50 protein-coding genes and 1 pseudogene (1 of these 51 running past the window's edge) are annotated in these 57,671 nt (G+C 38.9%); 35 read left to right on the forward strand and 16 right to left on the reverse strand.

Going from position 1 to position 57,671, the window contains the following annotated elements; translation table 11 throughout:
* The first annotated feature begins 261 nt into the window (after window positions 1–261).
* The 13 genes from MM239_RS04935 (at window position 262) to MM239_RS04995 (ending at window position 16,879) form a co-directional block, all read left to right on the forward strand.
* A complete protein-coding gene (locus MM239_RS04935) occupies window positions 262–720 on the forward strand; it encodes an alpha/beta hydrolase family protein (RefSeq protein WP_241347094.1) in 459 nt (152 codons plus the stop codon).
* Window positions 708–1,100, forward strand: coding sequence for an alpha/beta hydrolase (locus tag MM239_RS04940; protein WP_241347095.1), 393 nt, complete (start codon window positions 708–710; stop codon window positions 1,098–1,100). Before MM239_RS04935 ends, MM239_RS04940 begins: the two co-directional genes overlap by 13 nt.
* A 234-nt stretch (window positions 1,101–1,334) precedes the next feature.
* A complete protein-coding gene (locus MM239_RS04945; protein ID WP_317235616.1) occupies window positions 1,335–2,342 on the forward strand; it encodes an ADP-ribosylglycohydrolase family protein in 1,008 nt (335 codons plus the stop codon).
* A 283-nt stretch (window positions 2,343–2,625) separates the two neighbouring features.
* The gene (locus tag MM239_RS04950; RefSeq protein WP_241347097.1) at window positions 2,626–3,261 is read left to right on the forward strand and encodes an RNA polymerase sigma factor; all 636 of its coding nucleotides are present in this window, start codon (window positions 2,626–2,628) and stop codon (window positions 3,259–3,261) included.
* Between the two features lie 202 nt (window positions 3,262–3,463).
* Window positions 3,464–4,564, forward strand: coding sequence for a FecR family protein (locus MM239_RS04955; RefSeq protein WP_241347098.1), 1,101 nt, complete (start codon window positions 3,464–3,466; stop codon window positions 4,562–4,564).
* Between the two features lie 170 nt (window positions 4,565–4,734).
* A complete protein-coding gene (locus MM239_RS04960; protein ID WP_241347099.1) occupies window positions 4,735–8,067 on the forward strand; it encodes a TonB-dependent receptor in 3,333 nt (1,110 codons plus the stop codon).
* A gap of 12 nt (window positions 8,068–8,079) precedes the next feature.
* The gene (locus MM239_RS04965) at window positions 8,080–9,486 is read left to right on the forward strand and encodes a RagB/SusD family nutrient uptake outer membrane protein (protein ID WP_241347100.1); all 1,407 of its coding nucleotides are present in this window, start codon (window positions 8,080–8,082) and stop codon (window positions 9,484–9,486) included.
* A 19-nt stretch (window positions 9,487–9,505) separates the two neighbouring features.
* Window positions 9,506–9,973 (forward strand): DUF4843 domain-containing protein, encoded by a 468-nt coding sequence (locus MM239_RS04970; protein WP_241347101.1) that lies wholly within the window; start codon window positions 9,506–9,508, stop codon window positions 9,971–9,973.
* 193 nt (window positions 9,974–10,166) lie between these two features.
* Window positions 10,167–11,231: a serine hydrolase domain-containing protein gene (locus tag MM239_RS04975; protein WP_241347102.1), complete on the forward strand. Its 1,065-nt coding sequence runs from the start codon at window positions 10,167–10,169 to the stop codon at window positions 11,229–11,231.
* Between the two features lie 7 nt (window positions 11,232–11,238).
* Window positions 11,239–12,783, forward strand: a complete 1,545-nt coding sequence (locus MM239_RS04980) for a glutamate racemase (protein WP_241347103.1) — start codon at window positions 11,239–11,241, stop codon at window positions 12,781–12,783.
* A 53-nt stretch (window positions 12,784–12,836) separates the two neighbouring features.
* On the forward strand, window positions 12,837–14,342 hold the full coding sequence (locus MM239_RS04985) for an N-acyl-D-amino-acid deacylase family protein (protein WP_241347104.1): 1,506 nt from the start codon (window positions 12,837–12,839) through the stop codon (window positions 14,340–14,342).
* Window positions 14,343–14,441: 99 nt separating this feature from the next.
* A complete protein-coding gene (ggt, locus tag MM239_RS04990; RefSeq protein WP_241347105.1) occupies window positions 14,442–16,163 on the forward strand; it encodes a gamma-glutamyltransferase in 1,722 nt (573 codons plus the stop codon).
* 245 nt (window positions 16,164–16,408) lie between these two features.
* Window positions 16,409–16,879 carry a hypothetical protein gene (locus tag MM239_RS04995; RefSeq protein ID WP_241347106.1) on the forward strand — a complete coding sequence of 157 codons (471 nt, stop codon included), beginning with the start codon at window positions 16,409–16,411 and terminating at the stop codon, window positions 16,877–16,879.
* A gap of 133 nt (window positions 16,880–17,012) precedes the next feature.
* Here MM239_RS04995 and MM239_RS05000 read toward each other — a convergent pair whose 3' ends face one another.
* From MM239_RS05000 to MM239_RS05015, 4 genes are read right to left on the reverse strand one after another with little or no spacing between them, the layout of a single operon-like run.
* On the reverse strand, window positions 17,013–17,951 hold the full coding sequence (locus tag MM239_RS05000; RefSeq protein ID WP_241347107.1) for a rhomboid family protein: 939 nt from the start codon (window positions 17,949–17,951) through the stop codon (window positions 17,013–17,015).
* A gap of 12 nt (window positions 17,952–17,963) precedes the next feature.
* Entirely contained in the window at window positions 17,964–18,755 is a 792-nt protein-coding gene (locus MM239_RS05005; RefSeq protein WP_241347108.1) for a rhomboid family intramembrane serine protease, read from the reverse strand.
* A 1-nt stretch (window position 18,756) separates the two neighbouring features.
* A complete protein-coding gene (gene mutL, locus MM239_RS05010) occupies window positions 18,757–20,649 on the reverse strand; it encodes a DNA mismatch repair endonuclease MutL (protein ID WP_241347109.1) in 1,893 nt (630 codons plus the stop codon).
* Window positions 20,646–21,056, reverse strand: a complete 411-nt coding sequence (locus tag MM239_RS05015; RefSeq protein WP_241347110.1) for a hypothetical protein — start codon at window positions 21,054–21,056, stop codon at window positions 20,646–20,648. The genes mutL and MM239_RS05015 overlap by 4 nt, the downstream gene beginning before the upstream one ends.
* 154 nt (window positions 21,057–21,210) lie before the next feature.
* On the opposite strand from MM239_RS05015, the gene MM239_RS05020 reads away from it, so the two are divergent.
* The 4 genes from MM239_RS05020 (at window position 21,211) to MM239_RS05035 (ending at window position 27,125) form a co-directional block, all read left to right on the forward strand.
* Window positions 21,211–24,273 (forward strand): glycoside hydrolase family 3 N-terminal domain-containing protein, encoded by a 3,063-nt coding sequence (locus MM239_RS05020; protein ID WP_241347111.1) that lies wholly within the window; start codon window positions 21,211–21,213, stop codon window positions 24,271–24,273.
* A gap of 72 nt (window positions 24,274–24,345) precedes the next feature.
* A complete protein-coding gene (gene bshA / locus MM239_RS05025; RefSeq protein WP_241347112.1) occupies window positions 24,346–25,491 on the forward strand; it encodes an N-acetyl-alpha-D-glucosaminyl L-malate synthase BshA in 1,146 nt (381 codons plus the stop codon).
* Window positions 25,492–25,623: 132 nt separating this feature from the next.
* Entirely contained in the window at window positions 25,624–26,265 is a 642-nt protein-coding gene (locus MM239_RS05030) for a sterol desaturase family protein (RefSeq protein ID WP_241347113.1), read from the forward strand.
* A gap of 44 nt (window positions 26,266–26,309) precedes the next feature.
* On the forward strand, window positions 26,310–27,125 hold the full coding sequence (locus tag MM239_RS05035; protein WP_241347114.1) for an NAD(P)-binding domain-containing protein: 816 nt from the start codon (window positions 26,310–26,312) through the stop codon (window positions 27,123–27,125).
* A gap of 94 nt (window positions 27,126–27,219) precedes the next feature.
* On the opposite strand, the gene MM239_RS05040 is transcribed toward MM239_RS05035, so the two are convergent.
* A complete protein-coding gene (locus tag MM239_RS05040; RefSeq protein WP_241347183.1) occupies window positions 27,220–28,377 on the reverse strand; it encodes a PQQ-dependent sugar dehydrogenase in 1,158 nt (385 codons plus the stop codon).
* A 344-nt stretch (window positions 28,378–28,721) separates the two neighbouring features.
* Between MM239_RS05040 and MM239_RS05045 the strand changes: the two genes are divergently transcribed.
* Complete coding sequence (locus MM239_RS05045) at window positions 28,722–29,846, forward strand: sugar phosphate isomerase/epimerase family protein (RefSeq protein ID WP_241347115.1); 1,125 nt, start codon at window positions 28,722–28,724, stop codon at window positions 29,844–29,846.
* A 283-nt stretch (window positions 29,847–30,129) separates the two neighbouring features.
* Here MM239_RS05045 and MM239_RS05050 read toward each other — a convergent pair whose 3' ends face one another.
* Together MM239_RS05050 and MM239_RS05055 are read right to left on the reverse strand one after the other, a co-directional pair.
* Window positions 30,130–32,526: a M56 family metallopeptidase gene (locus tag MM239_RS05050; RefSeq protein WP_241347116.1), complete on the reverse strand. Its 2,397-nt coding sequence runs from the start codon at window positions 32,524–32,526 to the stop codon at window positions 30,130–30,132.
* Window positions 32,526–32,900, reverse strand: coding sequence for a BlaI/MecI/CopY family transcriptional regulator (locus MM239_RS05055; RefSeq protein ID WP_241347117.1), 375 nt, complete (start codon window positions 32,898–32,900; stop codon window positions 32,526–32,528). The genes MM239_RS05050 and MM239_RS05055 overlap by 1 nt, the downstream gene beginning before the upstream one ends.
* Before the next feature lie 311 nt (window positions 32,901–33,211).
* On the opposite strand from MM239_RS05055, the gene MM239_RS05060 reads away from it, so the two are divergent.
* The 3 genes from MM239_RS05060 to MM239_RS05070 all read left to right on the forward strand — a co-directional run bounded on the left by MM239_RS05060 (window position 33,212) and on the right by MM239_RS05070 (window position 36,156).
* A complete protein-coding gene (locus MM239_RS05060; RefSeq protein ID WP_241347118.1) occupies window positions 33,212–34,315 on the forward strand; it encodes an alkene reductase in 1,104 nt (367 codons plus the stop codon).
* A gap of 34 nt (window positions 34,316–34,349) precedes the next feature.
* On the forward strand, window positions 34,350–35,114 hold the full coding sequence (locus MM239_RS05065) for an NRDE family protein (RefSeq protein ID WP_241347119.1): 765 nt from the start codon (window positions 34,350–34,352) through the stop codon (window positions 35,112–35,114).
* A gap of 61 nt (window positions 35,115–35,175) precedes the next feature.
* The gene (locus MM239_RS05070) at window positions 35,176–36,156 is read left to right on the forward strand and encodes a YpdA family putative bacillithiol disulfide reductase (RefSeq protein ID WP_241347120.1); all 981 of its coding nucleotides are present in this window, start codon (window positions 35,176–35,178) and stop codon (window positions 36,154–36,156) included.
* Here the strand turns inward: MM239_RS05070 and MM239_RS05075 are convergent.
* The 3 genes from MM239_RS05075 to MM239_RS05085 form a co-directional block, all read right to left on the reverse strand.
* Entirely contained in the window at window positions 36,153–37,439 is a 1,287-nt protein-coding gene (locus MM239_RS05075; protein ID WP_241347121.1) for an APC family permease, read from the reverse strand. The two genes, MM239_RS05070 and MM239_RS05075, sit on opposite strands and share 4 nt — an antisense overlap.
* A gap of 102 nt (window positions 37,440–37,541) precedes the next feature.
* A complete protein-coding gene (locus MM239_RS05080; protein WP_241347122.1) occupies window positions 37,542–38,600 on the reverse strand; it encodes an NAD(P)H-dependent glycerol-3-phosphate dehydrogenase in 1,059 nt (352 codons plus the stop codon).
* Window positions 38,578–40,275: a 1-acyl-sn-glycerol-3-phosphate acyltransferase gene (locus MM239_RS05085; protein ID WP_241347123.1), complete on the reverse strand. Its 1,698-nt coding sequence runs from the start codon at window positions 40,273–40,275 to the stop codon at window positions 38,578–38,580. Before MM239_RS05085 ends, MM239_RS05080 begins: the two co-directional genes overlap by 23 nt.
* Before the next feature lie 392 nt (window positions 40,276–40,667).
* Between MM239_RS05085 and MM239_RS05090 the strand changes: the two genes are divergently transcribed.
* From MM239_RS05090 to MM239_RS05110, 5 genes are all read left to right on the forward strand, one after another.
* Entirely contained in the window at window positions 40,668–41,642 is a 975-nt protein-coding gene (locus tag MM239_RS05090; protein ID WP_241347124.1) for a polyprenyl synthetase family protein, read from the forward strand.
* Between the two features lie 112 nt (window positions 41,643–41,754).
* Window positions 41,755–42,354, forward strand: a complete 600-nt coding sequence (locus MM239_RS05095) for a hypothetical protein (RefSeq protein WP_241347125.1) — start codon at window positions 41,755–41,757, stop codon at window positions 42,352–42,354.
* 1 nt (window position 42,355) lies between these two features.
* On the forward strand, window positions 42,356–42,649 hold the full coding sequence (locus MM239_RS05100) for a winged helix-turn-helix domain-containing protein (RefSeq protein WP_241347126.1): 294 nt from the start codon (window positions 42,356–42,358) through the stop codon (window positions 42,647–42,649).
* Between the two features lie 45 nt (window positions 42,650–42,694).
* A complete protein-coding gene (locus tag MM239_RS05105) occupies window positions 42,695–43,018 on the forward strand; it encodes a hypothetical protein (protein ID WP_241347127.1) in 324 nt (107 codons plus the stop codon).
* A gap of 20 nt (window positions 43,019–43,038) precedes the next feature.
* Window positions 43,039–43,743 carry a DoxX family protein gene (locus MM239_RS05110; RefSeq protein ID WP_241347128.1) on the forward strand — a complete coding sequence of 235 codons (705 nt, stop codon included), beginning with the start codon at window positions 43,039–43,041 and terminating at the stop codon, window positions 43,741–43,743.
* Between the two features lie 127 nt (window positions 43,744–43,870).
* Here MM239_RS05110 and MM239_RS05115 read toward each other — a convergent pair whose 3' ends face one another.
* The 5 genes from MM239_RS05115 to MM239_RS05135 form a co-directional block, all read right to left on the reverse strand.
* Window positions 43,871–44,458 (reverse strand): MarC family protein, encoded by a 588-nt coding sequence (locus MM239_RS05115; RefSeq protein ID WP_241347129.1) that lies wholly within the window; start codon window positions 44,456–44,458, stop codon window positions 43,871–43,873.
* Entirely contained in the window at window positions 44,459–45,514 is a 1,056-nt protein-coding gene (locus MM239_RS05120) for an aminotransferase class V-fold PLP-dependent enzyme (protein WP_241347184.1), read from the reverse strand.
* 11 nt (window positions 45,515–45,525) lie between these two features.
* Window positions 45,526–45,945, reverse strand: coding sequence for a type II 3-dehydroquinate dehydratase (gene aroQ, locus MM239_RS05125; protein WP_241347130.1), 420 nt, complete (start codon window positions 45,943–45,945; stop codon window positions 45,526–45,528).
* A 316-nt stretch (window positions 45,946–46,261) separates the two neighbouring features.
* Window positions 46,262–47,356, reverse strand: coding sequence for a Fic family protein (locus tag MM239_RS05130; protein ID WP_241347131.1), 1,095 nt, complete (start codon window positions 47,354–47,356; stop codon window positions 46,262–46,264).
* Window positions 47,353–47,679, reverse strand: coding sequence for a helix-turn-helix domain-containing protein (locus tag MM239_RS05135; protein ID WP_241347132.1), 327 nt, complete (start codon window positions 47,677–47,679; stop codon window positions 47,353–47,355). The genes MM239_RS05130 and MM239_RS05135 overlap by 4 nt, the downstream gene beginning before the upstream one ends.
* A 489-nt stretch (window positions 47,680–48,168) precedes the next feature.
* Between MM239_RS05135 and xerD the strand changes: the two genes are divergently transcribed.
* A complete protein-coding gene (xerD, locus tag MM239_RS05140; RefSeq protein WP_241347133.1) occupies window positions 48,169–49,071 on the forward strand; it encodes a site-specific tyrosine recombinase XerD in 903 nt (300 codons plus the stop codon).
* 9 nt (window positions 49,072–49,080) lie between these two features.
* On the opposite strand, the gene MM239_RS05145 is transcribed toward xerD, so the two are convergent.
* Window positions 49,081–49,761 (reverse strand): hypothetical protein, encoded by a 681-nt coding sequence (locus MM239_RS05145; protein WP_241347134.1) that lies wholly within the window; start codon window positions 49,759–49,761, stop codon window positions 49,081–49,083.
* A gap of 213 nt (window positions 49,762–49,974) precedes the next feature.
* Between MM239_RS05145 and MM239_RS05150 the strand changes: the two genes are divergently transcribed.
* The 8 genes and pseudogenes from MM239_RS05150 to trhO form a co-directional block, all read left to right on the forward strand.
* Window positions 49,975–51,018: a quinone-dependent dihydroorotate dehydrogenase gene (locus MM239_RS05150; protein WP_241347135.1), complete on the forward strand. Its 1,044-nt coding sequence runs from the start codon at window positions 49,975–49,977 to the stop codon at window positions 51,016–51,018.
* A gap of 61 nt (window positions 51,019–51,079) precedes the next feature.
* Window positions 51,080–53,596: an FtsK/SpoIIIE family DNA translocase gene (locus MM239_RS05155; RefSeq protein WP_241347136.1), complete on the forward strand. Its 2,517-nt coding sequence runs from the start codon at window positions 51,080–51,082 to the stop codon at window positions 53,594–53,596.
* Between the two features lie 36 nt (window positions 53,597–53,632).
* The gene (locus tag MM239_RS05160) at window positions 53,633–54,289 is read left to right on the forward strand and encodes a LolA family protein (RefSeq protein ID WP_241347137.1); all 657 of its coding nucleotides are present in this window, start codon (window positions 53,633–53,635) and stop codon (window positions 54,287–54,289) included.
* A 155-nt stretch (window positions 54,290–54,444) separates the two neighbouring features.
* Window positions 54,445–55,263 (forward strand): orotidine-5'-phosphate decarboxylase, encoded by an 819-nt coding sequence (gene pyrF / locus MM239_RS05165; protein WP_241347138.1) that lies wholly within the window; start codon window positions 54,445–54,447, stop codon window positions 55,261–55,263.
* A gap of 183 nt (window positions 55,264–55,446) precedes the next feature.
* On the forward strand, window positions 55,447–55,608 hold the full coding sequence (locus tag MM239_RS05170; RefSeq protein ID WP_241347185.1) for a DUF2851 family protein: 162 nt from the start codon (window positions 55,447–55,449) through the stop codon (window positions 55,606–55,608).
* 129 nt (window positions 55,609–55,737) lie between these two features.
* Window positions 55,738–55,917, forward strand: a pseudogene (locus MM239_RS05175) (DUF2851 family protein); the annotation flags it as partial.
* A 256-nt stretch (window positions 55,918–56,173) separates the two neighbouring features.
* The gene (locus tag MM239_RS05180) at window positions 56,174–56,812 is read left to right on the forward strand and encodes an acetyltransferase (protein ID WP_241347139.1); all 639 of its coding nucleotides are present in this window, start codon (window positions 56,174–56,176) and stop codon (window positions 56,810–56,812) included.
* Window positions 56,813–56,874: 62 nt separating this feature from the next.
* Window positions 56,875–57,671, forward strand: partial view of an oxygen-dependent tRNA uridine(34) hydroxylase TrhO gene (trhO, locus tag MM239_RS05185; RefSeq protein WP_241347140.1) — the 5' portion only. Its footprint extends 172 nt past the window's final position; the window shows 797 of its 969 coding nt (coding positions 1–797); its start codon is at window positions 56,875–56,877; its stop codon lies off the right edge, out of view.

Raw genomic sequence — 57,671 nt, forward strand, 5'->3', positions numbered from 1 at the left:
TTCAAATCCAACAATGGAGCTGAAAACTTCTGTGTTATAAGATCCGTCGTGGATACCCTGATCAAACGTTCGGGAAATATCTTAGAAAATCTAAATCATATAGCTAATTTACAACCTGAGTAGTTACCATCAATTTAATACCTCATTAATGCCCTTTAAAAATTATAACCAATAGATTTAATGTAAATAATAGGAACCCAAAGAGTCAATTGGTAGAAACATTCTGATAAATTTAATTTACGAAGGTAAACTGTTAACATTATGAAAAGGCCAATCTGTATCATACTCTTCACATTCGTCTTTTTTTGTATTGATTCAACTTACGCAATCAATCCAGAAAGGGAATATATACGAACACCAGCTACAGAGAATTGGAATTACCAACAACTTGATATTCAAACATCAGATGGCTTTTGTCTAAACTCATGGATTTATGAGGCAAATCCAGAAACTGACAAGAATACTGTGTTGATTTTGGCTTATCCAGATGCTGGAAATATGTCTTACTTTGTTTATCATTCTATAATTCTGGCACATGCTGGCTATACAGTAGTCACGTTTGATTACAGAGGATTTGGGGAAAGTCAAGATTTCGAAATCCGTAAGGAGTTGCTTTATTATAACGAGTTTGCTTTAGACCTAGAAGCTGTTATAGCACTGTTTCAAAGAGATTTGCAAATAATAAACTTGGAGTTTGGGGAATGTCGATGGGTACGATAGTATCAGTAATGGCCTTTCCCCATATAAAAAATCAAGTCGATTTTATTATTGGAGATAGTTTCGTTACCGATCCAGCGGAGATTGTGGACTATTACAAAGTTCAAGGTAAAGAAATTCTGCTTCCTAGAGGTAACCAGACTTTTCGATCAGCCTTAGAATCTATTGATTGTCCCATTTTGATTTTGGCAGCAAAGGACGATGCAATTACTACCTATTCGTCAGCTATGGAGATGAAGGAGAAGCTTGGTGAAAACTGTCAAGTCGTTTTATATGAAGGAGGTCACCTGACTGGGTTTCAGGTAAATTATGAAAGCAAGGGTTTTGGTGGGTGGTTTTTGATTCAGGTAGAGGGGTTTTTGGTAACTTTTGAAAATGGCTGAAAGGAGAACCATCTCTTTATAAAGTCAATATTTTTGCTTATAATACAGTGTAGCAAAAGGAGGGAAGCTTGTGGCTTACAGGTTAAATGAAGACCATCTCCTAAAGGGGGAAAATCTTCTTTATGTTTAATATTTTCAACCTTAAAATTTGAATTAGCCAATACCTAACTCATTCTAAACCATGACCAACCTCAATAAAAAAGACAAATACCTCGGCTGCATATTAGGAGGGCTATTGGTGATGCTTTGGGTGCGCCAATCGAGTTTTTGAATTATGAATCTATCATCAGCAAGTATGGGGCTTCAGGAGTTCAGGATTATGTGGAGCATCCTGATGGAAAAGGAGAGTTTACCGATGATACTCAGATGTTGCTATTTACAGCGGAGGGATTGTTGAGAGCGCGGCATAGGGCTGAATTAAAAGGTATAGGTGGTGCACAAACTCAGATTACCCACCAATCTTATCTTAGGTGGCTGCATACTCAAGGTGTGGACGTGACTGAGTCTACCAAAGCATATGGATTCATGGAAGGTTGGCTAGTTCAGAGAAAGGAACTCTACAAAAGAAGAGACCCTGGAGCTACTTGCATTCATGCTTTGAAATCAAATAAGATGGGCTCTCTAGAAGTTTCAAACAATGATAGCAAAGGATGTGGGACAGTAATGAGAGTTGCTCCCGTGGGCTTGATTTTTAACCACAACAGGAAAATAGCTTTTGAAGAAGGAGTGAAAATTTCAGCCATTACGCATGGACATCCTTCTGGTTATTTGAGTGGAGGGCTATTGGCTTCTATCATCGCTGACCTATCACAAGGGTTGGATTTGAAAGCATCAATTTCAAATGGCCTTCGGATCCTCAAAAAGTGGAATGGACACGAGGAAGTTTATGATAAAGTTAGCAAAGCTAGATCTCTTCATAAGCAATACAAAAATAAAAATATCGATCAAGTAGCTATAAGTACAATTGGTGAAGGTTGGGTAGCAGAGGAGGCGCTTGCGATTGCTTTACTTTGTGCCTTACACTATCCAAACAACTTCAAAAGTGCCGTACTTACATCAATCAATCATGGAGGAGATTCGGATAGTACTGGTGCTATCACGGGTAATATCGTGGGGCTTATGGTTGGTCAGGAGCAAATACCACATGACTGGCAAGATAAGTTGATGCACAAAGATATTGTGGAAGAAATTGGGATTGACCTTAACGTAGGTTGTAAAAGTAACTATAGCTATGATGATTAGGAGTGGCATGGGAAGTATCCAGGATATTGAAAAATCCATATTTCATTTTTTAGGCGTGGTATTTTGAGTTTAGTGCTATTTTTTAATGTGTGAACTTGAGAATTTGGATAGTTTATCACATTTTCTAATCAAATTAAACCCATATTCACAAGTTTGGCTACTCAAAACGAACCAATATCTACATTATCAGCACTTTTCGAGCGTATTAATTTGAAGTGAAAATTGTTACTCATATATTTAAAGATAATTTAACATGGATTTACATCAAGCTTAGCGTTTTAATTTGGAAAAGGATTACTATATAGAGTCAAATGTTTGGAATAGATTTTTGAAAGGAGATCAAGATGCATTCAAAAAAATATACCTTGACCATGTTGATAGCTTGGTAATGTATGGCTTGCTTTTTTGCAAAGACAAGTTCAAAGTAGAAGATGCTATTCATGATGTGTTTGTCGAGTTGCATGCCAGAAGAGCTAACTTATCTGAAAATATCAATATCAAATTTTATCTTTTCGCTTGTCTCAGAAGACAGTTGAAATCAATCCTTAATAGTAATGCAATCTTAGATTTCAAGGATACAAATTGCAAGAGCTTTGAAATCGAGGATCTTCAATTTGACCCGCTGATCCACAATGAGGAGCAAAAGATCATGGTTTTCAAGCTTGCAGAAGCTATTAACCAATTGAGTAGAAAGAAAAAGGAAATTATCTACCTTCATTATATTCAAGACCTGTCCTATGCTGACATCAGTATTTTGCTAGGAATTTCTCTTACTTCATGTCGTACCCTAATGTACAGAGCTATCAAAGATATCCGGTCCAACTTTGAATCTGATACGGTTGTTTCAGAGAATATTGATTTCAGGTTATTGAAAAGTGGAATACAACTGAGCCTTTTCATAGCTGCTCTTTTGAATTAAGCTTATTTCACATTTGAGATAAACCGCCAACTGTGCTTTCATGATTATTCAAAGGCGCTTTTTAATTGATTTTAACTTGCAGGTTTCCAGGTTTTTATAACATATTTTTGAATTTCATAAGATTTTTTGTCTATGCAAGGGTATAAATTCCCTCTATATAAGTGAAGCCTTACTATATCGCTTCCAGGGATATCTCAGCAAAATGACAGAAAATAAGGATCAGGAAAACAGCAAAAATTTCAAAGACCAATTTGGTAAATTTTTGACTAAGGCTTTTAGGATTTCTACTGGAGGGACAATTTCTTCAGAGAAGAAAGAGCTCCTTTTTGAAAGAATCATTGACTCTACAAATCAACGAAAAGATGATGCCAGAAAACTTTCAGCCATTTGGCTAAAGTATGCGGCGGTATTTATAGGCCTTTTATTGGTCGCAGGAAGCACTTATTTTAGTTTGTATCCACCGTCAGATGGGTTGAATTTTTCTAGGATGCTAGGAGAGTTGAACCTAGAGGATTTTGACCAAGCCCAGCTTATTATCAATGATGAAGAGTCCATTTTGCTCGAAGGAGAGGCATCTGTGATTGATTATCAAAATGCAGCTGTGGTAGTCAATGAAAAGGAAGCGACGTCTTCCAAACTGGGAGAGTACAACACCTTGATTATTCCTTATGGGAAAAGATCGCAAGTTTCACTTCCTGATGGTAGCAAGGTTTACCTGAATTCAGGTTCAAAGATGGTTTATCCGACAGCTTTTGCTAGCAATCGACATATCTACTTGGAAGGGGAGGCATACTTTGAGGTGTTCAAGGATGAGGCCAATCCATTTACTGTGAAGACTAAGGATCTCAACTACCGAGTTCTTGGGACATCCTTCAATGTGAATGCTTATGACAACAATGACTTTTCCATGGCGGTATTGGTCACCGGTAGTATAGAGGTGAAGCCCGAAAGGGCATCATTTTTCAAATCGGATAAAAAAATACTTAAACCCAATCAGCAACTGAATTGGAGCAAGGATGAAAAGACTTTTGAGGTCAATGAAGTAAATGTAGAACCATATGTGAGTTGGAAAGATGGCTATTTGATTTTTGAAGAGCAATCCATAAAAGAAATCAGCAAGAGACTTGAGAAACTTTATAATGTAGAGATTTTGATCAAGAGTAAATTACTAGAAAAAGAAACCTTCACTGGAAGGTTGGATTTGAAAACAGACATTGAGCAAGTTCTTGGGACTATCGCTTCTACGTCTGGCGTATCTATATCTAAAAAAGGAAGGAGGTATGAGTTCACCAAGGGAATTTAAGATTTAAAAAAAAATCGGAAAGTGCTGCAACACCTTCCGACCAATGCACTACCCCTGCAAGGGTAGCTTTAATTAATGTAACACATCAATATTACAAAGTTATGAAAAAAAAGTTTTCAACAGGTATTCCCATACCCTCTGGGAAATACTATCTCAAATTGATTTTGTGTATGAAACTGATTACTGGATTATTGCTCTTTGGAATGATGAATGTATCCGCCCACACATTCTCACAAAGCAAGCTGGTAAGTATGGAGCTCAACCAAGCTAGTCTCAAAGAGTTTTTTGACAACGTACAGAATCAAACAGAGTACCTATTCTTCTATCAGGATAAGTTGATCAAGTCAAATCAAGGCAGTAGCATTACAATGCATGTCAAGGATAAGCCTCTAGATCAGGTGCTTACTGAGGTATTGGGGGCTCGAAATTTGGCCTATCAAATATCGGGAAGGCAAATAGCTGTAGTCTCCTCAAAGAAACCGACTTCAAGCACTTTTTCTCCAATCAATAAAATCGAAATCGATGATAGGAGAATAAGTGGTACTGTCACTGATGAAAGTGGTGAGCCACTTCCTGGCGTTTCTATTTTGATAAGAGGTACATCCAAAGGGACTACTACAGACCTAGATGGGAAGTTTAGCATAGAAGTCTCTGATAATGCCACATTGATATTTCAATTTCTGGGCTTTAGAAGAGAGGAAGTTGTTGTAGGAAACAGGTCAGAGCTATCCATTTCCCTCAAGTCAGAGGTATCAAATCTGAATGAGTTTGTGGTCACTGGATACGTAGTGCAAGAAAAGCGAGCAGTTACAGGTTCCATGTCTTCTGTAAGTGGTTCTGATATAGAAAATTTACCTGTTGGATCATTTGACAAAGCGCTTCAAGGTAGAGCAGCTGGTGTTTTGGTTCAATCATCTTCTGGTGTCCCTGGAGGTCAAGTGAATATTAACATCAGGGGACAAGGGTCTATTACGGCTGGAAATCAACCATTGTACATCGTAGATGGAGTACAGCTCAACAGTGAAAGTGTAAGTACCAACAGAACAGAGAACAACCCCTTGGCTTTTCTTAATCCAAACGATATTGAGTCCATGGAGATTTTGAAAGATGCAGCAGCAGCATCAATCTATGGTGCTCAAGCAGCAAATGGTGTAGTCCTTATCACCACTAAAAAAGGTAAGTCTGGTAAAACAAGGTTCAATTTAAACTACTACAAAGGGATTACTGAACCAATGCCTAAAATGCAGATGATGAATTCCCAGCAATTCATAGATGCAAGGATGGAGGCTATGTCAAACAGATTCCCAACAAGGACTCCAGAGACAATCAGAACGGGTGTACTGAATGATCTCAGGCTACCAACTGATCTCACAGACGCTCAAATTGCAGCATTGCCGACTTATGATTGGCAAGATATAGGATTCAGAACGGGTGTAGTGGATAACCTTGACTTGACAGCCTCTGGGGGAAATGATAAAACTACCTTTATCATGTCCGGATCATACAATAATCATATCGGAAATGTGGTGGCAATAGATTTTCAAAGAGCCACAGCAAGACTGGGTGTGACCCACAAAGCCAATGAGAGGTTGACATTTGAAATGAATACTAACTTGAGCTCTATCGTACAAAATGGTAATGATGGGGTAGGTACCACAGGGCTTTTTGCAGCACCACAGTTTGCTTCACCGATGATAGTGCCTACAGAGCCATTTAGACTAGAGGATGGTTCATGGAATGCGCCATTGGGAGGATTACCTGGTACCATGAGGTACAATCCTGTCCAAACTGCCGAATACAATACTGCTAGATCAAGACAAAGATCAGTGATAGGGAATTTTACAGCTAGATATAAGATTACTGATGACTTAGAGTTCAAATCCTTTTATGGATTGGATTACAGAATCATTTCGTCAGAGTTTTACATTGACCCAAGGACAGAGGGTGGTTTTGGACGACAAGGTTTTCTTCAAATCGAGACCATGCAAAACACAAACTTTATCACAAACCAAACATTGAACTATAATAAAAAGCTGAATGATAAAAGTAGACTAACAGCCCTAGTTGGTGCAGAATATAGAAGTGATCAAAGAGAAAGAGAAGGAAGTACCGCAGAGGGATTTCCAACGCATCAGTTTAGAAGAATGTCTTCTGCCTCTACACCACTTACTGTATTCGGTACATGGACAGGTTTCAAAAGATTTGGAGTATTTGGTCAGACCAATTTTGAATATGATAGAAAATTCTTTGCTAGCGCCATTCTAAGATATGATGGATCTAGTAGGTTTGGTGCGGACAATCAGTTCGGCCTCTTCCCAGCACTTTCTGTGGGTTGGGATTTCTCTCAGGAGAGTTTCCTTGTAAATTCCCGAAACGTTGATCAGCTGAAGCTTAGATTCGGGTATGGCCAGACAGGAAATGACCAAATTGGTAATTTTGCCGCTAGAGGATTGTATGGAGGTGCTGGTAACTATGCAGGCAATCCAGGTATACAGCCTGGGGGAATTGCCAATGTTGACCTCGGATGGGAAAGAAACATTACATACAATCTTGGTATTGACTACTCTTTCTTCGAGAGCAGACTCTATGGTGCTGTTGAAGTTTTTCATAGAACGAGCAAAGACTTGCTGCTTGGTCAGCCATTACCATGGATTTCTGGATATGGAAATATCACAAGCAATATCGGTGAAGTCGTCAACAAGGGTATCGAAATAGAAATAGCTGCTGATGTGATCAGAAACAAAGATTTTTTATGGAGAAGTAGCTTTAATATCACCTTCTTGGATAATGAAGTAACGAGGTTGTTTGATGACTTGGACGTGCTTCCTGGTAATCAGTCCGTGCGAGTTGGTTATCCTTTGCGAACCAATTTTGAAGCTGCTTATGCTGGTGTCAATTCCGCTACTGGTAGACCGATGTGGTATGATGCCAATGGAGATATTACTTACAATCCATTAAATCCGGGAGATTATCAGATTTTCGGTAGTGAGTTGTCCAATTATTTCGGAGGATGGTCCAATTCATTCACATACAAAAACCTATCGCTTGATGTATTCTTCACTTACGATATGGGAAGAGAGTATTACAACAATGCAAATGTGGGGTGGTACAGAAATGGATTTGGTATTAGGAATGCCTTGGAAAGTGTATACTTAGAAAGGTGGACAGAGCCAGGTCAAATCACACCACACCCTAGACCATTTGAAGGAGGTGCCGAAACCAATGGAGCATCTTACATCAGAACATCAAGTAGATTTTTGGAAGATGCTTCATTTATCAGGTTGAAGCAAGTTACACTTGGATATGATTTCAGTCCGCGTCTTGTAAACAAGCTTAAGTTAACCAATGCAAGAATTTATGCCCAGGCAGTGAATCTATTGACTTGGACTGCATGGACTGGCTATGATCCAGAGTTTTACTTAGATGGAAGTGATTTTACTAGCAATCAGGGTGTTGTCCCTCAGACTAGAAATTACACGATAGGGATACAGATTGGATTTTAAAAAATGGACATCATGAAAAAATTAAATACATACCTGGTTTTGTTTCTATTGATCACTTTTGCTGCATGTGAAAGTTTTGTAGAAACAAACCCTCAACAAAGTATAGATGCAGATGAAGCCTTGACTAGCCCAGAGGCAGTAAGGGCTGCGACAAATTCCGTCTTTTCAAGACTGCGAGCTATCAGCCAATACGGAAGGGATATGATCGCCATACCTGAAGTGTTGACAGACAATTCAATTCAGGCTGGAACAGGAATCAGACTTACAGGTGAAGCCAATAACCAACCAGGAGCTCATATCAACAATTGGCAAAATTCTTACTATGCTATTAACGAGGCCAATTTAGTACTAAGAGCACTGGAAGAAAATGAATTTTCAGTAGATTTCAGAAATGAAATTGAAGGTCAAATCCGATTTTTGCTAGGATTGTATTATCACAACTTAGCGCGTGTTTATGCCTACGATCCTACGGCTATCATTCCTGAAAATGACCGTGGTGGAGTCCCCTTATTGATGACTGGGATAAGAAATGTGAACGAAATAGTCCTAGCTGGAAGAGCTCCTATCAGCGAAGTATATGAGTATATCTATGAGAATCTCGAAATGGCTTATGCTTTACTTGAGGGAGCGAATACCCAGACACCTCATTATGCCTCACATGGAGCTGCTGCCGCACTTCTTTCAAGAGTAGCATTGTATAATGGTGACTATCAAAAAGTAATCACAGAAGCTGATAAGGCACTTGCTTCTGGTGTAGGGACATTTGTTACAGGAGACAATTACTTCTCATCATGGAGACAAGAGGTTCACCCTGAATCAGTCTTTGAAGTGGTATTCATGACCAATGAAAATCTTGGACAAAATGAATCACTTAGGGCCACATTTACCACGAGATTCAATGATCAGACCACAACGGCTACCTCTCAAGGTCTTGCTGTATTCAGTCCAGAATTGCTAGATCTCTATGCTGAAGAGGATGTAAGAAGATCGATTATTTATAGAGGACTAGGAATGAACAGCGGCGTCTTTGAGACTACCAAGTTCTTTAGCCGAGGTGGTATCAACAACTTAGACAATGTACCGGTAATTCGTGTTTCTGAACTTTATTTGAACAAAGCCGAAGCACATGCGAGGTTAGGGCAAACAGAAGAAGCAAATGAAAACTTGAATATCATCAGGCAAAGAGCCGGATTACAAGAGGTAGCGCTTGAAGGTGATGATTTGATTGAAGAAATCTTGACTCAAAGAAGGCTTGAGTTTTCATTTGAAGGCCATAGATCTTTTGATTTGAAAAGACTTGGACTTGATATCGTCAAGGAGTTTGGAACCATACCTTTCGAAGATTTTAGAACACTGGCTAGAATTCCTATCAGAGAAGTTGATATCAATCCGAACCTAGAACAAAATCCTGGCTATTAACCCTAAAACAGATACAAAAATGAAAAATTTCAAATATATCATTTTCCTGATCTTATGTAGCCTTACAACTACAGCTTGCTTCGAAGTTTACGAAGAGAGGTATTCCTTTACAGATAAATTGGTTGAGTTTCAAAATGCTGTAGTCACGAATAATGCTACAGGAAGAAACTATCCCTTGATTAATCAGCGAACAGTGGGCACAGTAAGCTATCAAGTTAACTTGATCGGTGGCCATATGGCTCAAGATCAAGAGATCAGTTACCGTATTTTGGAAGAAGAAAGTAATGCCGAGAGTGGTGTCCACTACAGCATTGCCAATGCGGGAACATTTACCATTCCAGCCAACTCAAGTTTTGGATACATCGAAGTTGAGCGGTTGGCTTTTGAAAGACCTGGCTCTACCAATTTTATCCTAGTGCTAGAATTAGAAGGGAATGAAAATGTGGCACCAAGCAATAACCACATGAGAATCGGAATATCTCTATAATCTCAATTCAAGGCTGTCCCATACATGTATAATCACATGTTCAACATTTAGACGTACTGCAGGTCTTGTTTTCTATAGTTTTGACCGTTTGTAAGCTATTGAAAGTAAAAACACCTGTATTTGAACTGTGCTGAATGATTTGGAAATCAACTCAAAATATGGAGGCAGCCTTGATTTTAACCTTACTTAATTTATGAAACCTGTATCTTACTTTATCCTATTAGCCTTAACAGTTTCTGCCCATTTTCAGATATATGCCCAAGAAAAAGAAATGTCCAAAAGCTTAGAAAGCTTTACTCAAATGGGTTGGTCTGAGCATGATAAGCACTTGATCGATAGCATGGCCAATACCATGGATAGAATCAATAGCTTAATTATAGTCAAGAATGATACCATGGTTTATGAGAGTTACTTCAATGGCTTTGATCCAAATACAGACTACAGCAATATCAAATCAGGATCAAAAAGTATCCTAAATATCCTTGTCGGTATCGCAGTACAAGAAGGATATATCAAGTCTATCGACCAGACAGTATATGATTTTCTTCCAGAATACTTCAAAGAAGAAATGGATCCTCGAAAAAAGCAAATTTCGATTCGCCATTTGATGACCATGCAATCAGGTCTTGAACCCACTAGCTTGGACAAGTATTCCGCATGGGTTTCAAGTGAAGATTGGGTAGCCTATGCGCTTGAGTTACCACTAGAGGAAGACCCAGGGACTTTGTATGGTTACAGTACTGGAGACACTCATCTTTTAGGAGTGGTTTTGGCAAAAGCCGTGGGGACTTCAGCTTTGGAGTTTGCTCAAAAGCACCTTTTTTCTCCTATGGATATCCATGTGGATCAATGGACTGCAGATCCGATGGGGTATCATGAAGGCGGAAATAATATCTTCATCAAACCTGCTGACTATGCTAAAATTGGTGTAATGATCAAGCATGGAGGAAAATACCTTGACAAGCAAATTATCAACAAAGAATGGCTTGATGATAGTGTTAACTTTAAAGTGACTCCGCAAGGGATTTCTAGGCCATTTCCTATTGATGGCTATGGTTATTTGTGGTGGTTGATAGAGGCTTCTGGATACAAGACTTACTGTGGGATTGGCTTTGGTGGTCAATATATGATGACAATTCCAGAGCTTGACATGATCATTGTCTTAACTTCCAAATACAGGGGAAGTGCACCTTCACAGCATTTTACAGATATCGCTACTTTGATCAATGAATTCATTTTAGCACCATACACGAAATAGAAGTGAGATGAAAAAAAATATATCCCATTTAAAATACACTATTCCATTTGTAATTTCCCTTTCTTTCGGGTGTGGTGAAATTCAAAAGAGCCATAATCAAGAGCTTGAGGAGGTTTCGGCTATTGAGCATGCCATTCTTTCTGATAGAGAGAGTTTTTATTATATCGACACAGAGGCATATCAGATTGATGCAGACCTTCCGATAGGTTTTTTTGATTCAGGTACTGGAGGCCTTACCATTCTAAACTCAGTGATGGAATCTGACAAGTTTCACAATCAATCACATGAGCTGGATGCAGACGGAATTCTAGATTTTGAAAGTGAAAAATTCATTTACCTCGCAGATCAAGCAAATATGCCATATGGTAATTATTATGCTGCAAACAATTCCGAATTGTTGCTCGAGCACATTATCAAAGATGCTCAATTTCTTTTGGCCAAGAAATTCTACGTAGAGCAAAAAGCTGACGAGGTCAAGCAATCCAAAGAGCCTATCAAAGCCATGGTGATCGCTTGCAACACAGCCACTGCCTATGGAAAGGAATCTTTGGTAGATTTCATGCAAAAGGCCAATATACCGCTTAAAGTGATCGGTGTAATAGATGCAGGAGCAAAAGGCGCTTTGGAGAAATTTGAAGAAAATGAAGATGGGTCTATTGCGGTTTTTGCTACCGTGGGAACTATCGCGTCTAAAGGCTATGAAAACACGATCATGAAATACAAAGAAGAGATGGGCGTTCAGGGAGATATCCAAGTTTTCAATCAAGGTGGGCATGGTCTTGCAGAAGCTGTAGATCAAGAAGCTGACTACATTTCTTCAACATCTCAAAATCCCCGTGGCAATTACAGAGGACCAAGCCTTGAGCACCCTGATTTCCCTATACATAAAACACTTCTTGATGTGTACAATTTCGATTTTGATCATGGGAAAATGCTTTGTGACAATTCGAACATTGATGATTGCGATATCATGCAAATCAATAGTACAGAGAATTATGTGAGATATCATCTAGTCAGTATGATGGAGAAGATAAAGTCAAGTCAAAACCCACAGCCGCTGAAAGTGATTTTACTTGGTTGTACACACTACCCATATCTACAAAGTGAGATGAGGAAAGTTATAGCTGAACTTTATGATTTCAAAGATGCAGATGGGTACAGGTACAGAGACTTGATGGACGAAGATATCCAGATGGTGGATCCAGCAGACAATGTAGCCATAGAGCTTTATCAATTTTTAGCAGATAATGACCTGCTGAGCAAAAAGGGTGATTTTTCAAAAAGTGAATTTTACATCAGTGTTCCCAATTTGGACAACCCAAATGTAAAAGTTGAAAATAGCTTGAACTTTACATATGAATACAAGTATGGCAGAATCGCTGAGGAGATTCAGGAGTATGTTAAGGTGGTTCCATTTTCCAAGGAAAATATTGCAGAAGATACATACCAGAGACTTGAACAATCTGTGCCTACAGTATTTCAGGCAATTAGAAGTTTTCATCAAAAGAATGAGAAGTTAGTAGACCTATCACCAGCCAGCATGTTGCCATGAAAATTATCTTTAAATCAACTCTGCTTATAATATTGGTTTGTTGCTTAAGCCAAGTGGCTACATGTCAGCAGACCACCTATTACATCCATGGAGCGGAAGTATATGATGGAAAGCAAACATCATCTCGCAAATTAAATGTTCTTGTTTCAGGTGATCGTATCCTCAAGCTTGATACCTCACAGATTTCTCTAGAAGGGTATCATGATCTGGTAAAAATCAATGCAAAAGGCTTGGTCTTAGCTCCAGGCTTCATTGACCCCCATACACATTTGGAATCTGATCTCTCCCATGCTGAAAGGAAAAGTAACCTCTCAGCACTTTATCAAGGAGTGACTACAGTAATCGCTGGAAATGATGGTGGAAGTCCGTTTCCCATAGAGAGGAGTTTTCGTCAATGGTCCGAAAACGGTATAGGTACAAATGTAGCATTATTTGTCGGGCATGGAACTGTACGTAGGCTGGTATTGGGAGCAAAAGATGTACAGCCTACAGATGATGAATTGCAACGCATGAAGGACATGGTCTCTCAGGCGATGGAAGAAGGTGCTATTGGTTTGAGTACTGGACTTTTCTATGCACCAGGGAGTTATGCCGAGACAGATGAGGTCGTAGCACTTGCAACAGTAGCAGCCTCTTTTGGAGGAGTTTATGACACCCATATCAGGGATGAGAGTTCTTATTCTATAGGATTGATCGAATCCATAAAAGAAACCTTAGAAATTGGCAGAAGAACTGGTATTCCCCTTCATTTTTCTCATATCAAAGCCTTAGGTGCTGATGTGTGGGGACTGAGTGATGAAGTGATTCAAATGATAGAAAATGCAAAGGCTGACGGACTTGAAATTACAGCCAATCAATACCCTTATATAGCATCACGAACAAGCATGATAGCAGCATTGATACCAAGATGGGCAGAGGATGGTGGGTATGACGCATTAGTAGATAGGCTTAAGGATGAGGAGCTACATCAACGGATACTGGTGGAAGTGAAAGAAAATATCCGAAGACGTGGTGGCGCTTCATCTCTCATTGTGAGTGCAGAAGATTTGACGGATTACCATGATCTATCACTAGAGGCACTCAGCGAGAAGCTCAGTCTTCCAGCAGAGGGGATTGTAGTGAAAATTTTGAAAGAAGCTGGAGGTGTTCGGGTCGTTTCATTCAATATGAAAGAGGAAGATTTGATACATTTTATGAAGCAAGACTGGGTTTTCACAGGTTCAGATGGTGTCGTAGGGCATCCCAGGAAATTCGGTTCATACGCAAGGAAGATCCAAAAGTATGTATTTGAAGATCAAGTATTATCATTAGGAGAAATGATAAAGAAAAGTTCTTTTGATATTGCATATCATCTTGGAATACCTGAAAGAGGAGAGATCAAAGAAGGTTATTATGCTGACTTAATCCTTTTTGATCCTATTAAAGTCAAAGAAAATGCGACTTTCCAGAATCCAACAGCTTTCAGCGAAGGGATGACGTTCGTTTTTGTAAATGGACAAGTTGCGATAGAAAATGGAGCATATACTGGAGCGCTTGCGGGTACACCTATTAGGAAATAGTATGTTAAATACCTGCTTATTGGTTGTTTTATCTAAATTATAGGGGATACATGGACCTCATTTTAACAAATTATAGGACACAATTTTAATTGAAATTTTATGCAAAAATCTAAAAAAACCTACTTCATGTTTTTGTGGTCGTTTTTACTTTTATTGACACTTTCATGTGACAACGAGGAGAAAATCAGCCTAATCGAAGGCAAAACAGCAATTGCTGAAAAGGCAATGGTTGTAACAGCTCACCCAGAAGCATCCAAAGTGGGCGCGAAGGTTTTGGCTGATGGCGGCAATGCCATAGATGCTATGGTTGCGACTCATTTTGCATTGGCTGTAGTATATCCTTCAGCTGGAAATATTGGTGGAGGTGGTTTTATGGTCTATAGGGATAAGGATGGGAACGTCAGTACCTTAGATTTCAGAGAAAAAGCATCTTTCGCTGCTTCAGAGACTATGTATCAAGATGATCAGGGGAATGTAGATGTCAACGCAAGTCTATATGGGGTGACTTCAGCCGGAGTGCCAGGCTCAGTTGCAGGGATGTTTGAAGCCCATAAGAAATTTGGGACCATAGACATGTCACTTCTCATACAACCAGCCATAGACCTGGCCAAAGATGGCTTTAAAATCACCGCTCAGCAGGCAAGAAACTACAATAGCCTAAGAAAGGAGTTTGTGGAGAATAACAGATTTCCAGAAAAGGTAGCTTTGATCAAAGAAGGGGAATGGAAGGAAGGAGATCTCTTGGTTCAAGCTGAGCTTGCAAAGACCTTATCAAGGATACAAAATGATGGCGTTAAAGGATTTTATGAAGGAGTCACCGCTGACTTGATCGTTGAAGAGATGGATGCTGGGGCTGGGATCATGACGCATGAAGATCTCAAAAGTTATAAGGCTCAATGGAGAGAGCCAATTGTTGGGGAATACAAGGGGTACAAAGTTATTGGAATGGGACCTCCAAGCAGTGGAGGTGTAGCACTGATGCAGTTGCTAGGTATAGCTTCCCATTTTGATCTCAAGAACTCTGGACATCAAACGGCAGAGACGATACACTTGATGACTGAAATGGAAAGAAGGGTATATGCGGATAGGGCAGCACATTTGGGAGACCCTGATTTTTGGGATGTTCCAGTAGCGGAACTTTTGAATGGTTCATATTTATCTGCAAGGGCAGATCAAATTGATCCTTCTATTGCGAGCAAAAGTGAAGAGGTGAAAGCTCTTGAAATCAATGTTGTAGAAAGTGAGGAGACAACACATTATAGCATAATTGACCAGTTCGGAAATGCTGTATCACTCACCACAACAATCAATTCTGCTTATGGATCGAAGACCTTTGTAAGCGGAGCTGGTTTTCTTTTGAATAATGAAATGGATGATTTCAGTGTGAAACCAGGCCATCCAAATAAATACGGGCTTCTTGGTGGAGCCGCCAATGCAATAGCACCAAATAAGAGAATGCTTAGTGCCATGACACCTACAATCATAGAAAAGGACGGCATGCTAAAGATGGTTGTCGGAACCCCAGGTGGTTCAACAATCATCACAAGTGTGTTTCAAGTAATTCTAAATGTGCTTGAGCATGATATGTCCATGACTGATGCTGTAGCAAAAAGGAGATTTCATCATCAGTGGTATCCTGAGGATATTCAGCTTGAGAAAGATGCTATCACTGAAGACGTCAGGAATCAATTGGCTAAAATGGGGCATAGGTTTATTGACAGGGGGAACATTGGTAGAGTAGATGCCATCTTGATTCAAAAGGATGGGAAGCTGGAAGGTGCTGGAGATCCTCGTGGAGATGATTATGCTGTAGGCTATTAATGTAGATTGATATATACTTATAGTATTTATCATAAAAAAAGTACTCTTTAACCCTCAAGGCTATTTAAGTCTTGAGGGTTTTACTTTTTTATGGAGATTTTTTTGCACTATCTGGTTTAGCTTTACGCCTATTTTCAAGCATACAATTCCGCCTTTATCTTATAGAATTGAGAATATAATGTTACTTTTGGTCAATAAGATTTAGATGATTTCGATCAAAAGTTTAACTCCAAAAGAAAATTGTAATGAAAAAGGGATTATTTATCATTGTGTTTTTCATGATGTTCGGAAATTTGTTTGCACAGGAGCAAGGAGAAGTAAGGTTGATGGCAGGAGGGGATTACAGGCTGACAATCAAAGAGGTAGGGACCTTTGTCGGAGGAGAGTATTTTTTTGCAGACAAATTTTCCGTAGCGCCTACATTTACAGTATGGTTTCCTGAAGTAGGCAATTCTCTAAATCTCAACATGGACTTGAAATATTACCTCACAGAAGGAGTCTCTCAAGTCTATCTTTTGGCAGGTTATAGCAATTATTGGATCAATCTTCAACCAGGTAATCCAGGAGTAAATCAACAAAGATCTGGAGCTAACTTTGGAGCAGGTGCATTTATCAAGGCAACGGAGCAGTTTGGATTTATTACTGAGTTTAAAATGCAAAGTCAGAACTCACGGTGGCCAGTCCTCAGAGTGGGAGCTGTATACAGACTGCCCTAAAATCTTGTATAATAGGATATAAATCGGATCAAACTTAATCAATCTCTTGATGGAGTTTTGATCCTATAAAGGGAAAATCGTGAGGCTGTTTTGATAAAAGGATGCTGAAATCAGATTAAAGTATAATTTCACCTTACTTTTTACTGAATTCAAAAAGTTTTCTTTTTTCTTCTTTGCTCAAAGCCTCATAGCCTCTTTCTGCGATTTTGTCAAGGATATCATCTATTTCTTCCTGTGTGGCATCTGTGGTTGATGAATATGAAGAGGTAGCGCTACTTTTAGAACTTGTGGAGTAGTTACTGTTTTGAGTTTCTTTGGTGTACTTCTTTTTATAAGTCACTTTGATTTTTCTTTTTGGAGAAAGTAGCGATTCAAAAAACTGCCCAATCGCTTGTATTGGTTTTCCCCAATCGTTTCCTTTTCTTAGTTGATACACATACCAAAATCCCATAGCTGCACCACCAAGGTGGGCCAATTCTCCACCTGCATTGTTTCCCGCTGAGTTGGCAAATGCTATGAACACATAGAAGATAGCAATATATTTGATTTTTACAGGGCCAAGTAGTAACAAATGAAATGTAGTGTTAGGTGATAATGTAGCTGCTGCTACCACAATGGCATACACCCCAGCACTAGCTCCAAGCATCTTTGCTGCAGGCAAAACTTCTGCAAACATTGGAGATACATTATACATCAAGACATAGAGTAGTGCACCAGATATACCGCCCAAAATATAGATATTTGCCAGTTTTCTGCTTCCTAAATATTCCATCAATAACAATCCAAACCAATACAGAAAAAGCATATTGAAGAGAATATGAAAGATGCCTTCATGCAAGAACATGTAGGTCAAAATAGTCCATGGCTGCTGTATAAACTGCCCAAGGTCGGCAGGCATCATCAGGTAGGAGAGCAGTGTCCTGTAAACATTCTCTGCGCCTGAAAAGCTAAGAACAATCCTAAAGACCAAAACAGCAAAAAATACAAGCAAGTTGATAGCAATCAGCTTGTATAGGCTATTGTTATTATAGCGAAATGCATTTTTTAAATTGTCCCAAAATCCTCCGTACATACCTAGGCTCTTTTAATAAAAGTTCTTCCGATTTCTTTTCCAATAATATACTAAAATACCACCAACAATCAATCCGCTCAAATGTGCAAAATGGGCTACATTGTCTGAAGGATTGTTGTTAAATATATTATAAACTGTATATAGTCCATAGAAAAGGACTAAGTATTTCGCCTTCACTGGCATTGGGGGGAATAGCAAGAGCAGTTCGGTGTTGGGGAAAAACATTGCAAATGCAATCAAAATCCCAAACAAGGCTCCTGAAGCTCCCACCATTGGAATATTGATTTGAATATCCCTGATTCCATTATAGTTTTCTTTTGCCCTTTGAATGAGACTTTTGCTCTCTGGGTTTTTGCTATATTCATCAATGAAATCATACACACCAGATTTGAAAAGGTGTCTATTGTCTTTGACGAAGTCGTTGAAAGTGTCAGGGCTAGGATTAGCATAGAAGGCCTCGATTTCTTGGTCAAGCTGATGAATCTTGTAAGCATTATAGCCAGAGTATAATAGTCCACTTCCTACACCACATACCATCCAGAGTATAAGTAGCTTCTTTGGCCCCAAAAACTGCTCAAGCAGTGGCCCGAATATAAACAGACCAAACATGTTGCTAAAGAGATGCCAAAAGTTGGCATGCATAAACATGTAAGTGACAAACTGAGTAGGTAGAAATGATGCACTTTCTACATAGTATAGCGCAAAAATTTTCTCCAAACCAGGCATGAAATAACTGGCAATGACAAATACGCCAATGTTTATCAGCAAAAGGTTTTTGACTACTGGTGTAAGATTTCTGAACATTTTATCTTGCGAAAAAAGCGTGTATTTTATTTAAATCAAGTTTTACGAAGGTTTTGTTCCCCGAAAGCCCATAATTTGGATTTTGGCATGCAAATAATTGACCCACCAAAGTCTCCATTTCTGAAGGATCTAGCTTAGAGCCTTTTTTCAAGGATGATTTTTTAGCCAATGACCTGGCCAGGTTCTCTCGCTTGTCTAAGGATAGTTCTGATTTGAAATGCTTAAACTGCTCAAGCAATCCCTCAAACAAGGCCTTTTCATTTTGAGCTTGTACATTTGCTGGTACTCCTTGGATGAGAATGGTTTCTTTTCCGAATACTTCTATTACGAATCCCAGACTGAGGAGTTCTTCTTTGATGTCCATGACTAGCACAAAATCAGCGGGACTTAATTGTATATGTTGTGGAAACAGACATTGCTGAGAGGCTCCCGCTGAATTGTTCAGCTGCTTGATGTAGCGCTCATATAGAATTCTTTCGTGTGTCGCTTGTTGATCTAAGATCAAAACCCCAGATGACATTTGAGCAACTATGTAACTTTGTTCTACTTGAAATGTTGCTCCGGTGTTTTCTTGTTGCTCATGAAATACATTTGCTCCAGCTGATTGATCATTTGCTTTTGAGGAGAAAGTCAAGATATCAGTATCTTCCTCTTTCTTATTATCATTTCTATACTGATCTACAGATGACCCTGAAGGTTTTTCGTGTCCTTCAAAAAGTCTTTCCCACCCTGAAGTGGATTGCTTTTTGAAAGTAGAACTTTGAAATGACTTATAGGCATTTTCTTTGGAAAGATCATCTGGCTTGTAGCTGTTTTCTCGATCAACATCATCTTTGCGAGTTTGATCATTTTTCCAATTCTCATTGAAATTGACATCCATGCTGAAGTCTATGGTAGGGACCACCAGATGTGCACCCAAGGCTTGCTTTACTGCAGCCCTGATGACAGCATAGACAGTCCTTTCATCGTCGAATTTGATCTCGGTTTTTGTAGGATGTACATTGATGTCAATGTGAGTGGGGTCGATTTCTAAGAATAACACATAAAAAGGGTGCATGTCAGAAGGCATAAGCCCCTCATATGCATTCGCAACAGCATGATGCAAATAATTGCTTCTTATGTATCTATTGTTTACGAAAAAATATTGCTCACCCCTGGTTTTTCTAGCGGTATCTGGCTTACCGATGTAGCCTTGGATATTGAGATGTGGGGTGTTCTCTTGGCAGCTTACTAGATTGCTTTGATAGCTTTTGCCAAATACCCCAACGATTCTTTGACTTAGTTTGCCAGAAGTCAAACTGAAAAGCTCCATATCATTTTGATAAAATGAAAAAGCTATCCCTGGATAGGCAAGTGCTACCCTTTGGAATTCTTCCACCAAATGCTTCATTTCTACTGCATTGGATTTTAGGAAATTCCTTCGTGCTGGGACATTGAAAAACAAGTTCTTCACTGCAATTGAAGTACCTTCTGGGCAGGAGGTAGGTTCTTGTTTTTTGAACTCTGAGCCTTCTATTTGGATGAGGGTACCGAGCTCTTCACCTTGTTGTCTGGTTTTCATTTCAACCTGAGCCACAGCAGCGATGGAAGCCATGGCTTCTCCTCGGAAGCCGAAGGTTCTGATAGAAAACAAGTCCTCAGAAGTCCTGATTTTTGAAGTTGCATGACGTTCGAAACACATCCGCGCATCAGTCAATGACATGCCCTTTCCATTGTCAATGACTTGCATGAGTGCTTTCCCTGCGTCTTTGACGATTACTTGGATTTGAGTAGCCCCTGCATCTACAGCGTTTTCTAGCATTTCCTTCAGGGCTGAGGCAGGTCTTTGAACTACTTCTCCAGCGGCGATTTGATTGGCTATAGCGTCAGGTAGAAGCTGTATGATATCATTCATCTCCTGCTTCGCCCTTTCAATTTTAAGAATAAAGCCAACAAAACACCACCGCCTGCGACATAAAGAATCCCATATAGGACCAATGCGCCATAGTAGATATAGCCTATCATACTACCGATGAGTAAAATCAAGATAATCATTCGGAGCATTCCAGCTGAGGTCAGTACCGAGGAAGTTCGTCCTTTGATCGCTCCGCCTTGAGCAAAAGCTCCTCGGATAGATGATCCATAGTTTTGTCTGAAAGAATCAGTGACTTCTTCTTCAGATTGTATTTTGCCTTCGGCTTGTAGCTCCCTTTTGATGCGTTCAGTTCTTTGCTCTATTTCTTCTCGAATAGGGTCGTAATACCTTGGCTTGATGTCAAAGCTCATAGGTTTTGCTGTCTTAAAGATCGAAGGGAATTTCATACGCTGTTTGTAATCTTTTCGTTAATTTACGTTGGAAACTTAGGTTGAAAGCTTTTCTGATAAAAGAATTCTTCCAAAGTTTGCAATTGAGTTATACCTCGTATATTCTTACAAAGTTATTTTAAATATTAAGCAATAAAAATTAAACACTGGCATGCGGGTAAAAGTTTGGAGCGTATTTTTGGGATTATTGTTAATCTTCACTACTGACAGTGCGGTCAGCTGGGATTTGTCTGTACAAGATAGTCCAGAGTTAGAAATGAAGGCTATAGAAGAAGTATCTGAGCAGCCAAAAGCCGAGAAAAAAAGGTTAAAAAAAGACCCTTTGATCGCTAAAGATGCCAGAAAGCAAAGAATTTGGGTAGATTCTGTTTTCAATTCCATGAGCTTTGAGCAGCGGCTTGGGCAGCTGTTCATGGTGGCAGCTTATTCCAACAAAGGAGAACAACACAAACAAGAAATCTCCAAACTGATCAACGAGCAACAACTTGGAGGCGTGATTTTTTTCCAAGGAGGACCTGTAAGGCAAGCTCACCTCACCAATTATTACCAGCAAATTTCTAAAGTGCCCTTGTTTGTCGCCATGGATGCAGAGTGGGGGGTGAGCATGAGGCTAGACTCTGTTATCAATTTCCCTAAAGCCATGACCCTAGGAGCACTACCAGACGAGCAGCTTGTATATGATATGGGCCGAGAAATTGCCCAACAATTCAAAGAGCTTGGTATGCATATCAATTTTGCACCTGTGGTAGATGTTAATTCAAATCCAAACAATCCTGTTATTGGCTATAGGGCGTTTGGAGAAGAAAAAAAGCTGGTGACAGCTAAATCTAAAGCATACATGAAAGGGCTTCAAGATCATGGTGTGTTAGCCAATGCCAAGCATTTTCCTGGACATGGAGATACTGAGTCTGATTCGCATTATACCTTACCTGTGATCAAGCACACCACCAAAAGAATTGAGGAGATTGATCTATTTCCCTATCGTGAACTGATAGATGATGATCTCATGTCAGTGATGGTGGCTCACCTTCACGTACCGAGCTTAGATGCTGAAAAAAACAAAGCCACCACATTGTCAAAGTATGTAGTGACTGATTTGCTTCAAGACCAGATGAATTTCAGTGGATTGATCTTTACAGATGCTTTGAATATGAACGGAGTGTCTAAGTTTTATAAACCAGGTGAAGTTGATCTTTTGGCCTTGTTGGCAGGAAATGACATCCTACTTTATTCTCAAGATGTACCCAAAGCGAAGCAAATGATCATGCAGGCTGTGGCTGATGGTAAAATCACGCAAGAGGAGATCGATCAGCGTGTGATGAAGGTACTGAAAGCCAAGTATTGGGCAGGACTGAATGAGATCAAACCCATAGAGACGAGAGGTCTCGTGGAAAGACTGAATACAAAGACATCCTCTCAATTGGTTGAGAGACTTTATGCTGATGCTATCAGTGTGGTGTCAAATAAAAACGATTTCTTGCCTCTGCGACACTTAAATATGCTCAGTATCGCTTCCTTGACTATTGGCGATAAAGGTGCTACTTTCAAAAAAAGGCTTGACAAATACGGTAAAGTGGCACATTTTGAAATGGATAAAGGTGCCAATGCTAGTCAGCAATCACAACTAAGCGAAAAGCTTAAAGATTACAATACAGTTGTGGTCGGCTTCATGGGTATTACCAATAGTCCTTCAAGAAATTTTGGAATTGTTCAGTCTGATATTGATTTTATCAAATCACTGAGTAAAGAAAAATCAGTGATTGTGGTACTTTTTGGGAATGCTTATGCAGCAAAATTCCTGCAAGGACTGCCTCATAATGTATTGGTATTTGAAAACAACGATTTCACGCAAGGCCTAGCGGCTGAAGTGATCTTTGGAGGAAGGGATGCAAAAGGAATATTGCCTGTGACTGTAGCCGAAAGTATAGCCATGGGCAGTGGTGGACTATTGCCAGGACTAGGAAGATTTTCTTATACCTATCCGGAAAGTCAAGGACTTGACAGCGAGACTTTGTCTGAAATAGATAAAGTGATGGAAGCTGGTATCAGGAAGAAGGCTATGCCTGGTGGAGTGGTGTTGGTAGCAAAAAATGGTGAAGTGGTATTCGAAAAGGCCTATGGCTATCTCGACCACCAAAAGAGTCAACCTACATCTACTTCGACGGTCTATGATCTAGCATCAATTACCAAAGTCTTGGCGACTACACAGGCGGTAATGTTCTTGGCAGATAGAAATATCATAGATATGGATGAGTCCTTAGCGCATTATCTACCTGAGCTAAAGACAACAAACAAAGGGGATTTAAAGCTCAAAGATATCATGGCTCACGAGGCTGGCTTACCAGCATTTATTCCCTACTATGCCAAAACAGTCGAGGCAGGAAGTTGGAAGAGTTCTTTTTACAACCAATTGCCTTCAGAGACTTTTTCTATACCAATCGCAGAGGCTATGTATGCCTCACCAAGCTTGAGAGATAGTATTTGGAATTGGACGATCAAATCTGAGTTGAGAAAACCAACACCAAATTCTCGCAGGTATAGCTATGTGTATTCTGACCTTACGATGTATTTGATGCAGGCAGTTGTAGAACGAGTTGTCAATCAGCCTTTGGATCAATTTGTCGAGCAAATATTTTATGAACCACTTGGTTTGCATACTTTGACTTTCAACCCAGCAAGGAAAATGCCTATTGAATTCATTGCGCCTACCGAAGATGATATCACTTTTCGAAAGCGTCTGATTAGAGGGTATGTGCATGATCCTGGGGCAGCAATGTATGGAGGAGTTGCTGGGCATGCAGGGCTTTTTGGTACTGCAAATGATATCGCCGTGATGATGCAGCTGATGTTGAATGGAGGTAGGTATGGAGATGCCATTTTGCTTGATGAGAAGACGATCAAGGAGTTTACCAAAAGACAATCTACCCAAAGTCGAAGAGGATGGGGATGGGACAAACCTGAGCCTGAGAAAGGTAAAGGAGGAAGTGCTGGTGTATTGGCTCCAAAAAGTACCTTCGGTCACACAGGTTTTACAGGTACTTGCGTATGGGCTGATCCTGAAAATGACCTCATATATGTATTCCTGTCCAACAGGGTGAATCCTGATGCTGGAAATAATATTTTACTTAAAGAAGGTATAAGGACTGAAATTCATGATATTATCTATAAGTCTATGGATAGGCGTCTGACCTCGGTTTTACATAAATCAGAATAATTATCTATAAAATGAACAAATAGCATATGTGACGATGTTACAATGCTATCGATTTCAGTTTGAACCAAAGATATGAAAATAGGTATAGTCTGTTACCCAACATTTGGAGGGAGCGGTGTAGTAGCCACAGAGCTTGGGAAAGCATTAGCAAAGGAAGGGCATCAAGTCCATTTCATTACTTACAGGCAACCTACTCGCTTGGATTTTTTTAGTGCAAACCTGTTTTACCATGAAGTGGATATCAAGAGCTATCCATTGTTTGAACACGCACCCTATGAACTCGCTCTTGCTAGCAAGATGGTGAATGTGGTAAAGTATGAACAGCTTGACTTACTCCATGTACACTACGCCATTCCTCATGCCTCAGCGGCATATATGGCTAAGCAAATACTCAAAACCCAACAAATTCATATTCCTGTAGTTACTACTTTGCATGGTACCGACATTACTTTAGTGGGAAAGGACCCTAGCTATGAACCTGTGGTTACCTTTAGTATCAATCAGTCAGATGGTGTGACTGCAGTTTCGGAGGATTTGAGGAAAGCAACTTTTGAACATTTTGATATAAAGAGGGAAATTAAAGTTATTCCAAACTTTATTGATTTGGAAAGGTTTAAAAAGCAGAAGAAAGAGCATTTCAAATTGGCGATTTGTCCCAATGGCGAGAAGCTTATTGTACATACCTCAAATTTCCGAAAGGTAAAACGAGTTGAGGATGTGATTAGGGTATTTGACGCAATAAGAAAACAAATCCCTGCAAAGTTACTTTTGGTAGGGGATGGTCCAGAGAGAGACAAGATGGAAAGACTTTGTAGAGAGCTGGGTACTTGTGATCATATCAGGTTTTTGGGCAAGCTGGAGGCAGTGGAAGAAGTACTTTCCGTAGCAGATCTGTTTATGATGCCTTCAGAAAAAGAAAGTTTCGGCCTGGCTGCTCTTGAAGCAATGGCTTGTGAGGTTCCTATCCTAACTTCAGATGCAGGTGGGATTCCTGAACTAAACATAGACGGTGAGACTGGCTATGTATGTAAAGTAGGGGATGTTGCAGACATGACGATAAAAGCGCTAGAGATCTTGAAAGATGAAAATTTGGCTGGTTTCAAAGATAGGGCATTGAGAAGAGCCAAGGAGTTTGATGTAGAGAATATCCTACCGATGTACGTGGAATTTTATCAAGAAACTATCGAGGAAGCTAAAATTTCATTGAGTAATATTTGATCAGTAATTTCTCAACTATTTGAAGATTTGCTCGTAATATTAACCATTCAGGTTACTTTTGCACCGAATTTGTAAATAAAATATACACCTACAGTTCTGTACCTTGAAATATAAGAACAAAACAAAAAAGAGATGAGCGCCACATTGAAAAAAATCGGAAGATTGGATAGGCCTGATAATAATGGGACTGCCACGATGTTTAAGAATCCTATTTTGGAAAAAATATCAAGGACTCACATCAGTATTCCAATCATGATGTTTCTAGTGATCAGTATAGTTTCGTTTTACTATGCTGTGACAGCTACCAGTATCAGCCTAGCGGTAGGTATTCCAATAATGTTGATCGGTTTATTAGCATTCACACTTGTGGAGTATTTAATGCACAAGTACTTTTTTCACATGGAGCCTGATACACCTGCCAAAGACAAGCTTCAATACACTGTCCATGGGGTGCATCATGACTATCCAAAGGACAAGGACAGACTTGCGATGCCTCCTTTTGTGAGTGCATTTTATGCACTTGTATTCTACATCGTATTCAGCTTTATCATGGGGAGTTATGCATTGTATTTCTTGCCAGGATTCTTATTTGGGTATGCGAGCTATTTGGGAGTCCATTACATTGTACATGCATATCAGCCTCCAAAGAATTTTCTGAAAGTTCTATGGGTGAATCATGCAGTGCATCACTATAAGGATCCAGACGCTGCTTTTGGTGTAAGTTCACCTTTATGGGATTACATTTTTGGCACAATGCCAAAAAAGGAAAAATAAAATAAAGCCCTCGAAAGAGGGTTTTTTCATTACAAATAATAGCTATGAAAATTTCAGTCATTGGATTTGGTTGGTTAGGAAAACCACTTGCATATCATTTGATCTCTAAAGGACACCAAGTGATAGGAAGTGCTACTTCCGAAGAAAAGGTGAAGTTGCTTCAGCAAGAGGGATTAGATACGACACTTTTGAAACTGTGTCCGCATCCAGAAGGTGTTGGTTTTCAAAAGCTATTTGATGCGGACGTATTGCTCATCAATGTGCCTCCCAGAACAAGATCTGCCGCACCGACTTTTCATCCCGAGCAAATGAAGTTTCTCAAAGCCATGATAGAACGAGGAACTGTCAGAAAGGTAATCTACGTATCAGCCACCTCTGTATATCCTGATCTCAACCAAGTAGCCCGTGAGGAAGATCCATTGACCAGGTCAAGCACTGGAAATCTAGCTTTGTTCGATGCGGAGACTTTACTTCAAATGGATGCACCTTATGCACTTACTATTGTAAGATTTGGTGGATTGCTTGGTGTAGATCGAATTCCAGGAAAGTATTTTTCAGGAAAGGACAATGTAGTAGGTGATACTCCTGTGAATTACATCCATAGGGATGATGCAGTGAGCATGCTGACATGGATCATCACCAAAGAACTTTGGGTCGAGGTTTTCAATGGTGTCGCTCCTTTACATCCCAGACGAAGTCAAGTTTATGAGAGAAATGCCAAAGACCTGGGATTTGCACCTCCTCAATCCTATGCAGAACTAGGTCAAAATGCGTGGAAGGAAATTTCAGCTGATAAAATTTTAAAGACAGGCTTTGAGTTTTCGATTCCAGATCCACTGGATTTTTGGTATGAAGGGTAAAGGTTGAATTGAGTGGCTGTTAAAAAATTTAGGTCGAATCCATATACCAACTTAGTATATGGATTCGACCTATTGAATTGTGGGTGATGGAAATTTAATCCTGTGGAATGATCTTCACCATCAGGCCAGTAGCCTCAGTGATGGCATAGATATAACCGTCTGGGCTTTGAGAAACTTGTCTCACCCTTCCGATCTCATTCAATAACTTCTCTTCTCCTACGTAGGTAGTTCCATCTAACTCTACTCTAGAAATGTGTTGTCCTGCAAGCGCTGCCACAAGTAGATTGCCTTTCCAAGTTGGATATTTGTCAGAAGTGACCAAGGCCATACCGCATGTTGCAATGGATGGAACCCAGTATGAAACAGGAGATTCCATTCCTTCTTTTTCAGTTTCTTCGGTTATAATAGATCCGTCATAGTCAATACCGTAAGTAACTTCTGGCCATCCGTAGTTTTTGCCTTTCTCGATCAAATTTAACTCGTCACCACCTTTTGGACCATGCTCTACAGACCAAAGCCTGTTATTGTCAGCATCATAAATCATGCCTTGTGGGTTTCTATTACCATAAGTCCAGATAGAGGCTACTGCACCATCTACATCTACAAAAGGGTTGTCAGATGGGATACGGCCATCATCATGGATTCTGTGAATCTTACCATGAGAGTTGTTTAGCTCTTGTGCATTTTCGGGACGGCTTCCTTTATCACCATTAGCATAGTACAAGTAGTTATCTTTGTCAAAAACTATTCTAGTACCAAAGTGTCTTCCACCTTGCCATTCCGGCATATTTACAATCAATTCTTCAAGGTCAACTAGTGCGTTGCCATCAAGTTTAGCACGTGATATGGTCAAAACACCACCATTGTTCAAGTCCTTGGCATAAGCAAGGTAGATCCAACCATTGCTTTCATAGTCTGGATGGATAGCGATATCCAATAGGCCTGCTTGATTTACGGCATGAACTTCGGGCACTCCTGTCAGTTTCTCTCCTGTAAAAGCATCATCCTTGAATATCAAAATTTCTCCCTTTCTTTCGGTTACAAGCATTCTTCCATCAGGAAGCCATGTCATTCCCCAAGGGTTCTCGAAATCTGTATGAAGGGTATCAAGCGTAAAAGTAAGCTTTTCCGATTCTATAGCTCCCGCTGTATTCTCCTGAGTATTATCATTTGCTTGGGGTTCTGAGCAAGATGCTAGTCCAGCAGCTAAGAACATACCCAAAACAAAAGACAGATTTTTGTGTGATCTTATCATGTTTCAGTTGGTTTTTGTACAAGTTTAATCATTTTTCAAATGATTTGTTTTGTCTTTTCCACAAAAGGTATTCCAGTGATGTGTTTTTTGTGATAAAAGTAATGATGAAAGGGAATAATTATATTTCTGTAAATAAGAATTTCTAAACATTCAACTAATGGTGTTAATGAATTGATATAGGTGTTTTAAGTTATATTTAATCCAGTTGAAAATTTTTAGCAGAGTTTTTCCTGAAGAAAATGACAAAATGATAGCATTTGAAATGAATTATTGAAGAAGGCTCACTAGTTTTAACGAACCTTAAGGAATTGCCAATACATAACTGTGAACAGATAGAGAATATGAATAATCAAATTTGGATTATGACTTCAGCATTCGATCAGCTGAGTTTAGAAGAAGTAATTTCCAAAGCTCATTTAGTGGGAGTTCAGGGACTAGACCTATGTGTATTCAGGAAAGATGGCACAAGAGATGATTTTGTGGCCACACACCTTGATTATGATAACTTCAGCCAAGAGACAGCTTCAAGATTGATAGACCAATTCAATACTGCTCAACTCAGATTGTCTTTAGGCGCATTTGATAACCTCATTGGAGGAAATGAAAGTCAGAGGGTGCACAACCAAAATCATTTGCTCAAATTGATCAGAATGGCACATTTGCTTGGAGGGGATGAAAATGATGTAACCGTGGGGACATTTGTAGGATATAACCATGAGCTTGGAATTCAAGAGCATGGTTTTGAAAAGAATTTGGAAGAGTATCAGAGGATATTTACACCGATCATCAAGTATGCCGAGGATCTGGGAGTTACTGTGCTGTATGAAAATTGCCCCATGGAAGGATGGAGATCATCAGGTTACAGTACCACTTTCAATAACCTGACAGGTGTATTGGCTGCAAGGAAAATCATGTACGAGCTTGTTCCTAGCAAAGCTCATGGTGAGATCTATGATCCGTCTCATGATATTTGGCAGCAAACTGATCCTATAGAGGTGATCCGTCACACTGATATGAATCGCTTGAAAAGAATTCATGTGAAGTCTACAAGGAATATCTCGGACCCATATTGGGGTAATATGTATCCCATGCAAAAAGTGAAAAAGGAATGGGCCGAAAGTGCAGGAATTCCATCCAGCACAAATGACTGGGACAGGCATCATTATGAGGCTACGCTGCCAGGGTTTGGGTTAGGTGATTCTATGGATTGGCGAAGTTTTGTAGATGTTTTGAAAAATAGAGGTTTCAAAGGGCCTTTTGAAATAGAAAATGAAGCCAAGCTTTCTAAGCAAACAGGAAATCTGGGAGCAATCATTCAAGGCTGTAAAGCAACTGTGCAAAATCTTGCCCCACTACTATGGGCCTTGGGAGATGATGGGTATCAATTTCCTGCATCGGCAATGACTCCATTAATCCAAACAAATAGAAAAGATATTTCTGTGGTTACCATGAAAGACTTATCCTGAAAATTTATTGCTTTCTACTGTAAGTAAAATATAGAAAAAATGCTTAATGCAGAAAGCAATTTTACTTTAGTGTTGACACTATATAAGCCAATAGTTTTCCTATACATTGAAACAACTGGCATTAGAGTAGTGATTTCAAAAAGGCCTAGAGTTAAATGAGACCTGTCAGGTTTTTGTCAGTTTGACGGCTAAATTTCTAGAGTTAGTTAATGTGCTGGTCAACTGAAACTTGACAGGTCTTCTCAAAAATGAGGTTGTTAGGAAATAGTGGGTCTTGAGGATGTTATTTGTCTGGGGAGTTTTTCTTTTCTTTGAACTCCTTCTGCAATTCTTTCATTTTGGTAGCATATTCTATTTGCCATTCTGCCATTTTCTTTTGGAACTCCTCCATTTTTGGCTGGTTCTCCTTTTGCCATTCTGCTATTTTACGCTGGTACTCTTCCAGTATGGGTCTTGATTCTTCATCGAATTTTTTGAAATTGGCTTGGAATTCATCATTTAGTGGCAGTAATTTTTCATTTAACCCTTCCATTTTTTCATTAAAGGATTTCATGAGAGGTTCTAGCTTTAGTTGCCATTCTTCCATTTGCTTGCTGTTTTCTTCCATCCACGGCCCAATGGCTTCAGCACTTCTTCTAGAGAATTCCGCTATCACTGAGTCGTTTTTCACCCATTGTTGACTTGCGGAAGAAGCAATTTTCTCGCTGATTTCAGTTATTCTCTGTATTGCTACGTTTCTCTCTTCTTCTGTTTTGGCATTTGAGAGCTTATTAGTAGCTTCTTTAAGTTCTTTATTATAGGACTTAGTCGTATCTATTTTATAATTACCGCGGGCAGTGGATACACCAGTAACCCTATCAAGTTCAGACCCCTTGGCGGCTTTGCTTGGTGATGTAGCTAGTGCTCTAGCATAGTTTTGCTCAAAGACTTCTTGCGTTAAAGTAGTGCCACGGACTGAAGTAGTAGGTGCTGTATTTGCTGATACATTCACACTTGGATTTCCAGCTACACTGCGTACACTTGGTTCGAATGTGTTTTTATTTAAGTTGACACTTATTCCTTGAACCCTCGAGGTACTTTTTGTTGTATCGATTTGAGCATCAAATTTAACGCCTGGTATAACCATGCTTTGATCAAGCTTTTTTATTGGCATCTTGCTGAAATCATGACCTAGGAACTCTAATGGAGCAATTTTTAAGTTAGGTGCTATTGCCTCATTATTTAAGAGATTCATTTTTATTTCTTCCTCCTTAGTATTAGACCATACATGTAAAGTGTCTCCTGAAATTTTATAATTTTCAAATTCTGCAAAAAGTTTAGATTTATTTGCTTCAGATAAGTCCTCAAAAGAAAATGCTTTTCCATCTTCAGAGAGGCTGATTTTTAAATCGTATGATTTGGTTCGGCTTGACTTTTCTGATAATTTTGGTAATACTTTTTCAAAATAAATCTTAGACTCATTTGATTCTTTTTGTAAATTTCCGAAGTCTTGTTTTAGTTTGTCGCTAATTTGATCCACTTTGGTAGTAGTTTCCAACTGAAGCCAATAATTATCGGCAAGAATGATTTCTGATTGTACATTGGTGAGGAATTGGTCAATATCATTGACAGAAGACTTGTATGCTTGTGCGCCAAGTATGATGCTTGTAGTAAGAATTAAAGATAGAGACATGGTTAAGCTAGTTAAAGTGGAGGTTGGTTTATGAGGGGAGCTGAATCCCATTATTCTTTTGATTCGGTCTAAAGTTGGTGTATTTCTTGAAGTGGCAGCCAGGGTTAGTTGGGGGCTAGCTTCTATGCTATAGTTTGTACAAGTGACAAGGGCTTCAGCTAATGCTCTTGGTGCTACACCTAACTGTACTGCAATATCATCACATACATTTTCTCTTTCAGTGCGGATGACTCCATTGATCCACCAAAACACAGGATGAAAGAAAAAAACCATTTCCATCATAGATTGAAGTATGTTGACCAAGAAATCATGGCGTTTGATATGGGCCAATTCATGTGCGATGATGGCTTCTACTTGCACAGAACTTAGTTGAAAAATCAAGCCCGTTGGGATCAAAATGATGGGTTTCAAAATCCCGAAAGTAAGTGGTGTACTGATGAATTTACTTTCAAATATTCTTATAGTTCTGTCAATTTTGAGTTTTTTCACATATTGGTCAAGCGTCTTTTCCCATTTTGGGGCAATAGCACTAGTAGGTCTGGATCGGAGCGTTTTTAAGTCAGCCATTGCACTAGCAAACTTTATCATGAACAAAGCGACTCCTATCATCCAAACATTAACTAAAACAGGGATATTTCTATCAATCAGCTCAAAAAGACTACCCAACCATTGACTTGAAGCTGAATCTTCATTTCTAATATCTACAAGCTCTCCTTTGAAATCTGAATTAACTGTAGTTATATATTGTGAGAATTCTTCAATAGAATGATCTGCCGACTGTGTATCGAGTTCAAAGTAATAGCCGAAAGTACAAATGCTCACAACGAGCATCAAAACCAAAGAAGAGATTCCGAGATTGTATTTGTAGGTGGATGTTCTTTGGGAACTATACCTTAGCAAGAACCATAATACAAGTCCAATGCCTGCAACTTGCCAAATAGCATGAATAAGCATCCAGCCAATCGCATACAAGTAGGCTTGAGGGAGAAGTTCATTGATCCAATCCATTATTTTTCATTTTCTAATTGATCTAAGAATGCGCGAATTTCTGTCAACTCCTCTTTGGATGGAGTACCTTGCCCTAAGGCTTGCATTACGAGATTTTTTGAAGAGCCACCGAAAGTAGTAGAAACAAAATTCCTCAATAAATGACGCTGCGTATCTTGCTCATCGATTCCTGCACTATATATGTGTGTTCTACTTTCTTCATTTCTAATAAGTAGACCTTTGGTGTGCATGATTTGCATTTGCTTGAGTGTAGTAGTGTAGCCTGTATCCTTACTTTCAGCTAATTGCTCGTGAACTTCCCTGACACTGGCCTCTCTTTTTTGCCAGATGATTTGAAGGATTTCTAATTCAGATTCTGTGGGTTTGACTTTCATAATTGTATATTACGATGAGTTTCGTACAAAGATATACGAAGGAGATCGTAATGCAAGATTTTTATACGATTTTTTTCGTACTATATATCAAATATGATAATTTCATTGAATAAAACAGCTTATTATGCGTTTGAAACATCTTTTTCTATAAGAAAATGACACGATGCCTTATGCATCTAAATCTGTCCTAATAGATACCACTCGATTGATTTAAATTTACTTTTAAAAAATACGGCTATGGAACAATACTTGATTGCTTATCGTTGTATATACATTGAATTTTTGACCAACTAAACGAAAAACTAATCACCATGAACAAGCAACCACTATTGCAGAAACTAAAAATTGGAGAAATAGAACTTAATAATAGGGTGGTAATGGCACCCATGACGAGAAGTAGAGCGACCAATCCCGAAAAGGCACCTTTTGATATACACGTAGCGTATTACAAACAAAGGGCTTCGGCGGGATTGATCATTGCCGAAGGATCTCAAATATCAACCAAAGCGGTAGGTTACATCAATACGCCAGGCATATATTCTAAAGCACAAGTGGAAGGTTGGAAAGCTGTCACCAAAGCAGTGCATGATGAAGGAGGGAAAATTTTTCTTCAGCTTTGGCATGTTGGAAGGATGTCACATCCTGATTTTCACAATGGAGAATTGCCTCATGCACCTTCAGCAATCAACCCACACTCAAAATCTTTTACACCAACCGGATTTAAAGAGACTGTGACTCCAAAGGAAATGAGTCTTGAGGAAATCAAGCAAACTATTCTTGATTATAAGAACGCTGCAAAAAATGCGATGGAGGCTGGTTTTGATGGCGTTGAAATCCATTCTTCCAATGGCTATTTGCTACATCAGTTTTTCAGTAGAACTTCTAACATCCGAGTGGATGAATATGGGGGAAGCAAGGAAAATAGAGCCAAAATCCTTTTTGAAGTAATAGATGCTATCAAAGAAGTGATGCCTGAAGAGAAAATTGGACTTAGACTGAACCCTTCACTTCACAACATATTCGGAATGACTTTAGATGAAGAGTCCATACCAACATTTGATTATATCATAGAGAAGTTGAATGAATATAACCTAGCATACCTTCACCTTTCAGAGCCTTTCAATGACGTCTCGGAAGTGCCACATGCCGTAGAAAAAATTGCCCACAGGTACAGGCCAATGTACAAAGGTGTGTTGATCATCAATGCTAATTTTGACCAAGAAAAAGGGAATCAGTACATACTCGAGGGATTGGCAGATGCAGTGGCTTATGGAAAGCCTTATATTTCCAACCCAGATTTGGTCGAGAGATTTGAACAAGATGCTCCGCTTGCAGAATGGGATGATGCTACTTTCTATACTGCTGGTGAGAAAGGTTATACTGACTATCCAAAACTCAAAAAAGCTAAGGCATAAAAGTTAAGTTAAACTTTTGTGCTACATTCGTCCTATGTGCTTAATTACCTTCAACTGGAAAAATCATCCTAAATATAAACTCATCCTTGTGGCAAACAGGGATGAGTTTTTTCAAAGACCTTCAGCGCCACTCCATAAGTGGGAAAGTGGCTTCTATGCAGGCAAAGACCTTAAAGCTGGCGGAACCTGGATGGGTGTTCACCCGAATGGAAGATTTGCGGCTTTGACAAATTACAGAGACCTAAAGAATTTGAAAAAGAACCCGAAAACTAGAGGCAACCTGGTAAAGGATTTTTTGGAAGGAGGTAGCTCACCTTTTGATTTTCTAAAGCGTGTAGCTTTAGAAAAAGATGATTATGAAGGTTTCAATCTTTTAGTCGGGGAAGGTGACTCGGTGTTTTATTTTTCAAATTATAAGGAAGGTATTGAAGAAATTGAACCAGGAACATATGGACTTAGCAATGCCCTTTTAGATACTCCTTGGACAAAGTTAACTCTTGCGAAGTCTAAATTACGACAATCCATAGCTAACGATATGTTGGATCCAGTGCAATTGATGCAAGTGGTGCATTCGAAGAAAATGGATCCAGAGGAGCTCCTTCCTGATACTGGAGCAACATTGTATCAAGAAAAGCACCTTTCAGCTCAATTTATTAAGATTGATGATTATTATGGAACAGTGAATACGACGGTTCTGTTATGGGGAAATGATGGTAAAATAGAAGTCTTTGAACGTACATTTGACCAGATAAATGATGTTACTTCGGATCAAAAGGTATCAATTCAAGTTTGTGAATGATCACTGAACAGATTTCTAAGGATTCCTGTTTGTATAACATAGTCATGAAATTTTACTAAAAATGGAAGTATTGGATGTTTTTATAATTGGTGGTGGCCCTATAGGTATTGCTTGTGGCATAGCATGTGAAAAGGCTGGTCTGCATTATGTTATCGTAGAAAAAGGAGTTTTGACCAATTCGTTGTATCATTACCCTTTGAATATGACTTTTTTTTCTACCTCTGACAAATTGGAAATGGGGGGAGTTCCTTTCATGTCTGTGTCTCATAAGCCTACTCGAACGGAGGCCTTAGAGTACTACAGGCGCGTAGTTGAGAAATGGAAGTTGAAAATCAATCTTTATGAGAAAGTTGAGAAGATGCATCGTCAAGATGGGGATTTCGAAATCAAAACTTCCAAACATACTTATCATGCAAAAAACATCATCTTAGCGACAGGCTTCTATGATCTTCCAAATTTGATGAATGTCCCTGGAGAAGATCTTCCTAAAGTTCAGCATTATTATAAAGAACCATGGCCATACATTGGTCAAAAGGTGCTTGTCGTGGGTGGCGCAAACTCGGCCGTAGATGTAGCGCTTGAGACTTGGCGCAAAGGTGCAGATGTGACTATGCTTCTCAAAGGAGAGGGGATTGACCCAAATGTGAAGTATTGGGTCAAACCAGATATAGAAAACAGGATCAAAGAAGGGAGTATCAAAGCATTCACAAACTCCTTGGTAAAAGAGATTAGGGAAAATGAGGTGGTGATTGAGACGCCAGGCGGAGACGTTACCATTGAAAATGATTTTGTCTTGGCCATGACGGGTTATGTTCCAAATTTCTCCTTGCTTGATCAGCTTGGAGTGACCTTGAGTATAGATGAAAAAAGACAGCCTTGCTATGATCAAACCAATCAAGAATCAAATATCCTAGGAGTTTATTTGGCAGGAGTTGTCTGTGGAGGATTGAATACCCGAGAGTTTTTTATCGAGAATTCGATCGTTCATGCCGAGCATATTGTGTCACATATTTTGGGGAAAAGGAAAGTAGATGTACACTAGTTTTTGGTCTTGGTAAGAGCATGGATGGCATAAATCACAATGCCTGCGCCTGTCCAATATATGGTGTCTAGGATCTCTTCGATTTGTGTGCCCGAAAGTAGCCATAAAGTGGCTAGGATTCCCAAGATAGCTATTTGATTTCCATAAGGGACTTTGAAGAAACTTTTGTTTTCAGGTTCTGACTTCCGGAGCTTGATGAGACTCGCACAGACGATAGCATAGAGAAGTAGTCTAGCTATGACCGATATCGCAAGAGAATTCATAAATCCCCAAAAGGTAGCTACGAAAGCCACAAGACTTGCAAATACAAGAATAGATACCCACGGAGTGGCAAATCTTGGATGGATTTTTCTGAAAATCCCTGGAAGTTGATTTTCTTCGCTTAGTGCAAAAGGTAGTCTAGACCCACTAAGAATTTGGACATTGAGTGTACCAATGATAGAAACAACTGCACCGACAGTGATAAACATTCCACCCCACCAACCCATAAACTCACTTGCAGCCTCAGCTATTGGTTTGCTTGAATTCGCCAAATCAGGTAGTGTACCTATAGAGACAATTTGAATTAAGATGTAAAAGCCAGTAATCACCAAGGATGCAGTTATCAGGCCAAAAGGTAAGTTCTGTTTAGGATTTACAATCTCTCCACTATTCACAAGGCTTGCCTCAAATCCCCCAAATGCAAAAATTAGTAATAATGATGAAGCTGAAAATTCTGATAAGCTTGGGAGATCATTTTGCTGAAAGTTGCCTAAATCCAAAAAAAATAAGCCTACGCCAATAAATACGGCTAAAGGCAAAAGCTTGGCAACAGTCAGAAAGTTACTGACACGAGCTGTATTTTTTACACCAATCCAATTGAAATAAGTGATTAAAATGGTGATCAAAAATATCAAGCTGATTCTGATGTGTTCATTTTGGAAGCTATCTGAAAAAAATGCCAAATAGACAATCAGTAGGTTGATCAATGTCGCGTAGCTAAACAACCTAGTGAGCATGAGTAGCCAGCCAATGATGAACGCAGGGATTGGGCCGAAAGCTTGATGTACATAAAGATAGGGGCCTCCAGTACGGTCAAACCTAGAACTCACTTCCGCAAAAACAAGGATAAGAATCATCATCACCAAGGCACATACGACAAATGCCGCTATGGAGTACACACCCGAAATGCTAAAAACCTTCGCTGGAAGTGCAAATATCCCAGCTCCAATGACCGAATTGATGATCAAGAAGACTAAGTCCCATTTTTGAATACCTCTTTTGAGCGAACTTTGGCTTTTCAAATCAGCTGATGCTTTATGTTTAAAAAACAATTAGCTTATAAATCCGAAAATTTCCTAATAGAAATATTTTAACGTAAGGTTATAATTTGAAAAAAGTGTAGCCTAAAGGAAATCAACATCTACATTGAAAGGATACTTCATCAAATACTGGACTGCCTCTTCGATTTTGAGGTCTCCAAAGAGTACCTTGTAAAGATTTTCGGTGATTGGTGCACGTGTACCAGTGTTTTCCATGAAATTCTTCATCAAGCGAATGGTATTGATTCCTTCTGCTACTTCTTCCATGGTCGCTTGGATCTCTGAAAGTGATTCTCCTTTGGCAAGACGATAACCAACGGTATAGTTTCTTGAAAGGGTTGAATTACATGTAGTTACCAAGTCACCTATCCCTGCAAGCCCAATAAATGACTTGAGGCTACCTCCTAGAGCATTGCCCATATAGATCAATTCTACCATACCTCTTGAAATCAAGAGTCCTTTGGCATTTTCGCCCAGCCCAAGACCCGCCAATGCTCCAGACGCAATAGCTATGATGTTTTTAAGGACGCCACTCAGCTCAACTCCTATGATGTCAGAATTGCCATAGACTTGAAATTTTTCAGTACGGAGTAAATTTTGACCCTGGTGTATAACCTCATTGAATCTACTTGCTACCACGGTCGCAGCTGGCAATCCTACAGCAAGCTCTTTGGCTAGATTTGGTCCAGCAAGGCAACCAACCCTGATGACCACTGTTTCTTTCAAGATCACTTCTGACATGGTCAGTATATTCTCTCTGCGTATCTCCTTCATGTCAGATTGCGATTTACCTTCTGGGAGATTTAAGCAAAGCCCTTTTGTACCATGGATGATCATATGGTAAGGATATAGAAACGGTGAGAATAGCCTGGTGACATCCATGAATGCACTTGAAGGAACCATGAAGAAAATTACTTCACATGATTGACATAGAAATTCAGGGTCTTGTGTGGCTTGAATCTGATGATTTATAGGAGATCCGTCGATACTGTGCTTGGTGTTGATTTCTTCAACCAACTCGGATCTCCTGGCATAAGCTATCACATGATTTTTTTCTGATAAAAGACTCGCTATCGCTGCTCCGAAGCTGCCAAGTCCCACTACTCCTACAGATTTGGGTTTAAAAGAGTTTTTCGAGATCATAGCCGTCTAATCTGTTGTGATAATAATATAATAGATTCAAATCTTCAGTGATGATATTGCCTTTTTTATCTTTGACAAGTGGTCTCTTAGCATGATACATACCCACATTTTCTAGTCCATGAGTGATGATTTGATCGATTTCCCTTCTCAAATGCGGCGCAATATGTACTTTCCCTTTGTCCCTTAATTCAAATATCCTTTCCAATACCCTTTTACATTCAGCTTTGAAAGATGCATAAGAGATAGAGAGCTCTTCTTCAGGTAACCTCAAAAGATTGAAAAGATCCATTTTTTTATTCTCTCTCTTGATCATTTGAAAGGCTGTAAATGCGACCAAGTGAGAGCTAAATACTCTATTGATGATATGGAACTCCTGTACGATTCTATTCCCAAGCCTATTGGTGTATTCTTCTTCTCTTTGCGTGTCTACAGTGATATTTCCATTGGATATAAAATAGTCTCTGGTATCTATCGTGCGACCATTTTTATCCATGCTATTACCGTCTTGATCTACATAGTGCCCAAGTACATCCATGGCTTTTCCGACTGATACTGATATATCGGATCCTTTGGTAAAGAATTTCAATAGAAATTTTGAAATTTTTAAGGAGGTAGAAAATTCATCAGATTCTTGATAGTATCGCTCTTGACCAGTGATGCTCAAGTGCTCTTTGATAAGACTAGGAGCTTCAAGGACAAAATGATAGTTGATAGTAACAGGTACTATAAAGATTTTTCCAGAAATATCATTGATGCCTTTTTGATAGTTTGCTCTTTGCGCTTCTATAGCTGTGCTAAGAAGACCAAGCTTCAACTTAGACTCGATTTTGCCACTTCTAGATCTTGTACCGCCAGGGAAGAAAAGGCTGTGAACACCGAATTGAATAGCTTCTGAGCTATAAGTTTTTAAGGTTTCGATATAGACTAGATTTTTCTTTCTTCTATCTACCTTGTAAGCACCCAGCGCATTCATGAAATAGGCAAATATTTCAATATTGAAGAGGTTAAGACCTGCCCCATAGATGAATGGCGGTAACCCCAATACGGATATAATCCAACCGATCAAGATAGAGTCTAAATTTGAAAAATGAGTGGGTACCATGATGATTGTACCTTTGGACGCCAAATCCCTCAATTGCTTAGTCTCTCCAATGATTTGGATCTTATCTTGCAGCGTATATTGATTACTAAAAAGCCTCTTGAATCCTTTTACCCTGGCAGCATTGAGTAATCTTGCAAAGCCAGTAGTGACGATGGACCGCGTGACTTTGTAATGAGTATGTTTGAAAGTACTGGCAATTTCCTCCGCATACCTTAAGGTAATCTCATCAAGGATGTCGATATACTTCTTTTTTCGCTGTGTCTTATTAAGTGTGTTGTCAGCGCTAAGCTGCACTAAGGAGGATTTTACACCATTCCAGAAGTCGTAATCATCCTCAGGATCTACAGCCCAAGGGTTTTGCTTGATTCGCAGCTTCTCACGGTAGTGAGTGGTTTCTAATTCTTCCTTGAGAACCTCAACTTTCCCTCCCGTGAACTCAAGAATCCTGTTTTTTGCAGCTTCAGCTACAGTTTTCACGAACTCTTTTCTGCTTTTACTCAATTTCATGACAGGCCATTCATCCTTTTGCGGAAGAATAGGCTCATATTTTCTTTTGATATAGTCGTCAGTCAAGGTATTCGGTTATTTAGATAAAAATTAAAGATACAAAATTACTCAAATTTGTACATTGGACAAGGTTTTAGCTTTTTCGTCCATTTATTCAAACTCATGATAAAGTCTTTCTAAGGTACTCAGGTTTTTGACTTGGTTATTATAAGGCAATTATATTAGAAAGCTTACGCCTTCTTACAAACCATAACTTTAAAGATATGAAAAATTAAAGGTGAATTCGGAATAAAATTGACAAAATTGAAATCAATTCTGGTTAGTTGAAGTTAGCATTTGGATGTGTTTTTGTCAAAAGTATCGTCAAACTAGTGCTAATCTCTGTCTGATGAGTAATATTTGAAGTGACGGTTTTGTCTAAGATAGAATACATCGTATTATTGCATCATCTTATATCCATGAAGCCTGACCTAAAGCAAATACAAGCGCCAATTGCCACTGAAATGGTGGAATTCGAGAAGAAGTTTCGAGACTTTATGAAAAGTAAGGTCAAGCTTCTCGACCATATTACCAATTACATTGTAAAGCGCAAGGGAAAACAAATGCGTCCGATGTTTGTCTTTCTTACTGCTGGGGTATGTGGGCAAATTTCAGAATCATCTTATAGAGGTGCAGCTTTGATTGAGCTTTTGCATACAGCTACATTGGTACACGATGATGTTGTAGATGACTCCAACTACAGAAGGGGTTTTTTTTCGGTCAATGCATTGTGGAAAAACAAAATCGCAGTACTAGTAGGAGACTATTTGCTATCCAGAGGCTTGTTGCTGAGTGTAGATAATGGAGACTTTGAATTGCTCCGAATTGTCTCACATGCGGTAAGAGAAATGTCTGAAGGAGAGCTCTTACAAATAGCTAAAGCTAGGAAACTTGATATTACAGAAGAGGTATATTATCAAATCATTCGTCAAAAGACGGCCAGCCTGATAGCATCATGCTGCGAAGTAGGTGCTGCTACTTCTGGAGTAAGTCAGGATCAAGTAGAAAAAATGCGAGATTTTGGTGAGAAAATCGGTATGGCTTTCCAGATCAAAGATGATCTTTTTGATTATGGTGAAGATGAAATTGGTAAGCCACTTGGCATAGATATCAAGGAAAAAAAGATGACTTTGCCATTAATTTATGCATTGAACAATGCTTCTTGGCTCGATAAAAAGAAGATCATTTTTTTGATCAGGAATAGAAATGAAGATAAAAAAGCTGTAAATCAAGTGATCGATTTTGTGAAGAAATCAGGTGGTCTAGCATATGCAACCAAGATCATGACTTCTTACTTTGAAGATGCACTTCAAATACTCAATGATTTCCCTGAATCCGAATATAAGAAGTCCTTAGAAGGGCTGGTTCGGTATACTATTGAGCGGAAAAAGTAAGGTTTGAGGCTTTCTTTTTTTATCTGATTGTTAAGAATTGTCAAATGGGAAAAATTTTTTTTGATAATAATCATTTTTAATTTTACTTTGTATTTCAAAGTACTTTAAAGATATGGAAAATCCTGAAAAAGCATTGTCTGAAATAAGATTGATGATGGAGCGCAGTAGCCGATTTTTGTCCCTTAGTGGTATCTCAGGGATACTGGCAGGGCTTTATGCTTTGATCGGAGCAGGGCTGCTTTACTTCTGGCTTCAGGAAATTTCTCTTGAATCAGGACATTCCACACAAGGATTGATTTGGAGAGTAATGATATTGGCCATTGTTGTACTGGTGCTAGCAGTAGGCACTGCGGGGTGGATGAGTCGAAGAAGAAGTCGGAAAAATTCACTAAAATTTTGGGCACCGGCAAGCCGGAAGTTTATGCGGGCGCTTTTTTTGCCTGTGATCAGTGGAGGAGTATTTGCTTTAGCCTTGGTGCATGTAAACCAGTATAATTTGATAGCCGCTGTTACCCTGATCTTTTATGGGTTGGGTTTAGTAAGTGCATCGCATTTTACGATGAACGAAATCAAGCATTTAGGCATTGGTCAGTTGATTATAGGACTTCTGGCAGCATTTTTTCCAAGTTTCGGGCTCTTGCTTTGGGCTTTAGGTTTCGGAGTCCTTCATATTGTATATGGAGGTTTGATGTATTACAGATACGAGCGTTGAGGTGAAGAGGAAATACGACAAAGCATTCGAAAATGTTATTCGACTTCAAGTGATGTCTATTCTGATGGCTAATGAGCGATTTGATTTCAATGGTTTCAAAGAAATGATGGAGGTAAGTGATGGAAATCTTTCTACTCACTTGCGGACATTGGAAAAGCTGGAATATATTGCAGTTGAAAAATCCTTTGTGGGCAGAAAGCCTCAAACGAATTACTGGGCAACTACCAAGGGGAGACTTGCCTTTCAAGAGCATTTGAATTATCTAGAAAATTTAATCAAAGAACATAAAAGCTAAAAAAAAATTAAAAATTCACTTTGAAAATCAAAGTACTTTAATAATATGATGACAACACAAAATTTTACGCAGTTCTCTTCAAAACAGTTATTAACTGCTGCTTCTATCGGAGCCATTATTCCTTTATCATTTCTTTGCTTTATTATATTGACACGAGAGGATATGTTTGAAAAGTGGATGCTATATCCACTCATTATAATTCCAATAGGTGGTGGTTTAGGAGCCATCTTCCTTTACTGTATGACATTCGTATGGTTTACAAAGGGGGTGAAGAGGGAATTAGCTTTGCTATTTTCTGCGATGATTTATGGCCTGATGCTGTGGGGTTTTGCAGTATTAGCATTTGCGATTACAGGGCATTGGGATTAAGGTGACTCAGGTTAAGTTATATGAAAAGAGTTTTAATCAGACTTGATAGTATTCACCAAGCTATAAGATCAAATTTTTGGCATTGGTGTTTCTATTTGTTCTGCAGGCTAAGCTTGGCAATCGGTTTCCTAATAGCAGGTATGGTCAAAATCATGGGTGAGCGATTTGCAAGTGGGCTTTCTGATATCCATCCAATGGGATCCTATCTGGAAGCTTTGTTTCATACTGGCTATTATTACACCTTTATTGGTGTAGCTCAAGTGCTTGCAGCTGTAATGTTGCTAATTCCAAGGGCAGTTTTGGCAGGTGCGCTTCTATATATGAGTATCATTTTCAATATCTGGATATTGTCTCTAGCGGTGCGGTTTGAAGGGTCCCTCGTTTCTTCCACGCTTATGGTATTGGCAACATTATATTTGATTTGCTACCATTTTGATCAATTCAAATGGATTTTTTCCAAGTCAAATGAACTGAATTTGAAGCTTTCAATAATGGATAGGAAGTTCCCATTGAGATTTTTCTTTGCGAGTTTAATGGCTATTGTTTTGGTAGTATATATTTTCACTAATCTATTTGAAATCATGCCGAGAAACTCCATGGCTGATTGTGAATCTCAATTTACAGGTACAGAGAATGAAGCTGCTGGTTTTCGGTTTTGTAAATGTGTACACCTTGAAGGAAATGCATTGTCTCGATGTTTGGAACAATATGAAGAAGGGAAGTAAAAAAAATAGACACAAAGTAAATTCTAAGTTTACTCTGTGTCTATGTGGTAATAATTTAAGGGCAACTTAGTGATTGAATGTCCAAAAGTTTCCAGCTAAAATTATTTGCTTTGGTATTTCAGCATACCTAAACCAATCCTCCCGTGGACAAGGCACTTTTGAAAATCTTAATGGCGATAGAAAGCAAGATGATTCCAAAGATTCTCCTTAACACATCAAGCCCAGTTTTGCCAAGTTTTCTTTCCAGCCAAGAAGTGCTTTTGAGTACTACGTAGACGATGATCAAGTTGATGATGATACCAATACCGATGTTGATCTGATCAAATTCAGCCTTCAAAGTAAGAATGGTCGTCAAAGTGCCAGCACCTGCAATTAGAGGGAAGGCTATAGGTACGATGGACGCACCACCACTGGCGTCTGGGTCAGGCTTGAAAAGCTCTATTCCTAGAATCATTTCCGCTCCCAAAGCAAAAATGATCAATGCACCAGCGATAGCAAAATCTTCTACGCCAATTCCAAAGAGGTTCAAAATTGACTTTCCAAGAAATAAAAAAAGAATCATCAATACACCTGCTGCTAGTGTAGCCTTTTCGGATTCAATGTGACCCACTTTCTGCCGTAAGTTGATCACAATCGGGATAGAACCCAATATATCAATCACTGAAAATAAGATGAGTGTAACCGATAATACTTCTTTGAAGTCGAAGGTGCCCATTTAGTATTGTTTTAGAAATTCTATGAGTTTGTCAAATTCTACATCAGTGATCGCAGGGAAGTTCGCAATCCTAAAGCTTGTAGCTTTAAGTGGGCCGTACCCACCACCGAGTTGCATGTTTTCCTTTGTAGCACTTTGTTTGATTTCTGTGATAAAAGACTCTGAGCCAGAGATCGCTAGTACTGTTGAACTTCTAGCTGCTTCATTACTGATGAGTAGTCGAAGCTTGGAGGTCATGGCCACAGTGTATTCTAGTTTTTGCATACGCTCTCTGATTACACTGTCTACATGCTGAATCTCAGGGAGGTCTTTAAGAACCCTATTGAGCAAATAGATACCAAGTACATTGGGTGTGTAGTGTGTTTGGTAGATTTCAGCATTTTCTAACATAAAGTTGAGGCTGTTGTACCTACCTCGTTCACCTTTTGACTTTGCTTTTGCTATCGCTTTGGGAGATAGGATCAAAACCCCGAGTCCTGCTGGAAGGCCGAAGCATTTCTGGACAGAGGCATACCATATATCTGCCACAGTAAAGTCCAAGGAGATACCACCCATAGAGGAAGTAGTGTCTACGGCTATCATTTTCTCTGGGAATTTTTCTCCAATGGATCTGATGGTGTCTATGCTAACTTGAGTAGCATTCGAGGTTTCATTTTGCGTAATGCCAATAATGTCAAAATCTTGATCTATTTGAAGTGATTCTACATTTACTATATCATTGGCATCGGCCTTCAACTGTCCAGTTTTTGGATTGATGTGCTTGGCATATTCATACCATTTCTTCCCAAATGAGCCAGAGTATACATGGAAACTTGCTTGCTCCACAATTGATTGAGTGATGATTTCCCAGTTTTCAGTGGAAGAAGAAGTGAACAATAATTTATAATCCTCTGGCATGTGTAGCTTCTCTTTCATCAATGTTTCTGTCTCTTTATAAAGATTCATAAAGACAGCGCTTCGATGGCTAGCACTCATGATTCCGCTTTGAAAAGCATCTCGAAGATATCCTTCAAGGTTGTCATAGACCTTCGAAGGCCCTGGAGAAAATGTAGTGATCATAGGTTTGATTAGGTTGTGATGAAGTATTGTAAGCCAAGTTCGTATCCTTTAAGTCCCAATCCTGAAATCATACCTATACAGGATTTGGAGATGATACTTTTATGGCGAAACTCTTCTCTTTTGTAAATATTGGAGATATGGACTTCTAACGTAGGTGTGGTTACACCTGCAATAGCATCTGAGATGGCTACAGAAGTATGCGTATATCCGCCAGCATTTAGTAGGATTGCATCATAGCAGAATCCTACTTCATGGATTTTGTCAATGATTTCTCCTTCGACATTGCTTTGAAAATAAAAGAGCTGAATGGATGGGTACTTTGCCTTAAGTATTTCGAAATATTCTTCAAAAGATTGGCTTCCGTAGATTTCAGGTTCTCGCTTTCCTAATAGATTGAGGTTAGGGCCGTTTATGATGATGATTTTCAAAATGGTGTATTGGTTAGTGGTACTAAATGCGCTACAAAGTTATTCTTAATGCCATTAAATACATAAGGTTTATGGGCTAAAAATCTTTAGGTTATTTTATTTAGACGAGTATATAGTTTCATTTGGAATTTTTCTCCCAACCAATAGCCAACATATTTTCAGGGCATTCGAAGAGGGGCGATAGATATTGATTTTGTTTTAACTATTTTGGGTTGCCAATTTTAATGTCCAAAATTGTCTCACATTCTTAAAACGTGTCCGTTTTTACACTTTTTTTGACCGCGTTTTTAAGACGTGGGAGTTTTTTACCCACGTCTTATTCACCCTTTTTTAAAAGCTCATAGAGTTTCAAATTGATATAGATGACTTCCTTCCCCTTATTCTCAGAGGCAAGAACACCTAAGTCCTCCAAAGACTTCAAATAGTTGCTCGCTGTTTTTCTATTCAGGAGCAGATTTTCTACCAAAAATTCAATTTTACAATAAGGATGTACAAAAAGCTGTTCTATCAAATCTTTCGAATAAATTCTAGGTAACTTCTCCTGAACCAATTTTTGTGTTTCGTTGAACAGTAGATTGATTTTGCTGATTTGCTCAATTGTGCTTTGAGCGGTCTGCTCTATGCCTTTGAGCATATATAATATCCAACCCTCCCAATTGTTCTTAGTCCGAACTTCCTGTAATAACCGGTAGTAATCTACCTTGTTTTGGATAATAAAAGAACTCAGGTACAATACAGGTTCATTTAAAAGTCCTTTCAAAATCAAATACAAAACATTGATAATCCTACCAGTTCTACCATTTCCATCATAAAAAGGATGGATGCTTTCAAATTGATAATGCTGAATGGCTAACTTGATTAATGGAGAAACATCATCTTTATCATCATTTAGGTACTCCTCTGAATTTTTCATCAAGCTATTAATTGTATCAAAATTATCAGGAGGTGTATAAATTACCTCATTAGTCAAATTATTGATTAATGCTGTTCCTGGAAGTTTTCTTAGCCCAGCATTATTTTCTTCTAATTCTTTTTGAAGGGAAATTATTCCGTTAGTATTAAGAAATCCCTTCTCTTTGATAGAGGTTGTTCCCATAATTAGAGCTTCTCTGTATCTTAGAACCTCTTTGGTTGCATTATCAGGTTTAGCTGATTTTGCATATAAAGCTTGATAGAGTTTATCTTGAGTTGTAATCACGTTCTCAATTTCAGAACTTGCTTGTGCTTCTTTTAAAATCACAGCATTGATGAGGATGTTTGGGTTGGGTAATGTACTCGTAAGACCTTTTAATTCTGCTAATGCCACTGCAGATTTGCTTTCCTGTTTTAGGATTGTAATGGTCTCAACCAAAGAGTTCTTTGGAGGAAGATGAGGTAAATCGTTAAATGCTTTACTTGGCTTTACAGTCATTTCTTCTTATTCGCTTTAACAAATTTGGCTCTTTCCTCTGCAACTTTTAGTGCTTCTATTCCTAAATCTTCATCTTGAATTTCAAACAAAATCTTGTCACTTAGGAACAAAACTAAAAGGGCTTCTGCGTCATACTTGTATATGTCCGCTAGTTTCAGAACCACTTCTTTTGTAATTCTCCGTTCCCCACGCTCCATTTTACTCAAAATTGCAAAGTCAATATCGAGCAAGGATGCAACTTTCCGTAAAGTTAGTTCTTTATCTTTACGTATGCTTCTTAACTTTTCGCCTATTGTTTCTGTTGATACGATACATGTTGACATAATGTGTCAAAATTAGAAAAGATTTTGAATTAATTCGAATCCTTTTCAACATCGATGTAGCGTGTTGGGGAACAAATCACTGTGTTGGTTGTTTTTTGATTTTTAACTTATATATTCATTGATCAAATTAAAAATTTTCGATTTATGAGTAATCAGGACAAGCAAATGACAAGTAGAAAGCTTTTATGGTCTTCTTTGTTGATTACAATTGCTGTGGTAATTTTAAATATTTTTTTATTTCATGAAGCGACAAGTCTTTTCAGAATAGTCGCAGGAGGAATTGGGTTCTTTACAGTGTTATATGCATTTATGTGTTGGACTTATAGCCTTCCTTTTATCAAATTGAAAAAATAGCGAAGTTATTTGTCTGGATTGGGTTGCTTTTATTTTTGTAGATAAGAAATAATGGTAAGTTTTGACTTACTTTAAAGCATGTGATGTATCATTCTAATTTCCCTTAGCTGAATCTTAACTAATCCATTGAACCATATGTCAACTTGGACTTCATACCAAAAGCAATTCCAACACTACTTGAAGCTAGAAAGGTCTTTGAGCAAAAACTCAATCATTGCTTATCAGCAAGATATTTCTAAGCTTAGCGCATACATGGAACAAAGTTTTCCGTCGGTTTCTCCACTACAAGTTAGGCTGGGGCATCTGAGGAGTTTTGTCAATGATTTGGCTAGTTTAGAGATTTCTGCTTATTCACAATCAAGGATAATTTCAGGAATCAAGGCCTTCTATCGCTTTTTAATGTATGAAGACCTGATCACTGAAGACCCTGCTCAACTCCTCGAGACGCCCAAGCTCGGGAGGAAGTTACCAGATACATTGAGTTATGAGGATATCAGTACTATACTTGAAAGTATTGAGCTTGGCCAGCCTGAAGGACATAGAAATAGGGCGATGCTGGAGATACTTTATAGTTCAGGTCTGCGGGTGTCGGAGTTGGTTGATTTGAAAATAGGGAATGTATATTTTGACATAGGTTTTTTGAGAGTTACTGGAAAAGGGAACAAGGAAAGACTTGTACCTATCGGCACTGATGCGATCAAGTATTTAAAAATCTACCTGAATGAGGTTAGGAAAAATCAATCCATAGCCAAAGGTCATGAGGAGGTTGTCTTTTTGAATAGAAGAGGTAAAAAGCTCACAAGGGTGATGATTTTTTTGATCATCAAAAAACAAGTGAAAATAGCTGGAATTAGCAAAAATGTGAGTCCACACACTTTCAGGCATAGTTTTGCTACACATTTGATAGAAGGAGGTGCGGACTTGAGGGCAGTACAAGAGATGCTGGGGCATGAAAGCATTACCACTACGGAGATTTATACTCATTTGGATAGAGACTACTTGAGACAGGTACTCAATGAATTTCATCCTAGAAAATGAAGCATATTTCTAAAAATTAAATTTTACAGCAACACTTGGTTGAATCAGCTCAAAAGGCGTTCTTCTTGGGTTTAGCCTGACTTGTCCTTGATCGTTGTAAGATGCGTCTTGTTTTGTTAGGATATCCATTTCTCCAGAATTGATATAACTAACGCGAAGCTCGAGAAAAGTCTCCCGACTTTCATTCAAAGGGATCATTACACCACCACCCAATTGATACAATAGGGCCCAATCGTAGACTTCAGTACCAGAAGACAAAGGCTCACTAAGCCTGTTCTCGCGGACTCTTGATCTCGTGAATGTATGAATCCCTCCCAGTTGAGCCTCCACAAAAGGTAAGACCCCAAAGCTTGTCTCTGGCATTATTCTGATGAGTCCTGTGAGGTAAGCCGCGTTATTATTTCTACGAATTCTAAAACGCTGCTCCGTTCCATTGATGATACTATTGCTTCTTGTAAGTGCTGAACCATACCTGCTGTAGCCAAGTTCACCACCTAGGTATATGGGAGTGCTCGATAATCGAAATAGTCCCTGAATACTGACAGAAGGTACAAATAGTCCTTCCACTTCATTTTGCAATGCACCTGTGGCAATGCCTCCATTGAGATGGACACCTCCAAAGTGATTTTGAGCTTTTAGGGATGTGCCAAATAATAAAAGTAAAAAAAACGAAAAGATTAGTTCCTTCATGAGCTTGGAGATTTATTCGTTATTTTATACGAGAACTAAGAAGCTTGGTTTTTTGATCTTTAGCAGTTTTAAAAATGTCGTTTTCTAAAAGCAAAGTACATGTTGAAATGTAATTGTTTGATGAAGAATGGTATTGAGTTCATTATCACATTTTTTCTTCGCAAAAATTCATATTTACTGTAATTTAGCAATCTGAAATTAAAATCCAACACTGTGTACAAAGCCATTATTAAGCCTATTCTTTTCAAAAGGAGTCCCGAGTCAGCACATTACTTCACTTTCGCTTGGATCAAAAGATTGTTCAACTTGCCGATAATTAAACCAATTGTAAAAAGTCAGTTTGAGCTAGAAGATCCTACTTTGGAGCGAGAGGTTTTTGGGTTGAAATTCAAAAACCCCATTGGTCTGGCGGCTGGTTTTGACAAAGATGCGAAAGTGATAGATGAGATGTCACTTTTGGGTTTTGGTTTTATTGAAATTGGTACATTGACGCCCAAGCCTCAAGAAGGAAATCCAAAACCAAGGATGTTTAGACTTCCCAAAGATCAAGCGATCATCAATAGGATGGGTTTCAATAATGGTGGGGTTGAGGAAGCTGTGCAGAGGTTGCGAAATAGAATATCTGATGTTATCATAGGTGGGAATATTGGCAAAAACAAAGTTACTCCAAACGAACTAGCTGAGGATGATTACTTGATTTGCCTAGAAGCATTACATCCATATGTGGATTATTTTGTAGTTAATGTGAGCTCTCCCAATACACCAAACTTGAGAGACCTTCAAGAAAAGGAACCTTTGAAAAAATTACTGTCCGCAGTCAAAATCGCCAATGACAAAAAAGATAAACCAAAACCAATTTTGCTTAAAATTGCTCCGGATTTAACAGAAGGGCAGCTGGATGATATCATTGAGATAGTAAAAGAAACGGGTATAGATGGAGTGATTGCTACAAATACCACGATCGATAGAAGTCAACTGAGTACTGGTGCCGATCAAGTAGCTGCTATGGGTGCAGGTGGACTAAGCGGCAAAGTGCTTGCGAAAAGGAGTACAGAAGTGATTAGGTATTTGTCTGAGCGATCTGGTGCAGCATTTCCTATCATAGGGGTTGGAGGGGTTTTCACAGCTCAAGATGCAATTGACAAGCTAGAGGCTGGTGCTAGCTTGGTACAAGTATATACAGGTATGATCTATGAAGGCCCAGGGATAGTTAAGACTATCAAAAAAGGGCTTTTGTCACATTTTCAAAATCCATAAGTGAGAAATCTGTATATTTCGATTTCATTGTTAGCGTAATTTCATTCAGGAAAAATTCAATATGGCTTCACAAGCACCAAGAACAAATACTTTTAGAAAGAAAAATGAGACGAGAGCCAAGGCTAGTGAGAAGAAACAAAGTAAGTTCTCCGTTGCTTTTCTAAAAAACAAAAAGATTCCTATTACCATAGGGATAGTGTTGATTATATTGGCTATTGTAATGTTTTTTGCTTTTGTGAGCTATTTATTCACAGGAAAGGCAGACCAGAGTGCCTTATCAGCTTTGGATCAGGGTTTGAGAGAAAGTGCCAATGAGACAAAAAATTGGCAAGGGTATTTTGGGGCTTATGTAGCAGAGTTATTTATCAAAAGATGGTTTGGAATAGCCGCTTTCTTGTTGCCACCGTTCTTATTTTTGTTAGGGGTAAAGCTGGCATTTAAGGTCGCTTTGTTTTCACTATCGAGATATAGCACTTTTGCACTATTTTTCACCTTTTGGCTTGGGCTATTTACTGGATATATTGTACAGCTAATTGATGGATATTCAGCTTTCAACAACCTAAGTGGAGGCTTTGGCTATGAACTTGGTAGGTTATCAAATGATTTTTTAGGCTGGGGTAGTTTCGTTTTGATAGCTGGTGCTTTGTTGATTTTTGTGATTTTCTTTTTCAACATAGATCAACTGAGCTGGTCTAATGCTTCTACATCTGATGAAATGGACGCAGATACGAGCTTGGAGGATGATAATGATACTGATGAAATCACAGAGGACAGTTTCAAAGTAGATGATGAAGAAGAAGAGGACGTCAATGATTTGTTTAAAAAAATGGTGGAAAATTCTTCTGAGAATTCCAATTCAGAAGTTGAACCTGATGATGATGGAAGCTCATGGACGATCAATGCTCCTGAAAACGATACCAAAAAACCTATCTCACAACCTGAATTCAATATAGAAGGTATAGCTGACTTACCTGATGAAGAGGAGGTAGTAGGGAAAGCGGAAGAGGATAGAAAGTTTTCAGTTCATCAAGTAGATGAGGAGGAAAAGACGGCTGATCAAGTTGCCAATTTGGATCCTTACGACCCTACGCTTGATTTGCCAAAATATCAATATCCAAGCATAGAATTGCTAAATGAATATGATGTCAAGAAAGTGACTGTAACCAGGCAAGAGCTAGAAGAGAATAAGAATAAAATTGTAGAAACACTTGTCAATTTTAAAATAGGCATTCAAGAAATCAAGGCGACGATAGGTCCTACAGTGACCTTGTATGAGATCGTGCCTGATCCAGGGGTGAAAATTTCAAAAATCAAAAACCTTGAAGATGATATAGCTCTAAGTTTAGCTGCATTAGGGATCAGGATCATCGCCCCAATACCCGGGAAAGGTACTATCGGTATAGAAGTTCCAAATAAAAACAGGGAGCTTGTGCCAGCAAGGGCAGTTTTGGGTACGGAGAAGTTCATGCACAGTGACAAAGATTTGCCTGTAGCTTTAGGGAAGACAATTTCCAATGAGGTTTTTGTGATGGATTTGGCCAAGATGCCTCACTTGCTTATGGCTGGTGCTACTGGACAAGGTAAGTCAGTCGGCTTAAATATGATTCTGGCCTCCTTGGTGTACAAAAAGCACCCTTCACAATTAAAATTTGTACTCGTCGATCCGAAGAAAGTGGAATTGACGCTATTTAATAAAATTGAGAGGCATTTTCTTGCTAAGCTCCCAGGAGCTGAAGAAGCAATCATCACAGATACCAAGAAAGTAATTTATACCTTGAATTCACTTTGTACGGAGATGGATAATAGGTATGACTTGCTCAAAGATGCTGGATGTAGGAATCTCAAAGAATACAATGCGAAATTTGTAGCACGTAAACTGAATCCAGAAAAAGGTCACCGATTCATGCCTTATATCGTTTTGGTAATAGATGAATTGGCGGACTTGATGATGACAGCCGGTAAGGAGATCGAAGCTCCTATAGCAAGATTGGCACAGCTTGCTAGGGCTATTGGGATACACTTGGTGGTAGCCACTCAGCGGCCTTCAGTAAATGTGATCACAGGTATCATCAAAGCGAATTTCCCTGCAAGATTATCATTTAGAGTGACTTCTAAGATTGATAGTAGAACGATCCTAGATGCTGGAGGCGCAGATCAATTAATTGGTATGGGAGATATGCTCCTGTCTTCAGGTTCAGAAATGACCAGGTTGCAGTGTGCATTTTTGGATACACCAGAGGTGGATGCGATTTGTGATTGGATAGGTGAGCAAGGAGGGTATCCAGATGCTTACCTTTTGCCTGAGTTTGTTGGAGAAGAAGGTGATGGAAGCTCACTAGACGTCGATTTGGCAGACAGAGATCCATTGTTTGACGATGCTGCAAGGTTGATAGTAATGCATCAGCAAGGTAGTACCTCATTGATTCAGAGGAAATTAAAGCTAGGTTATAATAGAGCCGGTAGGATTATTGATCAGCTGGAGGCTGCAGGGGTTGTAGGAGCTTTTGAAGGTAGTAAAGCCAGAGAAGTATTGATTCAAGATGAAGCAAGTTTGGAACGGTTGTTGAGTAGTCTTTAAAGCTTAATTAAAGCATTATTCAAAGCAAGTTGAAGTATGATTAACAGAGTATATATATTAGTATTTTTGTTTACAAGCATTTTTGGAGTTGCCCATGCGCAGAAGGATCCTAATGCAAAAGCTGTCTTGGATGCAGTAAGTAAAAAGTATCAATCTTTGGCCGGTATGAAGGCGACATTTGAGTATTCCTATGCTATGTCTGGTGAATCAGCTCAAAGTCAATCAGGGGAGATTGCGATCAAAGGTGACAAGTATCATCTTGTCTTGCCTGAACAAGGACAGGAAATATTCAACAATGGCAAGACTGTTTGGACTTTTATCAATTCAGGAGGCTACAAAGAAGTCACTATTAACAATTCCAATGAGATGGAAGATGAGTTAAAGCCTTCTTCAGTTTACACGATTTATCAGAAAGGTTACAATTATAAGCTACTTGGTGAAAAAAACATCAATGGGGTTTTGGTGCAAGAGATAGAGTTGAAAGCTGAGAAATCTGGAGCACCCTTTAAGAAGGTGAACCTTTGGGTAGATAAAAACAAAAAAGACCTTGTAGGATGGGAGATCACAGATGATCAAGGTGGTAAGCTTAAATACCAATTCAAGTCTGTGGATACCAGCCTAAAGCTTGCTGACGATTATTTTGTATTCAATCCACAAAAACATGGAAAAGTCGAAATCATTGACTTGCGCTGATATCTGTATAGCAATAGTATTTATGGTCAATTGATCATTGTCCTCCTAATATTTTTTAATATACATTTATTTGCGGAAGTAGGCAGGGGGATAATCAAAGCTTTTTAATTTTTTTAAAATCAAAAATGTCTATTTTTGCCCAAACCGTAAAAAGCATGGACAAACTTACCTTATTTAAGCAAATTGAGAAGAAGCAATCATTTTTATGTATAGGTCTTGACACAGACCTCCATAGAATCCCTCAGCATTTGCTAGAATATGAAGATCCTATTTTTGAGTTTAACAAGCAGATAATCGATGCTACCCAAGATCTGGCGGTAGCTTATAAGCCAAATACAGCTTTCTATGAGGCGCTTGGCGCAAGGGGTTGGCAAAGTTTGGCAAGAACATTAGATTACATTCCCAAAGAAATTTTCACTATAGCTGATGCCAAAAGAGGAGATATTGGCAACACTTCTAGTCTATATGCTCAAGCATTTTTTGACCGAATGAACTTTGACTCTGTTACGGTAGCGCCCTATATGGGGGTAGACAGTGTAAGTCCTTTTTTGTCTTTTGAGGGTAAGTGGGTGATTCTTCTTGCCTTGACATCTAATGAGGGGAGTCAAGATTTTCAATTGATACAATCGCAACATGGTAAGCCTTTTTATCAACATGTACTTGAAAAAAGTCAGGAGTGGGGAAATACTGATAACCTCATGTATGTCGTGGGAGCCACTAGGGGTGAGCTTATCGCTGAAGTAAGGAAGATCGTTCCAGATCATTTTTTTCTCGTGCCAGGTGTTGGTGCACAAGGTGGTAGCTTGGAAGAGGTAGCTAAATATGGCATGAATTCACATTGTGGACTCTTGGTGAATTCTTCTAGAGGAATTATATATGCGAGCATTGGAGAGGATTTTGCAAACGCTGCTAGAGAAGAAGCTGCGAAACTTCAAGTTGAGATGAGAGAGCTTTTACAAAGATTTTGTAAATAATTTCTGCCTTTGATCTTTTTTCTAAATTCTACTTCAAATACCCATAGAGCTAGTGTAGACTTTTGATACTTACAGAAAGTATTGCCTATTTATTATTGGAAGTTACTCAAAAAGCTTTACCTGTATTCTGGTATGGTGAATACAGAGGTGTTTTTAACTTTTGTTTTATCTAATTTTTCTACAATGAAATTTCAGGAAGATTTTCTACAAACTGTGTGGAAGTACCAATATTTTGACAAGCGGCGCCTTGATACTTCTTCAGGCGATTCAATTCAAATTAAGAAAATTGGTTTTCACAATTTCTATGAAGGGCTTGATTTTTTGGAATCAAATGTTCAATCTTGAGTGTTTTAGATACGTGAAGGTGCATTTGATAGCTTCTGATTGGAAACATCATGACCAGGATTCTTACCCTTGATATAACAGTGTAATACTTCATGTGGTATGGGAGGATGATTATCCAATTTTAAGACTTTACAAGACGAATTTGGCATTACTATTCCCGACTATTGGAAGTATTATTATCAATCTGATAAAAAGTCTGGGAAGAAAATCAGTGGGAGGGTCAATGCTAATTCATTTAATCTTTTGATTATAAATTTTGTAGTACCTATATGCTTTGCATATGGTAAATACATACAGGAAACCAGCTGACAGGAGCGATGCTTTGATTTGTTGCAATCTATTGCTTCGGAAGAGAATTACATCGTCAGAAAGTTCAACTCTTGTGGTTGTAAAGCACAGAATTCTTTTGATTCCCAAGGTATGATTGGTTTTTTTGGGAACTATTGCTAACACAAAAAGTGCCTCGATTGTAAAGTTGGGCAGAACTTGCTTAAGCCGAGCAAGAAATGATTTTTGCTTTGGAGTTCAATAAGCTGTACTTTTGCATTCCAAAAGAGACAATTCCATGGAAAAACCAGTAATTATATTTGGAGCAAAAGGCATTGCTCATCCAGCTTTAGAGATTTTCAATAGTAACAGTGTAGTGGTATATGGATTTCTTGATGAAGATGAAACGCTTCACAATCAAGAGATCAATGTAGTGCCTGTACTTGGACATCCTGAAGATGATGGATTTCTAAAGTTAATTGGGAAAAAGTGTGAGGCTTTTGTTGCTGTTGATGATAATAAATATAGGCAGTTTTTGGTCAAAATGCTGAATGAAAAGCGTAAGGTACAGCCAATCAATGCTATTCATCAGTCTTCTTATATTTCAACGGATTCGGCCATAGGGCATGGTAATTTTGTCAATGCGAAAGTGCTCATAGGTACAGGTGCTGTAGTGGGTAGCCATTGTATATTTCATACAGGTGCTATCGTAGACCATGGTGCCAAGGTGGGTGATTTTGTTCAAATTGGAGCTGGATCTGTGGTAAATTCAAATGTAACTATCGAAGAGGGAGTCTTTATAGGCTCTGGCGTTGTAATAGTTTCGGGGATTACCATAGGGAAAAATGCACGAGTAGGAGCTGGGTCAGTAGTGATATCTGATGTGAAGGCAAATGAAACTGTTTTCGGGAATCCAGCTGCACCTATCAAGAAATAGGATTAATTTCAAGTTTAAAAATAGATCAAACCAAACACCTTGTCGGAAACAAGGCTTAAGTTATGGAAAACAAAACACACAGCATTTTGCTCTATTATTGCTATGCCACTATTGAGGATACGGAGGCATATAGAGAAGAGCACCACCTCTTTTGTATTGAGAATAATATAAGAGGTAGGATCATCATATCTTCAGAAGGACTAAATGGAACAGTCTCTGGACTGAAGGAAGATTGCGAAAAGTATATGGCCTACATTCAGTCAGATGCGAGATTTGCAAAGACTGAGTTCAAAGTTGAGCTTTACGACAAGCATGCTTTTGCAAAAATTCATGTAAGAGTCAAGCCAGAAATAGTACACAGCAGCTTGAAGCACATAGATCCAAATGTCAAAACAGGCAAACATTTGGAGCCTGAAGAATTCAAGAAGCTAAAAGACCAAGAGGATGTAGTGATTTTGGATGTAAGGTCAAACTACGAACATGAGCTTGGCAGATTCAAGAATGCAATCACTTTAGATATTGACAATTTCAGGGATTTTCCTGAAAAAGTTAAGGAGCTTGAGCATCTCAAGAATAAGAAAGTATTGACCTACTGTACAGGAGGGATCAAATGTGAAAAAGCATCCGCGTATCTTTTGGAGCAAGGCTTCGAAGATGTCTACCAGCTACACGGAGGGATAATTAAGTATGGGCTGGAAGCAGGTGGGGAAGATTTCGAAGGGAAATGCTATGTGTTTGATAACAGGATCGCTGTGGATGTCAATAAAGTAAATCCAAAAGTGATTTCAACGTGCCATGTTTGTGGAACTGTCTCTGCCCGTATGGTCAATTGTGCTAATCCAACATGTAATGCTCACGT

Origin of the sequence: Belliella filtrata, assembly GCF_022549775.1 — a bacterium.
Classification (GTDB): domain Bacteria; phylum Bacteroidota; class Bacteroidia; order Cytophagales; family Cyclobacteriaceae; genus Belliella; species Belliella filtrata.

Bases quoted from the DNA above. Each gene is read 5' to 3' on its own strand.
- MM239_RS05160 (WP_241347137.1), top strand. From the start codon at position 53,633: ATGATTAACAGAGTATATATATTAGTATTTTTGTTTACAAGCATTTTT.
- MM239_RS04965 (WP_241347100.1), top strand. From the start codon at position 8,080: ATGAAAAAATTAAATACATACCTGGTTTTGTTTCTATTGATCACTTTT.
- MM239_RS05035 (WP_241347114.1), top strand. From the start codon at position 26,310: ATGAAAATTTCAGTCATTGGATTTGGTTGGTTAGGAAAACCACTTGCA.
- MM239_RS05105 (WP_241347127.1), top strand. From the start codon at position 42,695: ATGATGACAACACAAAATTTTACGCAGTTCTCTTCAAAACAGTTATTA.
- MM239_RS04940 (WP_241347095.1), top strand. From the start codon at position 708: ATGGGTACGATAGTATCAGTAATGGCCTTTCCCCATATAAAAAATCAA.
- MM239_RS04995 (WP_241347106.1), top strand. From the start codon at position 16,409: ATGAAAAAGGGATTATTTATCATTGTGTTTTTCATGATGTTCGGAAAT.
- MM239_RS05065 (WP_241347119.1), top strand. From the start codon at position 34,350: ATGTGCTTAATTACCTTCAACTGGAAAAATCATCCTAAATATAAACTC.
- MM239_RS05005 (WP_241347108.1), bottom strand. From the start codon at position 18,755: ATGTTCAGAAATCTTACACCAGTAGTCAAAAACCTTTTGCTGATAAAC.
- MM239_RS05070 (WP_241347120.1), top strand. From the start codon at position 35,176: ATGGAAGTATTGGATGTTTTTATAATTGGTGGTGGCCCTATAGGTATT.
- MM239_RS05045 (WP_241347115.1), top strand. From the start codon at position 28,722: ATGAATAATCAAATTTGGATTATGACTTCAGCATTCGATCAGCTGAGT.
- MM239_RS05050 (WP_241347116.1), bottom strand. From the start codon at position 32,526: ATGGATTGGATCAATGAACTTCTCCCTCAAGCCTACTTGTATGCGATT.
- MM239_RS04975 (WP_241347102.1), top strand. From the start codon at position 10,167: ATGAAACCTGTATCTTACTTTATCCTATTAGCCTTAACAGTTTCTGCC.
- MM239_RS05015 (WP_241347110.1), bottom strand. From the start codon at position 21,056: ATGAAATTCCCTTCGATCTTTAAGACAGCAAAACCTATGAGCTTTGAC.
- MM239_RS05060 (WP_241347118.1), top strand. From the start codon at position 33,212: ATGAACAAGCAACCACTATTGCAGAAACTAAAAATTGGAGAAATAGAA.
- MM239_RS05170 (WP_241347185.1), top strand. From the start codon at position 55,447: ATGAAATTTCAGGAAGATTTTCTACAAACTGTGTGGAAGTACCAATAT.
- MM239_RS05090 (WP_241347124.1), top strand. From the start codon at position 40,668: ATGAAGCCTGACCTAAAGCAAATACAAGCGCCAATTGCCACTGAAATG.
- MM239_RS05110 (WP_241347128.1), top strand. From the start codon at position 43,039: ATGAAAAGAGTTTTAATCAGACTTGATAGTATTCACCAAGCTATAAGA.
- MM239_RS05155 (WP_241347136.1), top strand. From the start codon at position 51,080: ATGGCTTCACAAGCACCAAGAACAAATACTTTTAGAAAGAAAAATGAG.
- MM239_RS04980 (WP_241347103.1), top strand. From the start codon at position 11,239: ATGAAAAAAAATATATCCCATTTAAAATACACTATTCCATTTGTAATT.
- MM239_RS05115 (WP_241347129.1), bottom strand. From the start codon at position 44,458: ATGGGCACCTTCGACTTCAAAGAAGTATTATCGGTTACACTCATCTTA.
- MM239_RS05180 (WP_241347139.1), top strand. From the start codon at position 56,174: ATGGAAAAACCAGTAATTATATTTGGAGCAAAAGGCATTGCTCATCCA.
- MM239_RS05020 (WP_241347111.1), top strand. From the start codon at position 21,211: ATGCGGGTAAAAGTTTGGAGCGTATTTTTGGGATTATTGTTAATCTTC.
- MM239_RS04960 (WP_241347099.1), top strand. From the start codon at position 4,735: ATGAAACTGATTACTGGATTATTGCTCTTTGGAATGATGAATGTATCC.
- MM239_RS04955 (WP_241347098.1), top strand. From the start codon at position 3,464: ATGACAGAAAATAAGGATCAGGAAAACAGCAAAAATTTCAAAGACCAA.
- bshA (WP_241347112.1), top strand. From the start codon at position 24,346: ATGAAAATAGGTATAGTCTGTTACCCAACATTTGGAGGGAGCGGTGTA.
- MM239_RS05080 (WP_241347122.1), bottom strand. From the start codon at position 38,600: ATGATCTCGAAAAACTCTTTTAAACCCAAATCTGTAGGAGTAGTGGGA.
- MM239_RS05145 (WP_241347134.1), bottom strand. From the start codon at position 49,761: ATGAAGGAACTAATCTTTTCGTTTTTTTTACTTTTATTATTTGGCACA.
- MM239_RS04970 (WP_241347101.1), top strand. From the start codon at position 9,506: ATGAAAAATTTCAAATATATCATTTTCCTGATCTTATGTAGCCTTACA.
- MM239_RS05030 (WP_241347113.1), top strand. From the start codon at position 25,624: ATGAGCGCCACATTGAAAAAAATCGGAAGATTGGATAGGCCTGATAAT.
- MM239_RS05135 (WP_241347132.1), bottom strand. From the start codon at position 47,679: ATGTCAACATGTATCGTATCAACAGAAACAATAGGCGAAAAGTTAAGA.
- pyrF (WP_241347138.1), top strand. From the start codon at position 54,445: ATGGACAAACTTACCTTATTTAAGCAAATTGAGAAGAAGCAATCATTT.
- xerD (WP_241347133.1), top strand. From the start codon at position 48,169: ATGTCAACTTGGACTTCATACCAAAAGCAATTCCAACACTACTTGAAG.
- mutL (WP_241347109.1), bottom strand. From the start codon at position 20,649: ATGAATGATATCATACAGCTTCTACCTGACGCTATAGCCAATCAAATC.
- MM239_RS05000 (WP_241347107.1), bottom strand. From the start codon at position 17,951: ATGTACGGAGGATTTTGGGACAATTTAAAAAATGCATTTCGCTATAAT.
- MM239_RS04935 (WP_241347094.1), top strand. From the start codon at position 262: ATGAAAAGGCCAATCTGTATCATACTCTTCACATTCGTCTTTTTTTGT.
- MM239_RS05095 (WP_241347125.1), top strand. From the start codon at position 41,755: ATGGAAAATCCTGAAAAAGCATTGTCTGAAATAAGATTGATGATGGAG.
- MM239_RS05055 (WP_241347117.1), bottom strand. From the start codon at position 32,900: ATGAAAGTCAAACCCACAGAATCTGAATTAGAAATCCTTCAAATCATC.
- ggt (WP_241347105.1), top strand. From the start codon at position 14,442: ATGCAAAAATCTAAAAAAACCTACTTCATGTTTTTGTGGTCGTTTTTA.
- MM239_RS05130 (WP_241347131.1), bottom strand. From the start codon at position 47,356: ATGACTGTAAAGCCAAGTAAAGCATTTAACGATTTACCTCATCTTCCT.